55 protein-coding genes, 1 rRNA gene and 1 riboswitch (1 of these 57 cut by a window edge) are annotated in these 57,671 nt (G+C 43.3%); of the genes, 14 read left to right on the top strand and 42 right to left on the bottom strand.

The genetic code is table 11. The features are described from left to right. A protein-coding gene (locus C0J08_RS07150; RefSeq protein ID WP_212655408.1) for a LysR family transcriptional regulator crosses the window boundary here: on the bottom strand, nucleotides 1-308 show its beginning. The gene continues 592 nt to the left of window position 1, outside the view; only the first 308 of its 900 coding nucleotides appear in the window; the start codon lies at nucleotides 306-308; the stop codon falls past the left edge of the window. A 179-nt stretch (nucleotides 309-487) separates the two neighbouring features. Between C0J08_RS07150 and C0J08_RS07145 the strand changes: the two genes are divergently transcribed. Beyond that, nucleotides 488-1,108 (top strand): DsbA family protein, encoded by a 621-nt coding sequence (locus C0J08_RS07145; RefSeq protein ID WP_212655407.1) that lies wholly within the window; start codon nucleotides 488-490, stop codon nucleotides 1,106-1,108. 87 nt (nucleotides 1,109-1,195) lie between these two features. On the opposite strand, the gene catA is transcribed toward C0J08_RS07145, so the two are convergent. From catA to C0J08_RS07125, 4 genes are all read right to left on the bottom strand, one after another. Next, a complete protein-coding gene (gene catA, locus C0J08_RS07140) occupies nucleotides 1,196-2,113 on the bottom strand; it encodes a catechol 1,2-dioxygenase (protein WP_212655406.1) in 918 nt (305 codons plus the stop codon). 72 nt (nucleotides 2,114-2,185) lie between these two features. Then, nucleotides 2,186-2,464, bottom strand: a complete 279-nt coding sequence (gene catC, locus C0J08_RS07135; protein WP_012070723.1) for a muconolactone Delta-isomerase — start codon at nucleotides 2,462-2,464, stop codon at nucleotides 2,186-2,188. 36 nt (nucleotides 2,465-2,500) lie between these two features. Next, nucleotides 2,501-3,619 (bottom strand): muconate/chloromuconate family cycloisomerase, encoded by a 1,119-nt coding sequence (locus tag C0J08_RS07130; protein WP_212655405.1) that lies wholly within the window; start codon nucleotides 3,617-3,619, stop codon nucleotides 2,501-2,503. Nucleotides 3,620-4,042: 423 nt separating this feature from the next. Further along, nucleotides 4,043-5,044 carry a DctP family TRAP transporter solute-binding subunit gene (locus C0J08_RS07125; RefSeq protein ID WP_249344545.1) on the bottom strand — a complete coding sequence of 334 codons (1,002 nt, stop codon included), beginning with the start codon at nucleotides 5,042-5,044 and terminating at the stop codon, nucleotides 4,043-4,045. Nucleotides 5,045-5,233: 189 nt separating this feature from the next. On the opposite strand from C0J08_RS07125, the gene C0J08_RS07120 reads away from it, so the two are divergent. Continuing rightward, nucleotides 5,234-6,142, top strand: coding sequence for a LysR family transcriptional regulator (locus C0J08_RS07120; protein WP_212655404.1), 909 nt, complete (start codon nucleotides 5,234-5,236; stop codon nucleotides 6,140-6,142). 11 nt (nucleotides 6,143-6,153) lie between these two features. Here C0J08_RS07120 and C0J08_RS07115 read toward each other — a convergent pair whose 3' ends face one another. Next, complete coding sequence (locus tag C0J08_RS07115; RefSeq protein ID WP_212655403.1) at nucleotides 6,154-6,933, bottom strand: IclR family transcriptional regulator domain-containing protein; 780 nt, start codon at nucleotides 6,931-6,933, stop codon at nucleotides 6,154-6,156. A 206-nt stretch (nucleotides 6,934-7,139) separates the two neighbouring features. Between C0J08_RS07115 and C0J08_RS07110 the strand changes: the two genes are divergently transcribed. The 4 genes from C0J08_RS07110 to C0J08_RS07095 are packed head-to-tail and all read left to right on the top strand — an operon-like array spanning nucleotide 7,140 to nucleotide 10,756. After that, nucleotides 7,140-7,955 carry a CoA transferase subunit A gene (locus tag C0J08_RS07110; RefSeq protein WP_212655402.1) on the top strand — a complete coding sequence of 272 codons (816 nt, stop codon included), beginning with the start codon at nucleotides 7,140-7,142 and terminating at the stop codon, nucleotides 7,953-7,955. A 1-nt stretch (nucleotide 7,956) separates the two neighbouring features. Further along, nucleotides 7,957-8,781, top strand: coding sequence for a CoA-transferase subunit beta (locus C0J08_RS07105; protein ID WP_212655401.1), 825 nt, complete (start codon nucleotides 7,957-7,959; stop codon nucleotides 8,779-8,781). Beyond that, complete coding sequence (pcaF, locus tag C0J08_RS07100; RefSeq protein WP_212655400.1) at nucleotides 8,778-9,989, top strand: 3-oxoadipyl-CoA thiolase; 1,212 nt, start codon at nucleotides 8,778-8,780, stop codon at nucleotides 9,987-9,989. Before C0J08_RS07105 ends, pcaF begins: the two co-directional genes overlap by 4 nt. Continuing rightward, nucleotides 9,989-10,756 (top strand): alpha/beta fold hydrolase, encoded by a 768-nt coding sequence (locus tag C0J08_RS07095; RefSeq protein WP_212655399.1) that lies wholly within the window; start codon nucleotides 9,989-9,991, stop codon nucleotides 10,754-10,756. The genes pcaF and C0J08_RS07095 overlap by 1 nt, the downstream gene beginning before the upstream one ends. Before the next feature lie 90 nt (nucleotides 10,757-10,846). Here the strand turns inward: C0J08_RS07095 and C0J08_RS07090 are convergent, their stop codons facing one another. The 7 genes from C0J08_RS07090 to C0J08_RS07060 all read right to left on the bottom strand — a co-directional run bounded on the left by C0J08_RS07090 (nucleotide 10,847) and on the right by C0J08_RS07060 (nucleotide 20,821). After that, entirely contained in the window at nucleotides 10,847-11,851 is a 1,005-nt protein-coding gene (locus C0J08_RS07090; protein WP_212655398.1) for a lipid A deacylase LpxR family protein, read from the bottom strand. 473 nt (nucleotides 11,852-12,324) lie between these two features. Beyond that, on the bottom strand, nucleotides 12,325-13,578 hold the full coding sequence (locus C0J08_RS07085) for a sirohydrochlorin chelatase (RefSeq protein ID WP_212655397.1): 1,254 nt from the start codon (nucleotides 13,576-13,578) through the stop codon (nucleotides 12,325-12,327). 83 nt (nucleotides 13,579-13,661) lie between these two features. Continuing rightward, nucleotides 13,662-17,543: a cobaltochelatase subunit CobN gene (cobN, locus tag C0J08_RS07080; protein ID WP_212655396.1), complete on the bottom strand. Its 3,882-nt coding sequence runs from the start codon at nucleotides 17,541-17,543 to the stop codon at nucleotides 13,662-13,664. A gap of 83 nt (nucleotides 17,544-17,626) precedes the next feature. After that, complete coding sequence (gene cobW, locus C0J08_RS07075; RefSeq protein ID WP_212655395.1) at nucleotides 17,627-18,709, bottom strand: cobalamin biosynthesis protein CobW; 1,083 nt, start codon at nucleotides 18,707-18,709, stop codon at nucleotides 17,627-17,629. A gap of 39 nt (nucleotides 18,710-18,748) precedes the next feature. After that, nucleotides 18,749-19,522, bottom strand: coding sequence for a precorrin-4 C(11)-methyltransferase (gene cobM, locus C0J08_RS07070; RefSeq protein WP_212655394.1), 774 nt, complete (start codon nucleotides 19,520-19,522; stop codon nucleotides 18,749-18,751). A gap of 31 nt (nucleotides 19,523-19,553) precedes the next feature. Continuing rightward, entirely contained in the window at nucleotides 19,554-20,330 is a 777-nt protein-coding gene (cobJ, locus tag C0J08_RS07065; protein ID WP_212655393.1) for a precorrin-3B C(17)-methyltransferase, read from the bottom strand. A gap of 125 nt (nucleotides 20,331-20,455) precedes the next feature. Further along, complete coding sequence (locus C0J08_RS07060) at nucleotides 20,456-20,821, bottom strand: MliC family protein (protein ID WP_212655392.1); 366 nt, start codon at nucleotides 20,819-20,821, stop codon at nucleotides 20,456-20,458. 527 nt (nucleotides 20,822-21,348) lie between these two features. After that, nucleotides 21,349-21,500: riboswitch (FMN riboswitch) on the top strand. Between the two features lie 121 nt (nucleotides 21,501-21,621). Here C0J08_RS07060 and C0J08_RS07055 point away from each other — a divergent pair. Further along, a complete protein-coding gene (locus C0J08_RS07055; protein WP_212655391.1) occupies nucleotides 21,622-22,113 on the top strand; it encodes a 6,7-dimethyl-8-ribityllumazine synthase in 492 nt (163 codons plus the stop codon). A 99-nt stretch (nucleotides 22,114-22,212) separates the two neighbouring features. On the opposite strand, the gene C0J08_RS07050 is transcribed toward C0J08_RS07055, so the two are convergent. From C0J08_RS07050 to C0J08_RS07035, 4 genes are all read right to left on the bottom strand, one after another. Beyond that, nucleotides 22,213-23,454: a leucine-rich repeat-containing protein kinase family protein gene (locus tag C0J08_RS07050; RefSeq protein ID WP_212655390.1), complete on the bottom strand. Its 1,242-nt coding sequence runs from the start codon at nucleotides 23,452-23,454 to the stop codon at nucleotides 22,213-22,215. Nucleotides 23,455-23,497: 43 nt separating this feature from the next. Then, a complete protein-coding gene (locus tag C0J08_RS07045) occupies nucleotides 23,498-24,031 on the bottom strand; it encodes a DinB family protein (protein WP_212655389.1) in 534 nt (177 codons plus the stop codon). Between the two features lie 24 nt (nucleotides 24,032-24,055). Continuing rightward, nucleotides 24,056-24,415, bottom strand: a complete 360-nt coding sequence (locus C0J08_RS07040; RefSeq protein WP_212655388.1) for a DUF1304 domain-containing protein — start codon at nucleotides 24,413-24,415, stop codon at nucleotides 24,056-24,058. Nucleotides 24,416-24,515: 100 nt separating this feature from the next. Continuing rightward, nucleotides 24,516-24,695: a DUF2496 domain-containing protein gene (locus C0J08_RS07035; RefSeq protein WP_212655387.1), complete on the bottom strand. Its 180-nt coding sequence runs from the start codon at nucleotides 24,693-24,695 to the stop codon at nucleotides 24,516-24,518. Nucleotides 24,696-24,866: 171 nt separating this feature from the next. Between C0J08_RS07035 and tmpT the strand changes: the two genes are divergently transcribed. Together tmpT and C0J08_RS07025 are read left to right on the top strand one after the other, a co-directional pair. Then, nucleotides 24,867-25,508 (top strand): thiopurine S-methyltransferase, encoded by a 642-nt coding sequence (gene tmpT / locus C0J08_RS07030; RefSeq protein WP_212655386.1) that lies wholly within the window; start codon nucleotides 24,867-24,869, stop codon nucleotides 25,506-25,508. 145 nt (nucleotides 25,509-25,653) lie between these two features. Next, the gene (locus tag C0J08_RS07025; RefSeq protein WP_212655385.1) at nucleotides 25,654-27,891 is read left to right on the top strand and encodes a YgiQ family radical SAM protein; all 2,238 of its coding nucleotides are present in this window, start codon (nucleotides 25,654-25,656) and stop codon (nucleotides 27,889-27,891) included. Between the two features lie 113 nt (nucleotides 27,892-28,004). On the opposite strand, the gene C0J08_RS07020 is transcribed toward C0J08_RS07025, so the two are convergent. The 20 genes from C0J08_RS07020 to iscR all read right to left on the bottom strand — a co-directional run bounded on the left by C0J08_RS07020 (nucleotide 28,005) and on the right by iscR (nucleotide 47,336). After that, the gene (locus tag C0J08_RS07020) at nucleotides 28,005-29,054 is read right to left on the bottom strand and encodes a succinylglutamate desuccinylase/aspartoacylase family protein (protein ID WP_212655384.1); all 1,050 of its coding nucleotides are present in this window, start codon (nucleotides 29,052-29,054) and stop codon (nucleotides 28,005-28,007) included. After that, complete coding sequence (rimK, locus tag C0J08_RS07015; protein WP_212655383.1) at nucleotides 29,054-29,965, bottom strand: 30S ribosomal protein S6--L-glutamate ligase; 912 nt, start codon at nucleotides 29,963-29,965, stop codon at nucleotides 29,054-29,056. Before rimK ends, C0J08_RS07020 begins: the two co-directional genes overlap by 1 nt. A gap of 196 nt (nucleotides 29,966-30,161) precedes the next feature. Continuing rightward, nucleotides 30,162-31,499, bottom strand: a complete 1,338-nt coding sequence (gene der / locus C0J08_RS07010) for a ribosome biogenesis GTPase Der (protein WP_212655382.1) — start codon at nucleotides 31,497-31,499, stop codon at nucleotides 30,162-30,164. An 89-nt stretch (nucleotides 31,500-31,588) separates the two neighbouring features. Continuing rightward, a complete protein-coding gene (gene bamB / locus C0J08_RS07005) occupies nucleotides 31,589-32,722 on the bottom strand; it encodes an outer membrane protein assembly factor BamB (protein WP_212655381.1) in 1,134 nt (377 codons plus the stop codon). 2 nt (nucleotides 32,723-32,724) lie between these two features. Further along, the gene (locus C0J08_RS07000; RefSeq protein ID WP_212655380.1) at nucleotides 32,725-33,366 is read right to left on the bottom strand and encodes a YfgM family protein; all 642 of its coding nucleotides are present in this window, start codon (nucleotides 33,364-33,366) and stop codon (nucleotides 32,725-32,727) included. Between the two features lie 59 nt (nucleotides 33,367-33,425). Beyond that, complete coding sequence (hisS, locus tag C0J08_RS06995; RefSeq protein WP_212655379.1) at nucleotides 33,426-34,700, bottom strand: histidine--tRNA ligase; 1,275 nt, start codon at nucleotides 34,698-34,700, stop codon at nucleotides 33,426-33,428. Between the two features lie 9 nt (nucleotides 34,701-34,709). Then, a complete protein-coding gene (gene ispG / locus C0J08_RS06990) occupies nucleotides 34,710-35,822 on the bottom strand; it encodes a flavodoxin-dependent (E)-4-hydroxy-3-methylbut-2-enyl-diphosphate synthase (protein WP_212655378.1) in 1,113 nt (370 codons plus the stop codon). A gap of 8 nt (nucleotides 35,823-35,830) precedes the next feature. After that, on the bottom strand, nucleotides 35,831-36,841 hold the full coding sequence (locus tag C0J08_RS06985; RefSeq protein WP_249344541.1) for a RodZ domain-containing protein: 1,011 nt from the start codon (nucleotides 36,839-36,841) through the stop codon (nucleotides 35,831-35,833). After that, a complete protein-coding gene (locus tag C0J08_RS06980) occupies nucleotides 36,831-37,568 on the bottom strand; it encodes a hypothetical protein (protein ID WP_212655376.1) in 738 nt (245 codons plus the stop codon). Before C0J08_RS06980 ends, C0J08_RS06985 begins: the two co-directional genes overlap by 11 nt. Nucleotides 37,569-37,609: 41 nt before the next feature. Then, nucleotides 37,610-38,725 carry a dual-specificity RNA methyltransferase RlmN gene (gene rlmN, locus C0J08_RS06975; protein WP_212655375.1) on the bottom strand — a complete coding sequence of 372 codons (1,116 nt, stop codon included), beginning with the start codon at nucleotides 38,723-38,725 and terminating at the stop codon, nucleotides 37,610-37,612. A gap of 145 nt (nucleotides 38,726-38,870) precedes the next feature. Next, nucleotides 38,871-39,278, bottom strand: a complete 408-nt coding sequence (ndk, locus tag C0J08_RS06970; protein WP_013796955.1) for a nucleoside-diphosphate kinase — start codon at nucleotides 39,276-39,278, stop codon at nucleotides 38,871-38,873. Between the two features lie 156 nt (nucleotides 39,279-39,434). After that, nucleotides 39,435-40,589, bottom strand: coding sequence for an IscS subfamily cysteine desulfurase (locus C0J08_RS06965; RefSeq protein WP_212655374.1), 1,155 nt, complete (start codon nucleotides 40,587-40,589; stop codon nucleotides 39,435-39,437). A 20-nt stretch (nucleotides 40,590-40,609) separates the two neighbouring features. Then, nucleotides 40,610-41,035, bottom strand: coding sequence for a SufE family protein (locus tag C0J08_RS06960; RefSeq protein WP_212655373.1), 426 nt, complete (start codon nucleotides 41,033-41,035; stop codon nucleotides 40,610-40,612). 115 nt (nucleotides 41,036-41,150) lie between these two features. After that, nucleotides 41,151-41,681, bottom strand: a complete 531-nt coding sequence (sufT, locus tag C0J08_RS06955) for a putative Fe-S cluster assembly protein SufT (protein WP_212655372.1) — start codon at nucleotides 41,679-41,681, stop codon at nucleotides 41,151-41,153. A 4-nt stretch (nucleotides 41,682-41,685) separates the two neighbouring features. Further along, entirely contained in the window at nucleotides 41,686-42,036 is a 351-nt protein-coding gene (locus C0J08_RS06950; RefSeq protein ID WP_212655371.1) for a HesB/IscA family protein, read from the bottom strand. A 9-nt stretch (nucleotides 42,037-42,045) separates the two neighbouring features. After that, on the bottom strand, nucleotides 42,046-43,263 hold the full coding sequence (locus C0J08_RS06945; RefSeq protein WP_212655370.1) for an aminotransferase class V-fold PLP-dependent enzyme: 1,218 nt from the start codon (nucleotides 43,261-43,263) through the stop codon (nucleotides 42,046-42,048). Between the two features lie 11 nt (nucleotides 43,264-43,274). Next, the gene (gene sufD, locus C0J08_RS06940; protein ID WP_212655369.1) at nucleotides 43,275-44,534 is read right to left on the bottom strand and encodes a Fe-S cluster assembly protein SufD; all 1,260 of its coding nucleotides are present in this window, start codon (nucleotides 44,532-44,534) and stop codon (nucleotides 43,275-43,277) included. Nucleotides 44,535-44,537: 3 nt separating this feature from the next. Continuing rightward, nucleotides 44,538-45,323: a Fe-S cluster assembly ATPase SufC gene (sufC, locus tag C0J08_RS06935; protein ID WP_212655368.1), complete on the bottom strand. Its 786-nt coding sequence runs from the start codon at nucleotides 45,321-45,323 to the stop codon at nucleotides 44,538-44,540. A 13-nt stretch (nucleotides 45,324-45,336) separates the two neighbouring features. Next, the gene (gene sufB, locus C0J08_RS06930) at nucleotides 45,337-46,773 is read right to left on the bottom strand and encodes a Fe-S cluster assembly protein SufB (protein ID WP_212655367.1); all 1,437 of its coding nucleotides are present in this window, start codon (nucleotides 46,771-46,773) and stop codon (nucleotides 45,337-45,339) included. A 74-nt stretch (nucleotides 46,774-46,847) separates the two neighbouring features. Further along, nucleotides 46,848-47,336 carry a Fe-S cluster assembly transcriptional regulator IscR gene (gene iscR, locus C0J08_RS06925; protein WP_212655366.1) on the bottom strand — a complete coding sequence of 163 codons (489 nt, stop codon included), beginning with the start codon at nucleotides 47,334-47,336 and terminating at the stop codon, nucleotides 46,848-46,850. Nucleotides 47,337-47,630: 294 nt separating this feature from the next. On the opposite strand from iscR, the gene C0J08_RS06920 reads away from it, so the two are divergent. Together C0J08_RS06920 and C0J08_RS06915 are read left to right on the top strand one after the other, a co-directional pair. After that, nucleotides 47,631-48,149: a hypothetical protein gene (locus tag C0J08_RS06920; protein WP_212655365.1), complete on the top strand. Its 519-nt coding sequence runs from the start codon at nucleotides 47,631-47,633 to the stop codon at nucleotides 48,147-48,149. A 35-nt stretch (nucleotides 48,150-48,184) separates the two neighbouring features. Then, entirely contained in the window at nucleotides 48,185-49,534 is a 1,350-nt protein-coding gene (locus C0J08_RS06915; protein ID WP_212655364.1) for a DUF2254 domain-containing protein, read from the top strand. Between the two features lie 30 nt (nucleotides 49,535-49,564). On the opposite strand, the gene C0J08_RS06910 is transcribed toward C0J08_RS06915, so the two are convergent. Further along, entirely contained in the window at nucleotides 49,565-50,341 is a 777-nt protein-coding gene (locus C0J08_RS06910; protein WP_212655363.1) for an endonuclease/exonuclease/phosphatase family protein, read from the bottom strand. Between the two features lie 25 nt (nucleotides 50,342-50,366). Then, nucleotides 50,367-51,821, bottom strand: a complete 1,455-nt coding sequence (locus C0J08_RS06905; RefSeq protein WP_212655362.1) for a phospholipase D-like domain-containing protein — start codon at nucleotides 51,819-51,821, stop codon at nucleotides 50,367-50,369. Nucleotides 51,822-52,004: 183 nt separating this feature from the next. Between C0J08_RS06905 and C0J08_RS06900 the strand changes: the two genes are divergently transcribed. Next, nucleotides 52,005-52,358 carry a YkgJ family cysteine cluster protein gene (locus C0J08_RS06900; protein WP_212655361.1) on the top strand — a complete coding sequence of 118 codons (354 nt, stop codon included), beginning with the start codon at nucleotides 52,005-52,007 and terminating at the stop codon, nucleotides 52,356-52,358. Between the two features lie 64 nt (nucleotides 52,359-52,422). On the opposite strand, the gene C0J08_RS06895 is transcribed toward C0J08_RS06900, so the two are convergent. Next, on the bottom strand, nucleotides 52,423-54,444 hold the full coding sequence (locus C0J08_RS06895) for an NADPH-dependent 2,4-dienoyl-CoA reductase (protein WP_212655360.1): 2,022 nt from the start codon (nucleotides 54,442-54,444) through the stop codon (nucleotides 52,423-52,425). Between the two features lie 117 nt (nucleotides 54,445-54,561). Here C0J08_RS06895 and C0J08_RS06890 point away from each other — a divergent pair, with 117 nt between their 5' ends. Continuing rightward, on the top strand, nucleotides 54,562-55,164 hold the full coding sequence (locus C0J08_RS06890; RefSeq protein ID WP_212655359.1) for a TetR/AcrR family transcriptional regulator: 603 nt from the start codon (nucleotides 54,562-54,564) through the stop codon (nucleotides 55,162-55,164). Here the strand turns inward: C0J08_RS06890 and C0J08_RS06885 are convergent. Further along, on the bottom strand, nucleotides 55,150-56,058 hold the full coding sequence (locus tag C0J08_RS06885) for a DMT family transporter (RefSeq protein WP_212655358.1): 909 nt from the start codon (nucleotides 56,056-56,058) through the stop codon (nucleotides 55,150-55,152). The two genes, C0J08_RS06890 and C0J08_RS06885, sit on opposite strands and share 15 nt — an antisense overlap. 107 nt (nucleotides 56,059-56,165) lie before the next feature. On the opposite strand from C0J08_RS06885, the gene C0J08_RS06880 reads away from it, so the two are divergent. Continuing rightward, the gene (locus C0J08_RS06880) at nucleotides 56,166-57,101 is read left to right on the top strand and encodes a LysR substrate-binding domain-containing protein (protein ID WP_212655357.1); all 936 of its coding nucleotides are present in this window, start codon (nucleotides 56,166-56,168) and stop codon (nucleotides 57,099-57,101) included. Nucleotides 57,102-57,427: 326 nt separating this feature from the next. Here the strand turns inward: C0J08_RS06880 and rrf are convergent. Continuing rightward, nucleotides 57,428-57,542: ribosomal RNA gene (gene rrf, locus C0J08_RS06875) — 5S ribosomal RNA — on the bottom strand. Nucleotides 57,543-57,671 lie beyond the last annotated feature (129 nt).

Here is a 57,671-nt window from a genome sequence, read left to right as displayed (position 1 = left end):
AAGCCAAACGACATGCTGGACGTGATTCGCACCAAGCCTGACAACTCATCACTGGTATTCACCAAGGAAATAATATTATCCGCTTGCTCCAACCACTGCTCTACGTCTTTTAAACAAGCTTCACCAGCGCTAGTCAGCGATATTTTCCGCGTCGTTCGATGCAGCAAACGAATCTTTAACCAATCTTCCATGGCTTCTATATAGCGCGTCACCATGGGACGCGACATATTCAATCGATCGGCAGTACGAGAAAAGCTCCGCGATTGGGCAACATCGATAAAAACTTTAGCCGCTATTACTCTGTCCATAATTTTACTCACTCACTTGCACGATATAAGAAACAATCATGCTCATTTTTGTGTATTTTTTCGAGCATGTAAATTATTTATTCTAACGCTATAACATTCATGTTAATGAACTGTGTCGGTGAAAATCACTTTCTCACACTGGTTAAATTTAAATCTGATAATTAATAGGTAAGCATAATATGCTCAACGTTCATTACTTCTTTGACCCTATGTGTGGTTGGTGTTACGGGGCGTCATCACTGGTAGGTGTATTGGCTGACATTCCGGAATTTGAAATCATTTATCACCCTGGTGGTATGATTCCGAAACAGGCCATTGATCCTTCGTTTAGACAGCATATTTTGCAAGCAGATGCTCAAATCGCCAACATGACAAAAGCACACTTTGGTGACGCTTATAAAGCAAGAGTGACGGGAACTGAGGATTATATCGTGGATTCTTACTCAACCACTCGTGCCTTTCTTGTTGGTCAAGAAATGGGGATCGAAGCACATGTCATGCTAGCCGCCATTCAAAAAGCGCACTATCAAGATGGTCAGCATTTAGATGAGTTGAATGTTTTAGCGGATCTGGCCGTATCTATGGGATTAGATAAAGCGACTTGGAACGAAAAAATGGCTGACTCTGAAGCAAAAATGCGAAGCCAAGTGCAAGAAAGCCATGACCTCATGGGACAACTGCAGGTTAGCGGCTACCCTACATTTATTTTAGAAAAAGAGGATCGTTTAATGCGTCTGCCACACAGTAATTATTATGGCAAAACTGAAGAGTGGAAAAACTATCTAGCCGAATGGGTTTAATTGTTTACATTAAAAAATCCCCTGTTGATGATCGAGATCAACAGGGGATTTTCATTAACCGCTGATTAGAAACAGCACCAATTCGCGTTAAGCAACTGCTGCACGAGCACGAGCATGCTTGTCTTCTAATTCTGCTTTGTCCGTTTTAAGAATTTCAACATTGAATTCAACGTCCAAATATTCGCTGTCAAAGCCGTGTGCATTGTCATTCTTTGGTGTTGCTTCAACAACCAATTCATCACGAGTCGCAAAAGCAAAGTCATCGTAAGTGTATGCATCACCCGCCAAGTTAATCTGAGTTGTTAGATGCTTGTAACCAGGTTTAGAAACAAAGTAATGAATGTGAGCGGGACGGTTACCGTGACGGCCAAGGCTCTGAAGTACTTTAATAGTATTACCTTCTGGTGGAACACCGTAGCCGTTTGGCACGATACTACGAGCACGGTAGCAACCGTCAGCATCCGTAATCACTCGACGACGTAGGTTAAATTCACTTTGCGTTGGATCAAAGTAAGAGTAGCCACCTTTAGAATCAGCGTGCCAAAGGTCAACAACCGCACCCGCTACTGGTTTGCCATCTTCATCCACTACTTTACCGTGAAGCCACATACCTTGGCCTGGAGACTCACCATCGTCCATGCGTGTTTCACCTTCAGAAATTGGCGCATTCTCTACATATAGAGGGCCTTCAATAGTACGTGGCGTGCCACCCGCTAGGCCTGCGGCTTCATCTTTTGCATCTTCACGAATATCTAAGAAATGATCAAAACCTAAACCAGGTGCAAGCAAAACAGCTTCTTTCGTCGTACCAAGGTCATTGAGATAATTCACACCTTGCCAAAACTCATCAGGCGTAATATCTAGGTCGTCGATCATCTTATAGATGTCTGACACTAAACGAAAAATGATTTCCTTCATACGTGGGTTGCCTTGCTCTCTGTCCAAGCCAGCCACTTTTTTCAGTAGGGTTTGTACTGCTTCTGTTTGAATTGTTTTAACAGTCATTTCAATCTCTCCGCTTCTGTGTGCCATGACAGCACTTTTATTAAATGTTGTTTTTGTTTTAAATAGTTAGCGCTATTTTATGGAAGATGGATGTTGACATAAGGCTGTCACTTCCATCGTCATAAATGGGTACAAAGGCAAGCCTGTAAGGATTTCATGCAAATGAGCATTGTCTTTCACATCAAAGATACTCACATTGGAATACTGTCCGACAACCCGCCACAAGTGCACCCAAATCCCAGCTTTTTGTAATTCTTGTGAATAGTTCTTTTCCTTCAATTTGATCGCATCTGCCTCTGCAACCGGAAGGTCTTTCGGAATATTCACCGTCATTTCAACTTTAAAAAGCATGTTCATTTCCTCATGATTGTTTGCGTTGGTGCTGTGTTATTTACGTCGATAAAGCGCCAGCTTTTCTTCGTCAATTTCAATACCTAAACCAGGCGCATCCGGTACATCTACCCCATTGTTATGGTAGCGAAGTGGCTGTTTGATAATGTCATCTTGTAAAAGAAGAGGACCAAACATTTCACTTCCCCAATGCAATTTCGGTAAGGTAGACCAAGCATGTATTGACACCGCAGTACCAATGGAACCTTCTAATAAAGTACCACCATATAATTCCATACCTGACGCCGATGACACGGTCGCCGCATAAAGCGCTTCAATTGGTCCACCCGCTTTGGCAATTTTCAAGGCGATACCACCATTAAAACCACGCTGAGCAAGCTGGAAAACATCTGAAGCATCGGCAACACCTTCATCCGCCAAAATAGGAATCGTGAATTTTTGCGATAATCGGACTAAAGCATCCCATTCTTTTGCAGGGGTTGGCTGTTCAACTAAGTCCACGCCCGCTTCTTGAAGCGCCGCCATGCCTTTTGCTGCTGTTGACTCATCCCATGCTTGGTTTACGTCGACTCGCACACTCGCGCTATCGCCCAATGCCGCTTTGATAGCCGCCACATGAGCCACATCGTCATTAACATGTCGAGAACCGATTTTCAGTTTGAAGTCGCAATGACGACCGCTAGCGATCAGTGCTTTTGCTTCTGCAATGTCTTTATCTGTATCGCCAGAGGCCAATACCCAAAGACAAGGAATATGTTGATGAACAGCGCCGCCCAAGAGAGTAGAGACAGGAACACCTAAATGCTTGCCTTGCAAATCCAACAATGCGGTTTGCAAAGCTGATTTAGCAATCATATTGCCTCGTACAGACATGCTTAAACGTTGAATAAGAAATTTGATGCTATGAAGTGGCTGATCGATAAGCAAAGGAGCAAGGTAAGTATCGATGTTCGTTTTAATACTTTCTGGGCTTTCTGGGCCATAAGCCAAACCGCCAATAGTGGTGCCTTCACCTAAGCCTTCACGACCTTGATCATCCTTGATACGAACAATCACCATGGTTTGCACGGCCATAGATGTCATGGATAATTTATGAGGGCGAATCGTGGGAATATCCACAAGCATTGTTTCAATGTGAGTAATTTTCGATGTCATGCTAAGGTGCATCCGTTTATTGTTTTTTCTTACGATAGCCCCCGGTAAAACCCTTCACAAATATCAATTTAGTTGTATGAGATACCTTAAAAGTATTGCTCAGCAATTTCACATTGTTAACGAAATAGAAAATCCAAGCCAATCCTAGTATTTACGCCTATTCACACATTAATCAGAGCCATAAATCATTATTATCCCCTCTAAAACATCTAAAAACCCTCATCACTCAAACTTGATCTAGATCAAACTTTAGAGCGAGTTCACTCTGTAATACCTTAAAAGTCTTATTGAAACCATGAAATGAAATGAAATGGATGTATCTAGGCATTTTAGAAGGGATAGTGAGGAAATACGTTAGCGAATCCAGCCAGTATGTCAGAGATAACAAGTGCCTTTGTAACAAGGCACTTGCTGGTATTTGATTTATGCCCCTGCTGCCGTTTCGATTAAACCTTTACCAATCGAACCTTCAAACTCTTTCCAAATAGGAGACATGGTATTGACCCATTCCGCTCGCTGTTCAGGAGTTAAGGTATTTATTTTTCCGCCTGCACGAAGGATATTCTCACGATTCACCGCATCTTTTTCTTTTACTAGCTTGTTGGCGGATTCCGTTGCCCTATCCACCAGACCTAAAAATTGTGCGCGATCCTCATCAGACAAACTGTTTAAAAAATCGCTCGACGTGACAAACAAATAAGCAAGAACTTGATGGTTAGTCTCGGTGATACTGTCTTGAACTTCGTAAAATTTCTTCGTGTAGATGTTTGACCAAGTGTTTTCCTGACCATCGACCACGCCAGTTTGCAAAGCGCCATACACTTCAGAGAAAGCCATGACTTGTGGCGAAGCCCCCATCGCACGGATCATTTCTTTTGCAATTTTCGATGATTGCACACGTATTTTTAATCCTTTGGCATCACTCGGCACAATCAAAGGCTTGTTGGCAGTAAAGTATTTCATGCCGGACATCCAATAACCCAAACCAACGAAGCCGGCAGAGTCTTCCATCACATTCAATAAATCTTTGGCTTCCGGTGTTTTTGTAAAACGAATAATCTGATCTAGATCTTTGAATAAAAACGGTAAGTCAAATACCGCGTATTTATCTGTAAAAGCGCCAAACTTTGCGATGGAAGGCGCAAGTAACTGTACATCTCCCAATAACAAGGCTTCCAGCTCTTTTGAGTCCCCAAAGAGTGTGGAGTTTGGGTAAACCTCAATGCACAATTTGCCATTCATTTCCCGATTAACATTCGCGGCAAATTCATTGATCAATATGACTTTGGGGTGCGTGGTCCCCCCCGTTACATGACTGAATTTCACAACTCGCTCACCAGGATCACATTCTGAGGCGTGAACAACACCGCTCAATAAAGAGGTGCACAAAGCAAAAGCAGTCAAACTCGAAGGTATTTTTTTCATTAGAAGTTACCTATTTTTTATAGTTATTATTTGCTGATTCAAATGATGTGCAGTAAGTTGCTTACTGGCTCTATCAAATGGTTTCCATGCTTGAAGGTATATTTTATTAGGCAGGAACGATCTACATTAGACTCGGTAGATAGAGAGAACCAATATCAATTAAGTTGTTTGCAATACCTTGGGGGTATAATGGAGTTAAGACATCTACGTTATTTCTGTGCGGTTGCTGAGGAAAAAAATCTCACTCGCGCCGCTGAAAAACTCTTTATTGCGCAACCGCCATTAACAAGGCAGATAAAGCAATTGGAGGAAGATGTCGGTGCGCAACTTTTTGATCGCCACTCAAGAGGACTGACGCTAACACCCGCAGGTGAATACTTCTGGGAACAAGCAAAACAAATGCTGGCGAAAGCCGATATGGTCATTGAAAATACTTGCCGCATTGCAGAGGAACAAAAAGCCGTTTTCAGTATTGGCTTTGTTCCCTCCGTGTTTTACGGCCAACTGCCCTCTTTAGTACGAGATTTGCGTCAACAAACCAACGCCAATATTTTGATGCATGACTTAAAGACGGGCGAACAGATAGAGGCATTAAAGACAGGTAAAATAGATATTGGTTTTGGTCGCTTAACCATTCCCGATGATCAGGTCGAACAGACCATCTTGTTCCAAGAGCCTTTATTAGTCGCCTTGCATGTTGGCCATCCGCTTCTTCAAAAAGGAGAACCGACACTGGAAGAGCTGGCGAAAATGCCAATGATTTTATACCCAGCAAGCAAAGCGGCGACACCCACTTTTGCCGATATTTGTACCTCGCTATTTACCAGCCGTGGGCTAACCACCAAAGTGACTCAACAGGTCAACGATCTGCAAACCGCATTAGGATTGGTGGCATCTGAAATGGGCTTTACTCTGGTCTCCGAGCAAGTAAGACATTTTGGACGAGATGATGTGGTGTTTATTCCTTTGCAAGATAAGTCCATCACCTGTCCCGTTATATTTAGTCGTCGCAAAGAGCCCATGGACTCCATTACGGCACTGGCGGTTGATATTCTCAAGAACCTAATTAAAAACCGTCAGAACGGCTTATTTCATTGATGATAGCAAGGTTATTTTGTATGCAAGCGAATCTGTTCTGCCGCTTCCTGTAACACAGGCAAACATTCTTCAATCAAGGTTTGATGACTCACGCGTGATGCATTGGTACTAAGGTTTATCGCCCCCAGTAACGTGCCATCAAAAGTGAACGCTGGCACTGCCAAGGAGCGTAAGCCAAGATCCAACTCCTGATCCACCACGCAATAATTCTGTTCGCCAACTACTACAAGCATTTGCTCAAATTCCGACTTATCGACAATGCTGTGTTGAGTGTAGGCATTAAGAGTGGCCTTTTTCAGCCAATTTTTTCGTTCTTCGGCAGGCAGTTTCGCCACCAGCATTCGCCCCATTGAAGTATATGCAGCAGGCAAACGAGTCCCTGCACTTAACGTGATCGACATTAAACGGTGGGCGGCTGGCGAGCGAACCACATACATAATATCTTGTTGATCCAACACAGCGAGAGACGAAGATTCACCTAATCGCGCGGTAATATCATGCAGATAATGCTCCACCACGCTAAGATGATCATTGCTAACATTGTAGGCGTAACCAAGCGCCAACACTTTAGGCGTTAACGTAAACTTCCGCCCTTCTCGCTTAATGTATCCGAGCGCATGAAGAGTCAGCAAAAAGCGTCGGGCTTTGGCTCTGTCCATGCCAGTTTGCTCTGCTACTTCGGACAACGTCATATCTTTATGCTGCGGATCAAATGCCATAATCACATCCAGCCCAGATGCCAATGCACCCACATAGTCACGATGATCTGGTGACAGCTTTTCCTCACTCATACCCTTTTTACTCATTACTATTAATAACCCCGCCATTATTTATGATTCATTACAGGCCCGCTAGAGGGAAGCGACTTTTCAGCGCATTTTTTATCTAAATCAAGAGAAAAAAGACAAATACAAAATTTTAACTTGACCACTAATCTTGGATTGATTTATCTTGTTCGTATTGCAAACTTAAATTCGCATAACGAACAGGATACATTATGACTAAGTTTATGACACTAAAAGAGGCCATCGCGACCTACATAAAAGATGGCGACACCATTTCACTTGAAGGCTTTACTCACCTCATCCCTTTTGCGGCTGGGCATGAAATCATCCGCCAGAAAAAGCGCGACTTGGCACTCATTCGTATGACACCTGATCTGATTTATGACCAATTAGTCGGTGCAGGCTGTGTACGCAAACTGACCTTTTCTTGGGGTGGCAACCCTGGTGTTGGCTCCCTTCACCGTGTTCGTGATGCCATAGAACATGACTATCCCTGCAAACTAGAAACGGTTGAACACAGCCATGCCGCCATGGCAAACGCCTATGAAGCCGGCGCGGCAGGACTGCCTTTGGCGGTTTTCCGTGGCTATGTTGGTAGTGAATTACCTCAGGTAAACAAAGAGATTGCCTCTATCACCTGCCCTTTCACTGGCGAACAGTTGGCAGCCATTCCTGCTATTAGACCCGATGTGGGCATTATTCATGCTCAAAAAGCCGACCGAGCTGGCAATGTGCTTATCGAAGGGATTATTGGCGTGCAAAAAGAAGTTGTCTTGTCCTCTAAACGCAGCATTGTCACAGTTGAAGAGATTGTCGATGACTTAGACGTTACACCAAACGCCTGTGTCTTACCCGCTTGGACAATTGACGCGATTGCCGTCGCACCAGAAGGCGCAAAACCCTCTTATACACTCGGCTATTACGACAGAGACAACAATTATTACAAACAATGGGACAGCATCAGTCGTGATCGAGATAGCTTCAACCAATGGTTGGAATCCCATGTGTTTGGCCAAGGAGAAGTTTAATATGACAACACATAACGAATACACTTCCGCCGAAATGATGACCATCACAGCGGCACGCGCTTTAAGCAATGACATGACTTGCTTTGTCGGAATTGGTTTACCCAGCGAAGCGGCTAACGTAGCCCGTTTAACTCATGCTCCAGATGTCACCTTGATCTACGAATCCGGCACTTTGCAAACCAAACCAGATGTATTGCCTTTGTCGATTGGCGATGGTGAACTCTGTGAATCGGCGCTTACCACCGTCTCTGTACCAGAAATGTTCCGTTACTGGCTACAAGGTGGACACATTGATGTTGGCTTTTTAGGCACAGCGCAAATCGACCGTTTTGCTAACCTCAACACCACGGTCATTGCCGCTAACCACCCTGAAGAAGGGAAAAACGGTGCGCACAGTTATGCCAACCCTAAAGTTCGTTTACCTGGCGGCGGCGGTGCTCCTGAAATTTCCACCAATGCAAAAGAAGTCTTTATCACTGTTAAGCATTCCAAACGTACTTTTGTAAAAGACGTAGACTTCATCACAACTATTGGTTTTGGTCGTGATGGCAAAGGTCGCGAAAACCTACCCAATATTGGTCGCGGGCCAAGTGTGGTGATTACCGATTTGTGTATCCTAAAACCCGACCCAGCCACCAAAGAATTGATTGTGACTAGCTTACACCCTGGCACAACAAAAGAAGACGTTATTGAAGCAACGGGATGGGAAATCAAATTTGCCGACTCTCTTGAGACCACACCCGCGCCAAACGAACAAGAGCTGCAAGTATTACGCGAATTAAAAGCCCGAACTGAAAAAGCACACAGTGCCCAGGAGGCAAAATGAGTTCTGTTTACATCTGTCATCCTAAACGCTCTGCTGTTGGCCGTTACGCCGGATCCCTTGCGGCCGTTCGTCCTGACGACATGCTAGCTCAAGTCATTCAATCTGTATTGAAAGATGCCCCAGATCTCGACCCTGCGGCCATTGATGACGCGATTTTTGGTTGCGCCAATCAATCAGGTGAAGACAATCGTAACGTGGCACGCATGGCCACCCTTCTATCGGGTATGCCTTATAGCGTCTCTGCAACGACAATAAACCGCTTATGTGGATCAGGTATGGACGCTGTTGGCGCTGCATTCCGAGCCATTCAAGCAGGTGAAGCAGACTTGATGCTTGCCGGCGGTGTTGAGTCCATGTCTCGCGCGCCATTTGTTATGGGTAAACCCAATGCGGCATACGATAGACAGCAAAAATTAGAAGACACCACCATGGGCTGGCGTTTTATCAACCCTGTCTTAAAGTCTTTGTATGGCACAGAATCCATGCCGGAAACCGCGGAAAATATTGCTGAGCGCTACAAGATAACTCGCGAACAACAAGATGCATTCGCTTTACGCTCTCAACAAAAAGCCAAAGCAGCACAAGAAGCCGGTCGTTTTGCTGAAGAAATCACACCAATCACGATTCAACCAAGACGCGGCAACCTAATTGTTGTCGATCAAGATGAACATTTACGTCCTGACACCACCTTGGAAGACTTAGCCAAGCTGAAAGCCCCATTTCGAAACAATGGTTCAGTAACAGCAGGTAACGCATCTGGCATAAACGACGGAGCGGCGGCCATGTTAATTGCAAGTAAAGCCGCAGTCGAAAGCCAAAAGTTAGAGCCTCTGGCGAAAATCATCGGCATGGCAACGGCCGGTGTTGAACCCACAGTAATGGGCATGGGTCCCGTTCCTGCGGTGCAAAAATTGCTAAAGCGTACCGGTCTTTCTCTTGCGGATATGGATGTGATCGAATTAAATGAAGCCTTTGCGGTACAAGGCTTAGCCTGCATTCAAGAATTGGGGCTTTCACCTGAAGACGAACGCATTAATCCAAATGGCGGTGCTATTGCTCTTGGCCATCCATTAGGTATGTCAGGTGCTCGCCTATTACAATCTGCCGCTATGCAGCTAAAACGCACAGGTGGACGCTATGCATTGTGCACCATGTGTATTGGCGTCGGACAAGGCATTGCGATGCTGATCGAACGGAGCGACATTTAATGAAGAAATTATTTTTTACCTTTGAAGGCGATAGCCATAAACCCGTTATCGTCCTTGGTCATCCTTTAGGCATGAACAGCCGAGTTTGGGATGGCATTGTCCCTGAATTACTAAAAGATTTTCGAATCATTCGCTGGGATCTTCCTGGTCACGGCTTAAGCGCCCCCCTTGACTCAAGCGCTTCACCGTTAACACCCAACGCGTTGATTGACCCCTTAATTGCAAAATGTGATGAGCTGGGCATCGAAAAATTTCATTATGTGGGAACGTCTATTGGCGGCATGATTGGTCAACAACTCGTCACCCAACACCCTGAGCGTTTGTTAAGTGCCACCTTAACCAACACGGGGGCAAAAATTGGCAGCCAAGAGGCGTGGCTAACTCGTCAAAAAGATGTGATGACGTTGGGACTAGAAAGTATGGCACCAACCTTAGTGTTACGCTGGTTTAGTGAAGACAGTGTGAAAACTAACCCGACGTTAGCCACTTACTGGCAGGAACAACTCGCCAAAGTAGATGACTTTAGTTACGGTGAGCTTTGCGCATGGCTTGGCAATATGGATCTCAATGATTCATTAAAATCAAGTTCGCTACCAATACAATTAATCTGTGGTGAGAAAGATGTCGCAACCACGCCAGAACTGATGAAAACACTCGCTTCATCACTACAGGTTAATAAGCTAGAAATTATAGAGAAGATTGGCCATGTGCCATCGGTAGAATCACCAGATCAACTCACCAGCCTAATTAAAGGCTTTATCTCATAATAATCGGTTTTTCACCATCTATACTTCGCCCCAAGAGCTTTAGTAGGCTCTCGGGGCGATCGTATTGGAAAACAAATAAATCAGACGTGGTTATATTTGCCAAGCAAAGGTCAAGGTGCCATAACGAGTCTGTTCATCAAACTTTTTATCTGCATCACTACCATTGATAGTAAAAGGGGAATTAACCGCAAAAGACAGAGCGGACTCTCCCCATGAATAAGTTAATCCCGTGGTAAATATATTATTTCTATGGTTGTAATCAATAGATCGACTATCACGAAAAGTATTACCATCCGTAAAGATTTGATTAAAAACATAACCCGCTTTTAAACCGGCATAGACAAACCAACCATTCCCCACAGCAGTTGGATTAGCCATTCTGTTCTCCGATAACAAAACCGTTTGATACGAAACGGCTAAATTCCGTCCGTAGCGAAACATAAAACCGGTACTCACTGAACTTTTAATGGTTCCAACACTGATGTCAGCACCTGTTAGCAGATCCATAGTGTCTAGTTCTGATGCCCAAGAACGCCAAATACGACTGCGAGATAATTGAAATGCAACTTCCGTTTTCAGCTGAGTATCCCACCCCATAGGCTCTTGCGCACCAATAATACGGTGTACAACCTTTTGTGTTTGCTCCCCCAATGCAAGAGGACCGACAATACCGATTGTTGTACTTACACGATCTGCATGATCGCCTCGGGTAGCAATAAAAGTATTGTTAAGGCCTAACAAAGCCGAGTATGGAAAATCATTTTTCGGTGGATTTGGATCTTCAATATCATCCGAAGTATTGATAATTTGTCCAATACCATAGATATTGGCGGAGCTTTCTACTGGCCCTGAGGGCATAGTCCACATAAGCGGTTTTACCCAAAAATCTGGAGTGTGATCAGAAGCATCACTATCTCTTAAGTCGTACCATGAAACATAAAGCCCATTGGTATAACCATTGTCTTCATACACAAAAACATCATTATCTAGCGTTGCTGAAACCCAACTTGTATCCGCAAAAACTGGCATCGTAGCTAACAGAGAAAAACTTAAAAGGTAATATTTAATGGCAGATACGTTGCTTAGCTTGAACATACCTCTTCTTGTATAACGGTTTACTGTTTGCACCTTGGCCCGACTCCCAATAAATATAATGAATGCGAACCATTATAAAGAGATCTTATAATAAAAACTGAGGCAAAAAGCATTTATAGAAATTAAACCCTAAAAGGAAAGTTATAAGGTGAATACATTCTAATTTGTCTATTTTGTGTAAAAAAATCCCAAAAACTAATTCCTTAATGTATTGGAATGACTAAATCAATTTTTTAGTTAACGCCCCATTTCTCCTACACAAAGACTTGCCAAACGAAATAGACTTACAACATGCATTAAAAAGAACCAAAAGTAGAAACAGTGGAAATCGAGCCCAACTCCGAGGACACGGTAAAGAATGAGGCAAGCTCTAGAGAAGAAAAAAGCGATATAACGCCTACGAGATAACGTATTTCGCTAATAAAAAAAATCAGAGCCTAGGCTCTGATTTTTTATCGTGATAACAAGGTCCATTATCGATGGGCAAACGCAGTTTTCGTGCAATCACCCTCGATTTTATCTTTCTCTTCTTCGAGAATCTCATCCGTAAACTGGCTCATAAAGCAGCAGCAAACCCCTTCACCAATCATAGTACGCGGTCCCATTGGGTGACCAATGTGCTTGTAAACACCATGGCTATGTCCGTGATCATGGGAATGCCCATGCGAATGGCTGTGCCCATGTGAGTGATCATGGCTATGACCGTGTGAATGGTCGTGGCTGTGGGAATGACCGTGGCTGTGATCATGCTTTAGCACTAAAGAGTGTGCATGATCATGACCTTCTGACTGAACCACATTCACATGCTTCGCATCAAACTCAGACAAACCTTGTGTATCATCTTGCGGATCTACAAACTCCGCATGGTGATGATGCACATCCACTTCACCAGCGGCAAGGCGGCGCTTGAAGGAGTTCATCAAGGTTTCTTCGCCCGTTTGCAGTTCTCCTTGCATGATCTCTTCAACACGGTTTTGAAAGGCATCAATCACGCGAGAGTGGTCACTTAGGTAATGAGTTTGAATCAATTCCACACCTGGGTTCGCTTCAGCCACTTTGTTCACATAACCTTGAATGCGTTTAATCAAACGACCGGTAAACAAGAAGTAAGGCGCCACCACAATGCGCTTAAAACCAAGCTTCATGAGTTTTTCAAGACCCACACCAACAGAAGGGTAAGTCACCCCAGAATAGACGGTATCCGCCCAACCAAAACCCATATTTTCATTGACGATACGAGTCAGCTTAGCGGCTTCGGCATTGGCCGACGTATCAGACGTACCACGCCCCACCACCACCAGCATGGTGTCGTATAAATTTTCTGGTGGGTTTTCAGGGTAAAGGCCAAGCGATTCATAAATGCGCGCTTGAAAGGCTTCGATCATGTCGTCTTGTAGGCCTAACTCACGACCGTAGGTAATATGCAAACCTGGGTGCTTTTCTTCGTACGTTGTCAGTACAGAAGGAATGTCGTTTTTCGCATGGGTCGCAGCAAACAACATACCCGGTACAGCGTAGATTTCTTCCACACCTTGGTTTACCAAGCTATTTAGCCCCATATGAATATTGGGCGCAGAAAATTCAAGAAAGCCATATTCCACAGGAAGGTCTGGATAACGCTCTTTAAGTCCTTTTGCCACTAAGCCAAATTCACGCTCCGCGTCTTTATCACGGCTGCCATGACCACAAATCATAATGCCCTTTTTGGCCTGTTCTTTATTGCTCATTTTTTCTCTCTACTTTAAATCATCTCTGCGACTAATCAGTTTAGATATTAGCCGCAAGGTTACAAGAGATCTTCTGCCCAAGATCACTGACGTTGCTCTTGCTGCTGATCTAAATCAAGCAACAAGGATTGAATTTTTTCTTTATGAGCATCGGCGTTTTGCCACATGCCTCGTTGTATCGCTTCTAATAAGCGCTCGCCCATTTCTTCCAGCGCATGGGGGTTATTATCGCGTATAAAGGCTTGATTGTCTGGATCAAGAAATAATCGATCGGTCACTTGTTCGTATTGATAATCCGACACTAAATCCGTTGTCGCGTCATAAGCAAATAGATAATCCACCGTAGCGGTCATTTCAAAAGCGCCTTTATAACCATGTGTTTGCATGGCTTCTATCCATTTAGGGTTCAGTACCCGTGATCTTACTACTCGGTTTAACTCTTCTTTCAAAGTGCGAATTTTGGGTGAGCTCGGATTCGAATGATCGTTGTGATACACACTCGGTGCTTGACCACGAAATTCCGTCACCGCGTTGGTCATGCCACCTTGGAATTGATAATAATCGTCTGAATCAAGAATATCATGTTCGCGGTTATCTTGGTTTTGTACAACCGCATCCAGTTGCGACAAACGCTCAACAAACGCCGCTTTGGCTTCTACCCCTTCGCCCTTATTATTTGTTCCGTCATTATTGGAACCGTATGCATAACCGCCCCAGTTCACATAAGCTTCCGCAAGATCCGCTTTGGTATCCCAGCAACGCTCGTCAATCAAGCCTTGCAACCCAGCACCATAGGCACCTGGTTTACTACCAAATACCCGATAGGAAGCTTGGCGGCTGGCTTCTTCCGCGCTCATACCTTGAGCGAGCAATTTGCTTTTGCGCGCTTCCACGTTAGCACGAATAACATTGCCATTGCCTGGCTCTTGATAATCGGCAATGGCTTGTACCGCGGCATCATAAAGGCGCATGACATTGGCAAAGGCATCACGAAAGAAGCCCGAAACGCGCAAGGTGACATCCACGCGTGGACGTCCTAATTGCATGCAGGAAAGAATTTCAAAATCCGTCACTCGGTTTGAACCAGCCGCCCAAATAGGACGCACTCCCATCAAAGCAAAGGCCTGTGCAATATCATCGCCGCCAGTTCGCATGGTGGCCGTTCCCCACACAGACAATCCCAAATCTTTTGGATAATCCCCATGCTCCTGTAAGTGTCGCTGGATTAACGCTTCGGCCGATTGCTGACCAATTGCCCACGCCGCTGGTGACGGAATGGCGCGATTATCCACCGAGAAGAAATTGCGTCCTGTCGGTAATGTGTCGAGCCGCCCACGTGTCGGCGCGCCACTAGGCCCTGGAGGAATAAAGCCCCCCGCCAACCCCGTAATCAAGGCTTGTATTTCATCCTGCGCACTTTGTTGCAAAGCAACTAATAGGCGCTTTTTACTGTGTGCCAATAGCATGGCGGTGTGAGGCAGCTTGGCGGCCAATTCCTCGGTTGATTCATTGCCCATCAAATGACTGAGCACCAAGGATTTAGCCAATAATTCTAAGCGCTCTTTGGTGTCGGCATGGGTTCGCCAAGCCAAACTACTTACCGCTAACAAGACGTCTGGCTTGTCACCAGCCCAAGACGTGCGCTCACTTTTCATTGGATCAAAGCCGTCGTGCTGCAATGACAAATCGTTCACTAATGCGTGCAAAATGCCTTGGCTAGTGATGTCACTGCCTCGTGGTAAACGCAACAAGGCCACCAGCGTATCCGCCAATTTATCGTCTTCGGGTAGCTCCCCTAAACGATGCAAACCATGGCGAATTTGAGCTTCTTTAATGTCACATAAATAGGCATCCAAACCTTCCAGCACAGTGTCTTCATTATCAGGTTCGATACCGGTTAACTCTTCCAATAAATGAGAGGTTTGGACTTTCTGAAGAATTTGCTCGCGCAACCAGCTTTCACGGCGCACATCCATTCCCATGGCTTGATAATATTCATCAACTAGATTTTCTAATTCGGCCATCTCGCCATAGGTTTCTGCACGTGTCATCGGCGGCATAAGATGGTCAATAATCACCGCTTGGGTACGACGCTTGGCTTGCGCCCCTTCCCCCGGATCATTCACGATAAAGGGATAAAAGTGTGGCATTGGCCCAAGGGCAATATCAGGCCAGCAAGAAGCAGACAAAGCCGTACCTTTGCCCGGTAACCATTCAAGGTTGCCATGTTTTCCCACGTGCACAAAGGCATCGACTTTGTAGACGTGACGCAGCCAAAAGTAAAAAGCCAAATAGCTGTGAGGCGGAATCAAATCTGGATCATGGTAGTTCGCCGCAAGATCCAAATTAAACCCACGGGCAGGCTGAATACCGACAAAGGTGTCACCTAAGCGAATCCCCGCCAACATGATACGACGCTGACCATTTTGCTCGCGGCATTTATGATCGTCTTCTGGCGGTCCCCAACGATCCCAAACCGCGTTTTGGCATTCCAACGGCAGCTGATAGAAATACTCTAAATAGTCTTCCAGGGCGAGACTCTGCCAGCAACCTCGTTCATGCAGACTATTGGGGTTATTGGTAACAGCCCCAAGCAATTCCTCGATCAAGGCATTGCCATGATCTGGAATATTCTCTATCGGATAACCAGCTTCTTCTAATGCTTTTAATAAATTAACCGCTGACGCTGGCGTATCCAGCCCAACCCCATTGCCAATACGGCCGTCTTTCGTTGGATAATTTGCCAACACAAAAGCAATGCGTTTTTCATGGTTGGGTTTACTGGCTAAATGGGCGAAGCGCATCGCCAGCTGAGCAACAAAACGCGCTCGCTCTTGGTGTAATTCGTAACGTACCAAATCCACTTGAGCGATGTCATTGTAGTGACTTAATGCTTTAAAACTCACAGCACGGGTAACAATGCGGCCGTCCATTTCAGGCAAAACAATCTGCATAGCCACATCACGACTGCGCAAGCCTTGCGTTTGCCCCTGCCAGTCTTCTTCAGTACTGCCTGACAAAATCAACTGCAGTACTGGAATGGGCGAAGCAAATGCGGATTGAAAATCTGTCGGTTCGGATGATAGATCAGGGCTGCCTACACGATTTGCGGCAAAGCCTGTGGTATTTAGAATGACTTTGGCTTGAGTGCGTTCCACTAGGGATTCAATTAAGCCTACGGACACATCATCTTTGAGTGAACTCACAGCCACAGCCAAAGGCACCAAGCCTTCTTGCTCCAATACCCCAATCAGGCCATCAAACATGGCGGTATTTCCGCTTTGTAAATGCGAGCGATAAAAAGCCAAAATGGCAACGGGACGATCTTCAGCCAAGCAATCTTTATAATGACGTTGCCATTGAGCAAACCCACTAGAATGACCAGCATGATAAATTAGCGCACTAGGTAAAGGCGCGGGTTCTTGCCAAGGACAAGTTTGATCAAGGTAACGATCTGCGAGGAAATAGAATAATTGCTGTGAATTGGTTTGGCCGCTTTCACGTAGATAGCGCCAAACACGATGACAGTCTTCTGGTTGCGCCGTAGACGCTCTCATTAATGCAGGATCTTGCGTATCGTCCCCCGGAACCACAATGAGAGTGCGCCCCGCTTTCCCTTTCGCCCAAGCTTGCAAACGCTGGAAACCATAGGACCAATAATGCTCCCCACCCAGTAGCGAAACCACCACGACTTTGGCGTGATCGAGCACCTTATGTTCGTATAAATCGTAAGCAGCGGGTTTGACCAGCTGCATCCAATTGGCCAGTCGAACACTCGGTAATCGCACTTCGTCCAATCCATCATTGGAACAACGGAAAGCTTCGATCTGGTCGAGAGCGCTACCCAGTGCGCCGAGTACACTATCAGCCGCCGCCAAAATCACTAAGTCTGCTGGCGTTTGACCAAGATCGACAATCCCCTCATCGTCGACAAAGCCACCCGGTTTGGCTGCTAATAAGTGCACTCTTTCTCCAGTGTATCAATCTTGTCATTCAGTTATTCGATATTTATGCGCGGCGCCACAAACGCAGCCGCTTCGTTTAAATATCAAGCACTCAAAGCATCGTGCAGAACATTCTCAATCTGCTCTTTACTAATGCCTTTACCAATAAAGACTAACTGAGTTTTACGCACTTCATCTGGCTGCCACAAACGATCAAAGTAACGGTCTATACGGGTACCCACCACTTGAAACACTTTACGCATCGGCTTGCCATGAACCGCCGCAAAACCTTTGATACGGAAAATATTGTGTTCTTCTACCAGCTGCGTCAGGGTTTCTTGCAAAAGATCCGTTTGCACTTCTCCTAACGTCACCACAAAAGAATCAAAATGATCATGAGCGTGTTCGTGATGCTCACCGTGCGCATGATGATGGTCGTGATGATTATGCACGTCATCAATGCGACTTTCCGTTGCAGCATCAATACCTAACAAAAGATCCAATGCGGCTTCACCGTTTTCGATATAAACGGTTTTAACCGTATTTGGCACTTCATTGGTAATGACAGCTTGAACTTGAGCACGTTCTTCGTCGCTCAATAAGTCGTTTTTACTGACGACAACCAGATCGGCGGCACTTAGCTGATCATCTAATAATTCTTGCAAACTAGGGTCGTGGTCCAAACTTTCATCCGCTAGACGTTGTGCCTGAACTTTGTCTTCATCATGAGCAAAACGACCCGCCGCAACAGCCGCGCCATCGACAACGGTAATCACCGCATCCACTGTGCAATGCTCTTTAATGCCTGGCCAGTTAAACGCTTGAACCAAAGGCTTTGGCAACGCCAAACCACTGGTTTCAATCAAAATATGATCAATGTCACCACGACGGGCGACCAACTGCTGCATTACAGGCAAAAACTCTTCTTCTACTGTGCAGCAAATGCAGCCATTGGCGAGTTCATAAAAGCCATCGTCACTGCGCTGGCTTCCTTCTTCCACACCTTCTGGACAATCAAGTGGACAAGAGCGCAAAAGATCTGAGTCGATGTCTAGCTCACCAAATTCATTAACAATGACTGCTATGCGCTTTCCAGCCGCTTGTTTAAGTACATTCGACAATAATGTTGTTTTACCACTGCCCAAAAAGCCAGTCACAATTGTTGTCGGTATTTTATTCAATTGCATGATTCATCCTTCTTACTTTCAGGGATCGTATTTTTAAAATTAGTTTTTCTTAGACTTATGTATCTTACGAAAAATATGCGCTTGCCCTTTATCGTACAAATAGGAGTCGGCAAAATCTTCTGTGTCTAATACCTTCCCGACCAAGATCAAACTGGTGCGAGTGAATTTTTTCTCTCTTACTTTGGCAACAATATCCGCTAAAGTTCCCACAACATAGTCCTGATCTGGCCAACTTGTGCGATAACACACAGCAACCGGACAATCTTCACCATAATGAGGAATGAGTTCTTCAACAATTTTATGAATGCGAGTAATGCCAAGATGAATGGCTAGTGTCGCGCCGCTTTGCGCTAACGCGGGCAATCGCTCTCTTTCTGGAAACGGGGTTTTACCTTCATAGCGGGTCATAATGACCGTTTGGGAAACGCCCGATAAGGTCAATTCTTTGCGAAGTAATGCCGCCGACGCCGCTACCGCACTGACGCCAGGAATCACTTCGTAATCAATGTCTAACGCTTCCAAGCGGCGAATTTGCTCACCGATAGCGCCATACAAAGCAGGATCACCAGACTGCAAACGGGCAACATCCTTGCCTTCTTGCGCGGCTTTTTCAATGACTGAGGTGGTTTCATCAAGGTTCATTTCCGCGGTATCGTAAATAGCCTCGGCGCTGCCACGTACGCTATCGATAACTTGTGTTGGAATAAGTGAGCCAGCATAAAGAATGATCGGACATCGCTCGATGGTTTTAACTGCTTTCACCGTCATTAAATCTGGATCACCAGGGCCTGCGCCAATAAAGTAAACCTTCATTTATTTCCCTTACTTAACCTTGATAAGCGCGTTACAGCTTTTTAGAGTAGCCACGCGGTGTGTAAATCCAATGCTTGTCACCATTGACTATGTGTTTCGTATCTGAGTTCCCTACGCTGACCATGGTAAACATGTCTACGTCTTTGGCATCTAATTCACCCAGTGTTGTAAAAGTAATCTCTTCTTCGGGACGAGTGAGCTGACGGCCAATCATCACAGGCGTACTAGCAGGACGATACTGCAACAAAACATCACGAGCATGATTCAATTGCCAGTCGCGTTTCTTCGAGACAGGGTTGTAAAAAGACACCACAAAGTCACCAGCACCACAAGCATGCAAGCGCTTATCTATGGTTTCCCATGGGGTTAATAAATCGGAGAGAGAGATGGTACAGAAATCATGACCAAGCATGGCCCCAACTCGACTGGCACCCGCTTGCATTGCAGATATACCCGGAATGACTTCCATATCGACATCCAACCATTCTGGATGGTCTTCTTTGCCTTGCAATTGCATATCCAGCAATTCAAACACCAAAGTCGCCATGGCATAAATGCCAATATCACCACTGGAAATCAAGGCTGTGCTTTTACCTTGCGAAGCCAAATCAAGGGCTAAGCGGGCGCGCCCTATCTCTTCACCAAGTGGTAAGTTATGGAAGGTTTTGCCCTCACTGAGTTCGCCTAATAGATCTAAATAATAGCCATAAGCAACCCAATCGCTGCATACGCTCAAGGCTTTAGTGGCGTTTGGTGCAACTAAGCCCAAATCACCGGGCCCCATACCCATTACAAATAACTTGCTCATCGAATCTCTACAATATAATCAAGCGCTTAGGTGCGCGAATGAGACCATTGTACACGGATTGCAATTATGACGGGATGAAAACACCACGATTTAAAGTGAGCAATGCTCAGGTAACAAGGTGGTGATTAAGATTCAATACGAACCAAATGACAATGCGCTTTCTCTTGAGTATTAAACTCTAACTCAGCTTCGTCACCATGAATCCAAAAGGACAAGCCCTCACCCAAGTAAAATGAGCCAGACGCACTAACAGCATGAGTCAACAAATAACTTTTGTCCTTCCAAGACATCTTGGCTTGATCTGCATGAAAGAATATATTCAATGGCGCGTTGTCACAAAGATAGTCGGCTGAATTGGTCTGATCGATATCTTCTAATTCATATGAACCATCATCTAAAGCCGTATCTTTGTGTATAGAACTACAAGCTGTAACTCCAAAGAAGGCAATACCAACGAAAACAATTTGTAACAGAAACTTTTTAATCTGCACTCTATGAGACTCCATTCAAAACGTTAACAACCTAATCCTGACCAAAAGGTCATTTCAATAAACACCTACGACACTATCAGTTCATATTATATCGGGCCAGATAATTAGCTCTACCTAAGCAATATTTGTTATTAGTTACTTTTTGTTACTTAAGGAAGGTGCGAATAAGTCTACTAAGCCTCAGTCTTTCAGAGAAATCGTCAAATAAGGCGCGACTCTGAAGGAATGTAGGTACCTTTCAAAGAGTCGCAACGACATGTGGCGTTTTCTCTGAAAGACCCGCAGGGCATGGCCTAAAAGCCTGCATTCTTTGTTGAGCACCTCGAAAATAGAACCACTATTTACATTCGCTACTCGCCTCGAATAACAGGCTTTTATCCACATGCTGAGACAAGAGGACTTGTTCGCACCTTCCTTAACATCTCGCAAACAATTAAATAGTCACAAAACCAACACAATTGAAAATTCGTTACGCTTTGACACTTAAGGTATAAAACAAGTATATTCCACAGGTCGGATTTATCCGACTTCGTTCTCGGGGCGGGGTGAAATTCCCCACCGGCGGTAAAGAATCTATTTCTAAGCCCGCGAGCGCCTTTAAGATTGTTATCTTTTAGGGTCAGCAGATCTGGTGTAATTCCAGAGCCGACGGTTACAGTCCGGATGATAGAGAGCGCGTCAGACAAAACCTATATTGACATGGTTTTTTTGCTGTGTCAGATTGAAGGTATGCCCTTTTATAGTGGCGTATTTGCCTGCCCGTTCGCCCTGATTCACCTTAGCAATATTAGGATGTAAAAATGAATCAGAGCTCAACGAATAACATTGAATTCACTCCAGCCACAAAACGCATTGCAATTCTTCACGCTTCTTGGCACGAAGACATCGTTCTAAAATGTGTTGATGGCTTTAAAAACGAACTTATCGCTCGCGGTTATGATGCTTCATTAATTGACGTTATTCCCGTTCCTGGTGGTTACGAAATTCCATTACAAGCAAAACTGCTAGCCAAAAGTGGACAATACTCTGCGATAGCAGGTACAGCCCTAGTGGTAGATGGCGGTATTTATCGTCATGATTTCGTTGCTTCCACGATTTGTAATGCTTTAATGCAAGTGCAATTGGAAACAGAAGTACCAGTACTAACAGCCGTACTGACACCGCACAATTTCCACGAACATGACGAGCACAAAGAGTATTTCAGTCGCCATTTTGTTAAGAAAGGGGTTGAACTGGCCAATGCTTGTGACCAAACCATTCGCTTAACAGAGAAAGCGAAACAAATGCTTTAAGCATTTCTAGAGTTTGATCCGTTCGTAAAAAACGCCGAGCATCACAAAAAGATGCTCGGCGTTTTAGTTTGCGCCATCACTTAGCATAAAGCTCTCTTGCTATGAAAAAGCATGAGATCGAAGTAATTGATAAAGCTCCGTATTTCTATCCTCTTGAACACATAACCCCAGCATATCATCAATAAAAAAACCAAAGGCACGTCGCTCTATGCGCTCAATCCCGCGCTGTTGATTAGCTGATAAATTGGCATATTTTGAAGCCGCCCCAAAATCGCCAAACAAAATATGCCCTTCTTCATTGATCAGAGTATTGTGGGCATATAAGTCTCCGTGACTGATTTTTTTGCTACAAAAGTGTGACACCAGCTGATCCACTTGTTCAATAATTCGGGCAATTTTATCAATTGAAAATTGTTGATCATCAGCAAAAGTATCCCGAGTGCAAGACTCCAAGCTGGGCGGTTTGCCTAAATTTGTATAATGGGCAGGGATGAGTTCCATTACAAGAGCGGAACAATCCTGCTCTGTCACCTTGGCAAGAGGTTGAACTAAATTATCGTGACTACCAACAGCAAGGCACGCATCCAGCTCATCTTCAGGGTAACCGTCACTGGTCACCTCACCTTTGAAAACTTTTACCGCAACCGAATCTGAAAAGTTAAAGGTGTTTTCTTTCCATGTGGCAAGAGAAATAACCCCAGATGCGCCCTGCCCTAATACCTGATGCAAGTCTAAGTCTCGAAATGATACGGTTTTAAATTCATTATGCGGATCACGCTCTGCACAGAATGGATTACCTGAAAATGCCAGCCAAGCCAAACGCGGTAGTGCTAATAATGCATCAGGAAAAGCCACCAGCTGATTTGCCGACAAACGTATGAGCTCTAATTTTTGACAATGCACTATGGAGTCTGGAAGAGACGTTAAGCGATTACCCGCCAGCGCCAGTTTTTGCAGTCGAACCAACTTACCAAAGTCATCAGGTAGGAAGGCAATCTCGTTATCCGTCAAAATAAGCCAACGAGTCTGTGTGGGCAAAGACAAGGAAGATACGCTTGATATTTGGTTATTTTTAAAACCAATCATCTCCAAGTTTTCACACTGCCCAAGAACCTCTGGCAGATGCGTAAAACGATTATTCGAACAAAACAGTATCCGAAGTTTTTTTAGTCGGGATAAATCTTCTGGTAAATCGCATAGCTGATTATTCGATAAATCTAAAATTTCTAGGCTATCAGCAAGGTCAAAAATGGCTTCAGGAAACGTTGTTAAACCTTCGGACAATTGTAGGCGAACCACGCCCTTCAACTCGCTGCGATTAAGTTGGTCAAGTGTGTGCAAAATAAAACTCTTTTTTTAATACATTTAAAGCGCAGTATAACAATTACATAGAAGGAATGGTGGTTATAAGATCGGTTGTGCCAAAATCAGTGCCCATTTGAGATAGTAACGTGGTTATTTGTCCGCGATGGTGAGTTTGATGATTAAAAAAATGCTGCAATGTAAAAGCAAATCTTTGCGAATGTTCGATTCCTTTCATGTTTTTATATACCAGCGCCGATGCCAGCATTTCATCCGAGACTTCATTCATCATGGCAATAATTAACTCATCTAACTCAAAACGCTGACCTTGCAATGGCGCTAATTCACTAAACAATTGCGTGTTAAGTGCCGCTGGTCTTTGTATGGTGCGAACCAAGTCTAGACTGGAAAGCTCAATAAAATGATCGGCAAAGCGTTTAAGCCAAATAATATCCCCTGCAAGGTTATGATTTAGAGTACCTAGCACCGAACCAAAAAACGCACCTTTTTCTTCCACCAGATCAGCATAACTCAACTCTGCCGCCGCCTTGTAAATAGATTGATTCATCCATTGATTATAAGATGCCATTAGTTGTAAATTTTCCTTTACCGACATCACCTAATTTCCTTTAAAAATGTGTTATGACGCAAATAAAACAGCAAGCAATGCAATCAAACCAGGCAAACCTTGTACGAATAAAATTTTCCTACTTGAGGTTATCGCGCCATACACACCGGCAATCACCACACAGAGCAAAAAGAATACCGTCACCTGAATACCTGCCACACCAAGCCATATTCCCCACAACAAGCCCGCAGCAAGAAAACCATTATATAACCCTTGGTTTGCTGCCATGACTTTACTGGCTTTCGCAAATTCTGGCTGCAATTTGAATATTTTCATTCCCTTAGGCTTATCCCAGAGAAACATTTCGATATACATAATATACAAATGTAAAAGCGCGACACACGTTGTGGCAATGGTGGCAATCAGTTCCATATTTATGACCTCTTATATTTATTCCATTTATAGTCAATTTGATAAAATCAGCTACTGTTCGACTTCTATTAATACGTTAGAGAAGCATTTTGAAAGCTTTCTAATCTAGCTTTTTTGCTTCACCTTCTGAGCTATCCATTTTTTTCACCTTCCGTTGAAAATCTCGTAACGCAATGGTTAGTGCTCCCACGGCCACATTAGGCTCAATATCATGACTCTCAAGTAACTCAATCAGATCAACAGCCAATTTAATATGATCTGGTGCGTGGTCTAAAGACATAAAAACTCCGTATAGAAGGCTGCAACACTCTATGTGTAAAATGCAAAAATAGGCAATTAAATAACTTTTTTGCCGTCTATAATGGCTTTTTGCATTACGATTTGTTCAACGTAAAATAAGACAAATACAATACACTCGGAACATAAACAAGCCTAATTTAACGAGGTTATCGTGATTACAAATGAATTTTGGTTAGATCGATGGAAAACAGGGCGAATTGGCTTTCATCAAGAAGGCGTCAATCCGAAGCTAATAGAGTTCTGGCCTGTCTTACCAAAAGGCAGCCGAGTACTTGTTCCTTTATGCGGAAAATCCAATGATATGATTTGGTTAGCTGAACAAGGCTACGAGGTCACTGGGGTAGAATTATCCTCGCTGGCGGTGATTCAATTTTTAGGAGATAACGATTTAGCGTTTAGCACTCATCAAGACGGCAACTTAAAAGTACATACGGTTGATGGCTTGCCATTACGTATTGTCGAAGGCGATTACTTCGAATTTAACGAAAACAACTTTGATGCTTGCTATGATCGTGCTGCCATGGTGGCTATGCCGGACTCCAAGCGCTCCGATTACGTGACTCACACGCTTGAAAGACTGTCACCTTCTGCCACTGTCTTATTAGTCTCTTTAGAATACGATGGAGACAAACAAGGCCCACCATTCTCAGTCACCGAGCAAAGCGTCGTGGATTTATGGGGCAGCGAAATCCAAAAAATTGCCTCTGAAAACCTAGCGCAAACAAACCCAAGTTATAAAGAACAAGGACACTCCATTTTCAAGGAAAGCGTTTGGCGCATTCATCCAGAGTGAATAAAGCTTGCAGGGGCTTAGATTAGGCTGTTTACCCTCTGCATTTTCTGGGATAATGCAGCACAATTTTTCACCGACAAACCATGTATCCTCGTAATGGCGACGCTTACCAATAAGCCATTACGCCTGATACCAAGAGTACACAATGATCAAACGACATAAAACGGCCAAAGAACTCTTTTCTTACCCATTATATTGGGCTGAGTGTTATGGCGTTTCGCCCTTCCTACCCACCACCAGAGAAGAAATGGATGCGCTTGGCTGGGATAGCTGCGATGTCATCATAGTCTCTGGTGATGCTTATGTAGATCACCCTAGTTTTGGTATGGCTGTTTTAGGTCGCTTACTGGAAGCCCAAGGTTACCGTGTCGGCATTATTGATCAACCTGACTGGCGCAACACGGAAGATTTCATGCGCCTTGGACGTCCTAACCTCTATTTTGGTGTTACAGCCGGAAACATGGACTCCTTGATTAACCGCTATACCGCGGATTTAAAAGTGCGTAATGACGATGCTTATACACCTTATGGTATGGGCGGAAAGCGCCCTGATCGCGCCGTTATTGTTTACTCCCAACGCTGTAAAGAAGCGTTCCATGATGTCCCTGTCATGATTGGCGGCATCGAAGCCAGCCTGCGTCGTATTGCTCAATACGATTACTGGAGCGATGAAGTTCGTCGCTCGGTATTAATCGACTCAACGGCTGATATTTTACTCTACGGCAATGCGGAACGCGCCATGATTGAAGTAACTCATCAAATGGCCATGGGCAAAACATTGGATGAACTAACAGACATTCGTGGCACAACCATTGTTCGAAATGCGCCGCCAGGTGGCTACACCGAAATTGATTCGACTCGGGTAGACTGGCCCGGTAAGGTCGACAAAATTTACAGCCCTTACGAATATATTCCAGAGGGGAAATGCCAAACCAAAGACGAAGAAGAATCAGATGTCATGCCAATACGCGTGATTCCTGCCCCGCTTCGTCGTGGTGAAAAACTGGACCCTGAAAAAACGTATATTCGCTTACCTTCTTTTGAAAAAGTATCTAAAGACCCTGTTTTATACGCTCACACTTCGCGTATTTTGCATCTTGAATCCAATCCACATAATGCACGTGCCTTGATTCAAAAACACGGCAAGAAGGAAATCTGGGTCAACCCACCACCAATCCCATTAGAAACACCTGAAATGGACGGGGTATTTGACCTGCCTTATGCCCGTGTACCGCATCCAAAATACAAAAAGGCCCGCATTCCAGCCTATGACATGATTAAGACCTCAATCAATATCATGCGCGGTTGCTTTGGCGGCTGTACCTTCTGCTCCATTACAGAACATGAAGGACGTGTTATTCAATCCCGTTCACACGAATCTATACTGAATGAGATTGAAGACATAAAAGCAAAAGTTCCGGGGTTCACAGGTCACATATCTGACCTAGGGGGACCAACATCGAACATGTACACTCTGAATTGTAACGATGATGAAGTTCAAGCATCCTGTCGCAAACTGTCTTGTGTTTACCCTACGATTTGTTCGAATTTAAACACTGACCACAGCCCAACGACCGAGCTGTATCGTAAAACTCGCGCAGTGGAAGGCATTCATACCGTTTCAATTGCCTCCGGTCTTCGCTACGATCTTGCCGTTGAAGATCCAGAATACGTTCGAGAGCTTGTCACACATCACGTTGGTGGTCTTCTGAAAATTGCCCCTGAGCATTCGGAAAAAGACACACTGTCGAAAATGATGAAACCAGGCATGGGCACGTACGACAGATTCAAACGCATGTTTGATAAATACTCAAAAGAAGCGGGTAAAAAGCAGCATTTGATTCCTTACTTTATCGCAGCACACCCAGGCAGCTCTGATGAAGATATGCTTAATCTTGCCGTGTGGCTGAAAACCCATGACTTCAAGCCAGACCAAGTACAAACTTTTTATCCATCACCCATGTCCTTGGCGACCGCCATGTACCACTCTGGCAAGAACCCTCTTAAGCCGGTTACTTACAAAAGTGAAGATGTGTATACACCAAAGGACTATAAACAACGTACGGTACAAAAAGGCTTCCTGCGCTATCACGATCCGAGTAACTGGCAGGATCTTCGCAACACACTCGTCAAAATGGGTCGAGCCGACCTAATAGGTCATGGTGATAACAAGCTGGTACCAGCCGAAGACAAAGATAAACGAGTTGGCCGTCGCCCTCAAAAAGCGAAACCTGGCCAAGCAACGGGAGCATCCCACACGTCAAACAGGCCGACTATGGAGAAAAACCTAGCAGCCGAAAAGGCACGACGTAAGAGCAACAATGGCGGTGGAGCGAATCCTGCAAAACGACGTAAGACAAAGATAAAGTCTCGTCAGCAATAAAACGAAACCGACAAACACAAAAAAGCGCGCCCTGTTTTGCAGGGCGCGCTTTTTTGTCTCTAACCTTGCTCAATTAGTCAGAAAGCAGCTTCTATAAATCAGACGATTCAAATTTAGGACGATTTATAGTCAATTAAATTTAAAGAGGCATCACTGTCCATTAATTCATCCTGCATACTTTCTACATGTCCTGCCACTTCATCAGGCGCTGAAAAATGAGCAATGTGATACATTGCATCCCCTTCCTGAACCAATGGAATATTTTGCTTACCGATAATAATTCCGCCATTTTTGCAGAGAACTTTATCCAAAATATCGCCATAAGGATCTTTAATTTCAGCCAATACATCGCCTTTTTCAACAAGGTCACCCAACGCTTTGATATGAGTCGTGAAACCGCTGTCTGTCGCTCTCACCCAGCTACTACTTCTTGCAATTCTAGATTCGGATAATGATTTTTTACTTCGAGATTTCGGCAACATCCCTAAATGCCGCATAACCCCCACAATACCTTTCACTCCAGCACGTATTGACAGTTCATCAAAGCGTAAAGCCTCTCCAGCTTCATAAAGAATGACCTTAGTTCCAACGTCATTAGCACACTCTCGCAATGAACCATCCCGAAGATTAGAGTTCATCAATACTGGCACACCAAAAGCTTTAGCTATTGCCAACGTTTCCGGATCATCTAGGTTAGCTCGAACCTGAGGTAAATTAGTACGATGTAAACTTCCGGTGTGTAAATCAATACCATAGTCAGCTTTCGATACGATCTCACTCAAAAAGCGGTCAGCAACACGCCCAGCCAAAGATCCACGAGTAGAACCTGGAAAAGATCGATTTAAATCTCTGCGGTCAGGCAGATAGCGACTTTGACTCAATACACCATAACCATTCACAATCGGCACAGCGATAAGAGTCCCCTTTATACTTTCAAGGTACTTGCTTTGAATAATACGGCTGATAATTTCAATGCCATTTAGCTCATCCCCATGAATCGCCGCACTAATAAATAAAATAGGGCCGGAGCGCTTACCGCGTTTCACATAAATAGGCATAGACATATTTGTATCTGTATAAAGCTTCACCATTGGCAGCTTTATACGAACTGTGCTGCCCAACGGAATCTCTTCACCACCAATTGTTAATGTGGTTGTACCCATCAACCTTTTCCTTTTGTCTTCGTATTGGTTGTGCTTAACAACGCCGTTTTCTCAATATGCTGAATAATCATGGCAGCGACATCTTTTCCGGTAGCAGACTCAATCCCTTCTAAGCCAGGGGAAGAGTTCACTTCCATAATAAGAGGACCATTATTTGAGCGAAGAATATCCACGCCACACATATTTAAGCCCATGACTTTTGCAGCTTCAACCGCTGTTCGGCGCTCTTCCGGAGTAAGCTTAACCAAAGAAGCGGTACCACCACGATGAAGGTTTGACCGGAATTCGCCTTCTGCACCTTGTCGTTTCATCGCAGCAATCACTTTACCGCCCACGACCAAACAACGAATATCAGCACCTCCGGCTTCTTTAATATATTCCTGCACCAAGATATTCGCCTTTAATCCCATAAAAGCTTCAATGATAGACTCAGCGGTTTTGTTAGATTCCGCTAATACAACACCAATACCTTGTGTGCCCTCAAGAAGCTTAATCACAACAGGCGCACCACCCACGTTCTTAAGTAAATCACCAATTTTATCTGGATGATTAGCAAACCCCGTCTTAGGCAATCCTAGCCCCTTGCGAGACATAAGCTGTAGAGACCTTAATTTGTCCCTTGAGCGACTAATCGCAACTGATTCATTAATACTGTAAGTCCCCATCATTTCAAACTGCCTAACAACAGCGGTCCCATAAAACGTCACCGATGCACCGATTCTTGGAATAACCGCATCATATTTGGGTAACGGCTTACCATCGTAACGAACAGATGGGTTGCTACTTGTAATGTCCATATAGCAATGCATGGTATCAATAACATCCACCTCATGGCCGAGCATTTCACCTGCTTCTACCAACCGACGCGTAGAATAAAGTCGCGGATTACGAGAAAGAATTGCAATTTTCATAGATATCCTTTGAACAAAAAAAGAAAGCAAACCCACTAAGGATGCTAATAAAAAAGCTGAGAGCCATTGGCGCGAGGATAGTGAATAAATGGTGATATAGAAAGAAATTTATGCACAAGTGACAAAAAAAATCCCCGAGCACCTTTTCATTATATAAGGTACTCAGGGATTGTTTATCTAACTAAAAACTAAGCGTTTACTTTTTAGGTGCAAACGGGTTTTCTGAAGATTTAAACTCAAAAATAATCGGGGTTCCTGTAATGTTTAGAACTGTTCTGAACTTATTCTCTAAGTAACGTTTGTAACTGCCTGGCAAAGCATGTGTTTGATTACCATGGACAACAATTCGAGGAGGATTAGATCCACCTTGGTGAGCATAGCGAAGTTTAATTCGACGACTATTTACCATTGGCGGCTGATGCTCAGCAACAGAATCTTCAAGAATTCTTGTTAAACGGTTTGTCGACCACTTCGCATAACAAGATTCATAAGTACTTTCTATTGTGTCATATAGATCACCCACACCTGTTCCATGCAAGGCCGAGATGTAATGAACTTTAGCATAAGGAACAAAGCCTAAACGACGTTCCACTTCACTTTTGATGTGTTCACGATCGTCTTTTTTCAGACCATCCCATTTATTGATCGCAATGATCACTCCACGCCCTGCATCCAAGACATAGCCAATCATATGCAGATCTTGCTCTACCAAGTCTTCGTGAGAATCAATGACTACGATAACCACATTAGCATCTTGAATCGCTTGCAAAGTTTTAACAATTGAAAACTTCTCAACCGCTTCTTTTACATGCTTACGACGACGCACACCCGCCGTATCAATCAGGGTATATTCTTTATCGTGACGAATGTAAGGTATATAAACACTATCACGTGTTGTTCCAGGCATATCATAAACAACAACACGATCTTCACCCAACATGCGGTTAACTAAAGTAGACTTACCTACATTAGGACGACCAACAACACCAATTCGAATACCACGTGACTCTAAACTAATTTGGCTCTTTGCTTCTTCCACTCTTTCGGCAAACGGCAACATGACTTTATCAATTAAAACATGAACACCTTTACCATGAGACGCTGCAATCGGATGCAATTCACCAAAGCCAAGAGAGTAAAAATCGGCAAGAGCTATATCCTCATTAATGCCATCAGTCTTATTAACCACAAGAGACACAGGCTTATTAGATCGACGCAAATGATTCGCAATCATCTCATCGGCAGGATTAAGACCATGTCGACCATCCACTAAGAATAAGACAGAGTCCGCTTCCTCAATAGCTAGCAAAGACTGACGGGCCATTTTTTCATCAATACCCTCTTCATCACCACTAATACCACCGGTATCAATGACGATAAATTCATGCTCACCAATTTTTCCGTCACCATATTTTCGATCTCGAGTCAGGCCAGCAAAATCCGCTACCAAAGCGTCACGAGACCTGGTCAACTGGTTGAAAAGAGTGGACTTGCCAACATTGGGTCTACCTACCAATGCAATAACTGGAATCATTTTTTTACCTATAAAAATACAAAGCGGCTGCCACCCCCAAAAAAGGGATGGCAGCCTCTAAAAATCACTAAAAGAAATCGAGTTCGACTTCAATAACTCAATGCCGTTACACTCGAATTCGGCGTAAGAATAAACAATTGCTTATCACTCACAACCATACGACTTCCTGACGGTACGTCATTATCGGCAACTTTTTGCGCCGCAACTTCTCCCGTCACTAAATCAAGTAAATGTACATAACCGCCACGATCCATCACAGCAACGTAATCACGGTAGAAGGTTGGAGAAATCAAATCTCGATCTAGAAGTGTTTTATTTTCCCAAACTTCCATGCCGTTTTTGGCATTCAGAGCAATAACCTTGCTCTTCATATCAACTGCAACTAATAACTCACCTTTAACCGCAACCCCAACAGAGCTTGGAATGCTCCTCTGCCACAATGGACTTCCACTATCTATCGATAATGCGACCAGCGTGCCATTATAGGCTACTGCATAAACAACGCCATTTTTTACGACTAAACGACCATCTATATCGCTTAACCTTTCTATTTCATAGCGCCCCTCTGGCTTACCCACATCATATGACCATTGCAAGCTGCCATTTTGCAGTGAATATGCCTTCAATTTGCCATCAGAAAAGCCAGCAATCACTTTACCATCTGCAATAACAGGAGCGCTTGTACCACGCACGGTTAATGATGGCAAATCTTCTTTGGCACGCCATATAGGATCGCCAGTTTCAGCATCAAGAAGATTCAACCAACCATCAGAGGTTTGAACCGCTATTTTACCAGCGGCATATGTCGCCTCTGACAAAATCTCAGAACTCAGCGTTTTTTCCCACAACACAGATTGAGTCGATAAAGAAACAGCGACAAGTTGAGCATCATACGTACCGAAATAAACGACATCTCCATGACGCATAACACCTGCGCTCGGTTTATAGTCAGTTGGAATCGTTTCTTTCTTATCCCCATTTTCTTGTGCAATCTCGTACAAAGTTCCCTTGTCAGTTACAAAAAACAAAGACCCATCTTCTGCCACGAGGTTAAAACGCTCACTTGATTCACCAAAGTTACCATCCACACTGGCCCGCCAAGTTTTATGTAAATTGACCTTACTTTCTATCGATGGCAGATCCGGCAATGCAGGACGAGAATTAGAACAGCCTTGGACAATCAGAGCAGAAAATAGCACAACAAAAAAAAGAGACTTGCTCATAATTAGCCTTTCACCAAATCTTTAAGCTTAATATCCAGCAATGGATGATTAGCACCCACACCTAATGACTCGCTTGCTTTTTGATAAGCAATACGTGCGTCATCACGCTTACCTTGTGCTATTAAAATGTCACCAATCAATTCTTGCTGCTGAGCTGTAAACTCTTTTGCTGTAACTTTTTCAGCACGAGCCATTGCTCCTTTGTAATCTTCTTTTTGCAACATCAAACGTGCAACTCGCAAGTTAGCAATAGCAATGAAAGACACATCTTCTGTCTTTGAAATAGCGTTATCTAAAGCACTAATAGCCTCATCATACTTGCCGTTCTCTGCATCAACACGAGCCAAGAACAATTGACCAAACATGGCGTAACCGGTATCGCTGTAATCATCTGAAAGTTGCTTGGCAATAAAAGTAACGGTTTTCTGATTATTTTCATCCTTTAGATCTGCCGAAGCTTGGACCAAATTCTGATAAAGCGACGATGCCTCACTGATGTAATTGGCTTGACTTGTTTTCCAAGCCTGCCAACCAAAGTATCCGCCGACAGCAACAGCAACAGCAATAACAAGTGTTACGCCATTTTTTTTCCACCAAGTCTTAAACGCTTCAATTTGTTCTTCTTCAGTCTTTAATTCAGACACTTTTTATTCCTCAATCAAGGTGTTGCCAACAACGAAGACAAACACTCCATTAAATCAAATTACACATTACGACAAATAAAAGAAGCAGCCTCATTCAATGGACACGCTTGCTGTTCACCTGTTTTCATATCCTTTATCTGACAAATACCTTGTTCAACTTCATCTTGACCAAGAATCATAGTAAATCGTGCTTCAGAGCGATCCGCTTTCTTCATCTGATTTTTGAAGTTGCCACCACCGCAGTGACGCAGCACAACAAGATTTGGGCTCTCTTCACGTAAGCGCTCAGCCAAGACAAAAGACGCGAGCTCAGCATCACTACCCATGCTAATGACAAATACATCAGTAGAAAATTTCGCCGCCGTTGGAATCAAGTCTAAGGTTTCTAACAAAAGAACTAAACGCTCAACGCCCATGGCAAAGCCAACAGCAGGAGTAGATTTCCCCCCCAATTGCTCAACCAAACCATCATAGCGACCGCCAGCGCAAACGGTCGCCTGAGAACCAAGATGAGTAGTAACCCATTCGAAAACCGTTTTACCGTAGTAATCTAAACCACGCACTAAGCGGCGGTTGATCACATAAGGAATGTCATTGGCTTTCAAAATAGATTGAAGCCAATCAAAATGCGCTTGCGACTCTTCGCCAATAAAGTCTTCTAGATTCGGAGCATCCTTCAATACCGCTTGAGTTGATTCATCTTTAGAATCTAATATTCTTAAAGGATTAGTCTCTAAACGACGCTGACTGTCTTCATCTAGTTGATCTTTAAATTGTGTTAAATAATCAACTAAAGCCGCTTTGTATGTCTCACGCTCTGAGGCTAAACCGATAGTATTTAATTGCAGCTCGACGTGATCTAAAAGCCCAAGCTTTTTCCAGAGTCGAGCAGACAAAATAATTAACTCTGCATCGATATCCGCCGTGGCCATACCAAAAGATTCCACCCCTATCTGATGGAACTGACGGTAACGACCTTTTTGTGGACGTTCATAGCGGAACATTGGTCCGGTGTACCACAGGCGTTGAGTCTGATTGAACAATAAACCGGCCTGATCGGCTGCACGAACACAGCTAGCTGTGCCTTCGGGACGCAATGTTAATGATTCACCATTACGGTCATCGAAGGTGTACATCTCTTTTTCTACAATATCGGTTGTTTCACCAACACCGCGTTTAAACAAATCGGTATTTTCGACAATCGGAAACCGAATTTGTTGATATCCATAAGACTTAACAACCTCTGCGACTGTTTTTTCTAGATACAACCAAACAGAAGATTGATCAGGCAAAATATCGTTCATTCCCCTAATCGCTTGAATTTTACGAGCCACAATGGATCCTTAATTTTTAACAATAATATTGGCTAATTCCCGTTCTTTAAGGACAGCCTTTTCGCGAATCATTTTTTCTAAATCATCCACTAACGTTTCATTTTTAGTCTTACTATCTGGTTTGCCATCTTGGTAGATCAAGTTATTTGGCGACCCTCCAGCAAGACCAATATCCGCTTCTTTCGCCTCACCTGGACCATTTACCACACAGCCAATAACCGCCACATCCATTGGAATAGTGACATCTTCCAGACGCTCTTCTAGTTCATTCATGGTTTTAATAACATCGAAATTCTGGCGAGAGCAGCTAGGGCAAGCGATAAAGTTAATGCCACGGTTGCGCAATTTCAAACTTCGCAACATATCCCAGCCGACTTTAATCTCTTGTACAGGATCAGCAGCGAGAGAAACACGCAGTGTATCGCCAATACCATCCATCAGAAGCAAACCGAGACCAATAGAAGATTTCACCGTGCCAGATCTTAACCCACCCGCTTCAGTGATCCCAAGATGTAATGGATTATCTATTTGGCTAGCAATTTTACGGTAAGCTTCAACCGTCATAAAAATATCAGACGCTTTCAGACTTAATTTATATTCATGAAAGTCTAACTCATCAAAATACTGAATTTGACGAAAGGCGGATTCCACCAAAGCATCAGGCGTAGGTTCACCGTATTTTTTCTGCAAATCTTTTTCTAAAGATCCAGCATTGACTCCAATTCGAATAGGAATATTTTTATCCCTAGCGCAATCAACCACAGCACGAACACGATCTTTATTACCAATATTGCCTGGGTTAATACGAAGGCAGTCAACGCCATATTCAGCTACTTTTAAAGCGATTTTGTAATCGAAGTGAATATCAGCGACTAATGGAATAGAAACGGCTTCACGAATTTTTTTAAACGCTTCAGCGGCGTCCATAGATGGAACGGAAACACGAACAATATCGGCTCCAGCGTCGGCAATAGCACGAATCTGGGCAACTGTCGCATCTACATCACAAGTTTCGGTGTTTGTCATACTTTGAACACTGATTGGCGCACCACCGCCAACCGGTACATTCCCAACCATAATCTGGCGGGAGACACGACGTTTAATAGGTGATTCAAAATGCATAGAAGTCTCTACTTGAGCTCAAATCGAGCCAAATCTTTACGGATGAAAGGGGAAAAATCGAATGTTTTACCTTTGTATTTTAAAGATGACACGCCTTTAGCGTAACCCAATACCACTCGATACGGCGCTTTGCCAGTTAAAGCCAATTTACTACCCGCTGTTTTCACGCCTGAAAATAGAATTTTACCAGTTGAATCCCGTATTTCAGCCCAACAATCTGCATCAAAAGCGATTTCAATATCATCAGAATAGCTTGGCGTTACCGGTAAAGCGGGCTCATCAGGCATTTCAGCCGTTGCCTTTACCACTTCTTCAGGGTTAACTCCTGCTTCTTCCAAAATCGCCATGGTTTCTGCAGAAAGCCCTGTTACAACACTGCCATCATCTGCAGTTTGATTATCTTTAGGGCTAATTACTTCCGCTGTTTGCTCAGAGACAGGGTCAGCCGTTTGGTTAGTTTTGAGATCAGCATTATCTTCAGCGGAAGTCGCATCACTTGATTCAGCGACTACAGGCTCTTCAGAGGTGTCAGTATCTTTTGATACTATCGTATTCTCAGCATTCACTTCATTTTGAGTGTCATCAGACGAAACGGTTTCATTTACTTGCGAAGGCCACCAAAAAACCAAAAAAACTAAAACAGCAACAATAACGATAGAAGTGAAAATAACAATCGGATCACCCAAATGGGTTTGCTTATTCACTTTATCAACAGGCTTTATGGTCGATTCAGCACCAGATCGTTCCGCATCAAAGGCATGGAGTATTTCGGAATGATCAATTTCAAGTAAACGACAATAACTTTTAAGAAAACCACGAGCAAAAGTCACAGAGCGAAAATAACTAAAGTTATTAGCTTCAAGCGCCCGTACTTGATCAATAGGGATTTTTAGTTCGGTGGCGACATATCTTTCATCAAACTCTAGCTCTAATCTTTTGGCTCTTAATCTCTTGCCTATATTAATTGTTTCTACCGTTGGTTTAGTTTCAGAAGCATCCGTTTGAAGTTCAGTTGTCATGTTTATACCTTGAGCCATTCAGGCATGTAAAATTACTCGCTGACGAATACAGTGTAGGGTCAGTCTCGCGTGCAGTTAAGTGCCACGACAGACAGTTGTATTCATCAAAATGCACCGAATTTCGGGCAATTTCTTTATCAGCCTGGATATTATTAAAAATTAAGCGAGCTTTGTCATTACTACCCTGTATTAAAACAAGATTGAGCTCTGTCATCAAACCAATCAGCGGCAATTCGGCAATTTCTTTTGCTTGATTTAGGTAGATTTGGGCTAAATTTACTCGATTCTGACGAAGAGCACACCGAGAAAGGTTTATTTGTACCGATTGGCGTTTTGAAGGCCCTACTTTATCCGCATTTTCAAATGCTTCACACGCTTCTTGCCAGCGATTTTTTAGTCCTAATAAAACACCGTAATTATTCCAAACAAAACCGTCATTTGGATACTTTGCTAATGCGCTTTCATGCACCAATAGAGCGTCATCATTATGTTCAACACTTAACCAATACAAACTCAGTAAACGCCAATATTCTCGCCTTTGATACGGCTCTTGAATTTGATCCAATTGTTTCTTTGCTAACCCCCACTGCCCCAATAAAAGGTGAGCTTGAATAATCGAAAGCTTTTTAGATTCTGAGATAGAATCTGACACGGGAGAAACCACTTGATAGGCACAAGAAGAGCTAAACAGGCAACACAAAATAAGCAAAAACAACCACAAACGCATACTGACATCCTTGTCATATACAAATTATTCACTTAGCAATATTAATTATTCACTTCACGCAATTCTATGTATTTTTGACTACGGCGCGTTTTATCGTGGAAGTCTCCAACCAATTGTCCACAAGCCGCATCGATATCATCACCTCGAGTGGTACGAACGGTCACCGTATAGCCAGCATCGGCTAAAATTTTCTGAAAGCGTCGAGTACGATTATTCGACGGTTTGTCGTACCCCGAATGAGGGAATGGGTTAAACGGAATCAAGTTAATCTTGCATTCTAAGTCTTTAAGAAGCTTAGCCAATTCATGGGCTTGCTCTTCATTATCATTCACCCCAGACATCAAGGTGTATTCAATGGTGATATGACGCTTATCAGGTAGGTTTGCCAAGTAAAACTGACAAGCTTCAAGCAGTTCCGCAATCGGATATTTTTTATTAATCGGTACAAGTTCATTACGCAATGCATCATTAGGAGCATGCAATGAAATAGCCAGAGAAACATCCGTACGTTTAACTAGCTCATATATTTTTGGCACCACACCTGATGTACTTAAAGTAACACGGCGTTTAGATAGACCATAAGCGTGATCATGCATCATCAGAATCATGGCATCAACGACAGGCTCAAAGTTCATCAACGGCTCGCCCATCCCCATCATAACCACATTGGTCACACGACGAGGACCATTAGGATCCATAGGACCAAAAGATTTAATCGCGATCCAAACCTGACCAATAATTTCAGCAGGAGTTAGGTTTCGATTAAAGCCTTGCTTACCAGTCGAGCAAAAGCTGCAATCCAAAGAGCAACCCACTTGCGAAGAAACGCATAAAGTGGCTCGATCACCATCAGGAATCAAAACGGTTTCAACGCAATCGTTCTTGCCACCTTCAGTTCGAATGATCCACTTACGCGTTCCATCAGAAGAAATATTCTGCGACACCACCTCAGGAGCACGGATCTCACAAATCTGCTCTAATTTTGCACGCAGCGCTTTACTGACATCCGTCATCTCTTCAAAGCTTTCCGCTCCTTTTTGATGAATCCATTTAATCACTTGAGTAGCGCGAAATTTTTTCTCGCCAATGGATTCAAAGAATTCAATCAGTTTTTCTGGGGACAAACCCAGAAGATTTACTTTTTTGGTGTCAGTCATAATTCAATATCGCTTGCTGTATGTAGCATTAAGTGTAAACGAAAAAAGCCTCTGAAAAGAAAAGTCTTTTCAGAAGCCTCTGTAAAAAAGCGGGCTAGCACCCGCTTTTACAAAACATCTCGGACATAATCGTCCTAGCTGTCAATTACTTACCGAAGAAGTAAGCAATTTCACGCGCTGCAGATTCAACAGAATCAGAACCGTGAACAGCGTTCGCATCGATAGAAGTCGCGTAATCAGCACGCAAAGTACCAGCAGCGGCTTCTTTAGGGTTAGTAGCACCCATTAGTTCACGATGACGAAGAACAGCGCCTTCACCTTCAAGAACAGAAACAACAACAGGACCAGAAGTCATGAAAGCAACCAAATCTTTATAGAAAGGACGCTCTTTGTGCTCAGCGTAGAAACCACCAGCCAATTCGTCGTCTAGTTGAATCATTTTAGCTTCAACGATTTTGAAACCAGCACGTTCAAAACGAGTGTAGATTTCGCCAATTACGTTTTTCGCAACAGCATCAGGCTTGATGATAGATAGAGTGCGTTCTAACGCCATGATATAACTCCAAATTAAATTTAAAGGGGCGATGCCTTTTGCATGGCCCAGGACTTAAAAGTTCAGCGCGCGTATTATACGCACCAATTCATTAAAATTGTACGATCTAAAGAACATTATTTATTCAAATAAGTATAAAAATACCAATTCTTACGCTTATGCCACTGCTCGAAGACGAGTTACTGCGTTTTTAATGGTTTCAGCGGCAAAGTCTACCTCTTCTTCGCTGGTAAAGCGCCCGACAGAAAGACGCAAAGAACTGTGCGCTAAACTATCTTCCAAACCAATGGCACGCAAAACATAAGAGGGCTCTAAGCTTGCTGACGTACAAGCCGAACCTGAAGAAACCGCAATGTCACTCAAAGACATCAGCAACACTTCACCATCTACATCAGAAAAGCCGACATTTATGACGCCAGCCACTCGATTATCTGAATCACCATTTAGGTGCACCCCAGTCATTTCACTCAATGATGACCATAAACGCTCGCGCAATGATTGGATCCGAGCACAATCTTGCACCATTTCTTCCGCTGCCAGACGAAATGCTTCGCCCATACCAACAATTTGATGTGTTGCCAGTGTACCAGAGCGCATACCGCGCTCATGCCCACCGCCATGAATCTGTGCTTCCAATTTTACTTTTGGTGAACGACGCACAAACAAAGCCCCAATTCCTTTTGGTCCATAGGTTTTGTGGGCTGTAAGAGACATTAAATCCACTTTCATGGCATTTACATCAATCTCAACTTTCCCCGTGGTCTGAGCCGCATCAACATGCAAAAAAACACCACGTGAACGAGTCAACTCACCAATCGCTGCAATATCTGTCAGCACACCAAGCTCATTATTGCCATGCATCAAAGAGACTAAAATAGTGTCTTCTCGAAGCGCTTCCTCAACTTGGCTAGGAGATATAACACCATGCGAATCAGGCTGTAAATACGTCACCTCAAAGCCTTCTTTTTCAAGCTGCTTACAAGGGTCCAACACAGCCTTATGCTCAATCATTGACGTAATAATATGGCGACCTTTTTGACGATAAGAGTGCGCCACACCTTTTAAAGCCAAGTTGTTAGCCTCTGTTGCACCGGATGTCCAAACGATCTCACGAGAATCCGCTTTAATTAAACTTGCCACCTGCAACCTAGCTTCTTCCACCGCCTCTTCGGCACGCCAGCCAAATAAATGTGAACGTGAAGCAGGGTTTCCAAAGTTACCATCCTGCGTTAAGCACGCCATCATTTTCTCAGCCACTCTTGGATCGACTGGTGTGGTAGCAGAATTATCTAGGTAAACCGGGGTGTTCATTTAACGCTCTCCAATAAAATTTAAACGGCTGCTTGTGCAATGCCTTTAATGCGGCTGACAATTGAACGCAAACCATTGCCACGAGTCGGACTTAAATGTCTCTCAAGGTCTAGCTCTTCAAAATAAGCCGTAATATCAAAATCCAAAATTTCTTGTGGGGTTTTATGGTCTAAAGCAGCCAACACTAAACCAAGCAAACCACGAACAATAATGGCATCACTGTCTACAGAAAATGTCAGCACTTCCCCTTTAGCGGGATCTTGCTCACTTCCTGGCTGAATCCACACACTGCTCTGACAACCTTTCACCAAACGCTCAGGTGTGCGCCAAGATTCATCAAATTCAGGCAACGATTTACCTAGATCAATAATGTATTTGTACTTGTCTTCCCAGTCGTCAAAAAACGACAGGTCATCTATGATCTCTTCAGTACTAGGTAAAGCCATGACTACCTCTTTTGCATTGCGTCTATTAAAACAAAAACGGCTTTGGCTAAATGCCAAGGCCGTTTCGTATTGTATTCGATTTTAATGAATGACCGAAGCCATCAAAAGAAAACAGCTAAAAGAAAAGACCCGCTTCCAATTGAGCTTCTTCACTCATCATCTCTCGTGACCAAGGTGGATCAAACACTAGATCCACTTTGACTGAATCCACATTCGGCACCTTTGCTACTCGGTATTTTACATCACCAACTAACACAGGCCCCATACCACAACCTGGCGCGGTCAAAGTCATATCGATCAAAACTGTCTTATTCTCTTGGTCTAACGACACCTTGTAGACCAAACCTAATGACACCAAACTTATCGGAATCTCTGGGTCATAAATGGTATCTAGAGCCTGCCAAACTTGCTCTTCACTGATTTCTCCAGTACCCAAGTCTTCGAAATCTAATACTTCAGGCTGCTGGCCAATGGCTTCTGCGTCGGTTCCATCTATACGCAGCATATTGCCTTGCCAGGTAACAGTATAATTACCCCCTAGACTCTGATTGATAGTAATAAACTGACCTTCAGGGATACTAACTGGTTCGCCACTTGGCACTCGTCGAGCAGGACAAGATCGCTGTGTTACTACCATTTTTTGCATGAACTTAACTCACACTAAAGCTTTCGCCACAGCCACATTCCGCTACAACGTTAGGGTTTTTAAACTTCACAACTTCGTTAACGCCTTCGCGCACTAGGTCAATTTCGGTTCCTTTTAGCATGGATACTGACTGAGAATCTACAGCAAGTGTCACATCACCAAAATCTAGCACCGTATCACTTTCCATTGCGCTATCAACAATATCTAGCACATAAGAAAAGCCGGTACAGCCACTTTCTTTGGTACTTAATCGAATCAATTTGCCTGGCTGCTTTGTCAATTTTGAAGCAAAGTATTTCTGCGCAGAAGCGGTTAAAGACACGCTAGAGACAGGATCAAAGGTTGCAATCGTCATATATACCTCCTAAGCCAACATGGTTCGCACTTTTTTGAGTGCGACAAACAGAGCGTCAACTTCTTCTAATGTGTTATAGATTGAGAAGGATGCTCGCGCAGTTCCAGGAACATTAAAACGGGCCATTAAAGGCTGAGCACAATGATCCCCGGTACGCACCGCAATCCCCTGACGATCCAGCAAAAATCCAATATCCGCAGGATGACCTTGGTCCATAACAAAACTTAGTACGCCAATTTTCTCTTTGGCGTTACCAATAATGGATAAACCTTCAAAGTCTTGCGCCAGCTCAGTTGCACGATCAAGCAATGCTTTCTCGTGCGCCGCCACAGCCTCTTGATCCAAAGCGCTAAACCAACGGATCGCCTCACCCATCGCAATAGCATCACCCACATTTGGCGTACCTGCTTCAAAGCGATAAGGCAATACATTCCACGTCGCATCTTGCAAAGTCACGATAGAAATCATCTCGCCACCTGTGCGCCATACAGGCCAAGTCGATAACACAGACTCTTTCCCCCACAAGACGCCAACGCCCATTGGCCCATAGATTTTATGCCCAGAAAACGCATAAAAATCACAACCGATGTCTTGCACATCAACCCCACCGTGAGCAGCGCCTTGAGCACCATCCACCAAAACCCAAGCGCCGAACTTCTTCGCTTTGGCTGTCATGGCTTTAATTGGGTTTACCGTTCCAAGTGCATTGGACACATGAGGAAAGGCTACGAATTTTGTCCGCTCACTGAGCATAGCGTCATAAGCCGCTTGATCTAACTCACCAGAATCCGTTACAGGAATGGTTTTTAATGTCGCGCCAGACGCTTTACAAGCTTGCTGCCAAGTCACTAGATTCGCGTGATGATCCATTTGCGTTGCAATCACTTCGTCACCCACAGACAACAAAGACCCCAAACCGTTAGCCACAATATTAATGGCTTCAGTGGTACCAGTTGTCCAGATCACCTCTTCACGCTTTGGCGCATTGATAAAGCCTTTTACGATATCACGGGCATCTTCAAAACGACGAGTCGCCTCATCCGCAAGACGATGTGCGCCACGATGCACATTGGAATTACATGTGGTGTAGTAATCCACCAGGGAATCAATAACACACTGCGGTTTTTGTGTGGTCGCGGCATTATCAAGATAAATAAGCGGATTACCGTCAATGACGCGCTTTAAAATCGGAAATTGCTCGCGGATTGCCGCTACATCAAAACTCATTCGATTCTCGCTTATTTCACTTCCATCTGCGCAAAACGCTCGCGGATAATAGGACGAATCCATTCCGCTAACGCCGCATTTGGCATTAAATCAATCAGCTCATTTATAAAGCCAAAGTTAAGCATCACTTGCGCTTTTGCACGACTAACGCCACGGGTTTGTAGATAGTACAAAGCCTGCTTATCAATTTGAGCAACCGTTGCGCCATGGGCACACTTAACATCATCCGCGTATATTTCGAGCTCTGGTTTAGTATTGATTTCGGCTTTGTCTGATAACAACAAATTACGGTTATTCAATTCTGCCAATGTCTTCTGAGCATCACGATGGATATGAATACGGCCATTAAAAATAGCGCGAGCACGATCCGCAACAATACAACGAACGTTTTCTTCAGTTTTGCCATTTGGCATAGCATGTTCAACCGTTGCATGCAGATCAAACAGCTCTTTGCCATCCAACAAATACATCGCATTAAGCTTGGCATCAGCAAATTCACCAGCGTGAATAATGTCTGTATCTAAGCGAGACAGCTCACTACCAAAGCCTACAATCGTACTGGTCATTTTCGCATGGTCATGCAAATTAAAGTGACTGCCGCCAACGGCCACATTAGAGCCAGTTTGCAAAGCAAAACGATAATGTTCTAGTCGAGCATTAGCCGCAATATTGTATTCAACAAAGGCGGTATTCAAACTCTCGCCTTGAGCCTGAATGTCTTCTATGACAGTTAATTTAGCACCTTCAGCTAACGCAACTTGTACACGCGTATGAGACTCTGCACCTTGACTCAATAGAGAACTAATACGAATCGGCTGAGCAACCTCAATCCCTTCAGCGACTGTGACCACAACAACGTCTTGGGCCAAGGCATCGTTGACCAAACCAAAAATATGACGCTCTGGTTTAATCGTTGAAAAGACACTAAGTACATCCGCTTGTTCTGCTGAGCCTAGGTCAGCCCCCAAACAAACAGACAAACCTTCAGGTAACGTGGCTGGCAATTGCGTTTTATCAAACTGGCCATTTACAAAGACCAGTTCAATCGCTGATAAATTATCAATGGCAAGCGGCGATAAATCCGTCATACCACTTGCTGGCTTGGCTTGAGAACGATCTACAGGACGCAGCGGCGTATAGCGCCAAGCTTCGGTTTTGCGTGTTGGCCATTTAGTATTTGCCAATACTTCAAGTGCATGAGCTCGCTTTGGAGCAAGCCAGTCATTAATACCTTGCGCTCGAGCAATGGCGCTTTCTAACCATTCACTCATGAATTACCCCTCAAGTTCGTCTTCAGCTGGCTCTTTTTGCAACCAAGAATAACCTTGAGCTTCTAACTCAAGCGCAAGAGAAGCATCACCACTCTTAACAATTTTACCGTCAGATAGTACGTGTACAAAATCAGGTTTGATGTAATCTAAAAGACGTTGGTAGTGAGTCACTACGATAAAGCTACGATCGGCAGAGCGCTGGCTATTTACACCTTCCGCAACCACTTGTAGCGCATCAATATCCAAACCAGAGTCAGTTTCATCTAGGATACAAAGCTTTGGCTTAAGCAATAGCATTTGCATTAATTCGTTGCGCTTTTTCTCACCACCAGAAAAGCCTTCATTAACACCACGCTTTAAGAAAGCCACCGGAAGATTAACTTGCTTACAAGCCGCTTTCGCTTCTTTCAAGAAATCAGCTGAAGAAATGGCCTCTTCGCCACGAGCTTCACGCTGAGCATCAACAGCCGCTTTCAAAAACTCCAAATTGCTTACACCAGGAATTTCTACAGGGTATTGAAAAGCAAGGAACAGACCTGCACGAGCACGGTCTTCAGTTTCCATGTCTAATAGGTCTTCACCATCAAGTGTTACACTACCACTTTCTACGCTGTAGCCATCTCGACCAGACAAAACATAACCTAGCGTACTTTTACCGGCACCATTTGGCCCCATGATAGCGTGTACTTCACCTGGTTTAATTTCTAAATCCAAGCCTTTGATGATTTGTTTCTCTTCAACGCTGGCGTGCAAATCTTTTATCGTCAACAAGTTTTTCGTGTTAGACATCTTTAATAATTCCTTAACCTACTGAGCCTTCAAGGCTTATTTCTAGTAACTTGCCAGCTTCAACGGCAAATTCCATTGGTAATTCTTTAAACACTTCCTTACAGAAGCCGTTCACTATCATGGATACCGCTTTTTCAGGGTCAAGACCACGCTGACGACATAAAAACATCTGTTCATCGCTGACTTTAGAGGTGGTTGCTTCGTGCTCAACAATAGCCGATGGATTGCGACTTTCTACGTAAGGGAAAGTGTGTGCTCCGCACTGATCCCCAATCAACAAGGAATCACATTGAGTGAAGTTACGAGCACCTTCAGCACCTGGGTTCATACGAACAAGCCCACGGTAACTGTTGTTACTTCTGCCTGCTGAAATACCTTTTGAAATGATGGTAGATTTGGTGTTTTTACCAATGTGGATCATCTTGGTGCCTGTATCAGCTTGCTGACGGCCACGAGTCAGGGCAACAGAGTAGAACTCACCCACACTATTGTCACCTTTCAAAATACAGCTTGGGTATTTCCAAGTGACAGATGAGCCAGTCTCAACTTGAGTCCAAGAAATCTTGGCATTGGTATGACAAATACCACGCTTGGTCACAAAGTTGTAAATACCGCCTTTGCCATTTTCATCGCCCGGATACCAGTTTTGCACGGTAGAGTATTTAATTTCGGCGTTGTCTAAAGCAACCAATTCAACAACGGCAGCGTGTAACTGGTTTTCGTCACGTTGCGGTGCCGTACAACCTTCAAGGTAGCTAACGTGACTGCCTTCATCTGCGACAATCAAGGTTCGCTCAAATTGGCCAGTATTTTGTTCATTAATACGGAAATACGTCGACAACTCCATTGGACAACGAGTGCCTTTAGGAATGTAGACAAAAGAACCATCCGTAAATACAGCGCAGTTCAAAGCGGCGTAATAGTTGTCTTTTTTAGGGACCACACTGCCAATATATTTTTTAACAAGATCAGGGTATTTGTGAACCGCTTCAGATATAGGGCAGAAAATCACGCCCGCTTCTTCAAGCTTTTCACGAAATGTTGTGACAACAGAAACTGAATCAAATACAGCGTCAACGGCAACACCCGCCAACATTTGTTGTTCAATGAGAGGGATACCAAGTTTCTCATAAGTACGCAGTAACTCAGGATCAACTTCATCTAAGGATTTAGGTTTGTCCTTCATACTCTTTGGTGCTGAATAGTACGAAATAGACTGAAAGTCTATTTTGGGATAATCCACCAAAGCCCAATCAGGTTCTTCCATTTCTAACCATTCACGAAATGCACTTAGGCGCCATTCGAGCATCCATTCAGGCTCACCTTTCATTCCAGAAATACGACGAATCACATCTTCATTCAAACCAGGCTCAAAGGTTTCTGATTCTACATCAGAGACAAAACCCGCTTCGTATTCCCGTGCCAGCGCCTTATCTATCTGCTCAGTCATATAAAAACTCACTCAATGTTAGCCACTAACACGCTGAGAATCAGCGTATTCAGCTTTATTAATTTATTCTTTATTCAATCAACAATGGCCGCGCTAATTTTGTCATTTTCGAGACAACGCTGTCGGCTTTCGTATTCTTGCCGTTCTGCAACTTGACGCACATCATTTCGACGTACCAATTGATCTAGGCTAATTTGATTTAAAAAATCGTGTATCTGATCGCTCAAATCACACCAAAGATGGTGGGTAAGACAAGTGTTACCGCTTTGACAATCACTTCGCCCTTTACACCCCGTTGCGTCGACTGATTCATTCACCGCATCAACAATCTGAGCAACAAAAATCTCATCATTAGAACGACTTAAACGATATCCACCACCTGGGCCTCTCACACTACTAACTAGTGACTTTTTACGAAGCTTAGAAAACAGCTGTTCAAGATAAGATAACGATATACCCTGTCGGCTTGAAATATCAGATAAAGACACAGGTCCTTGATCCGAATGCAATGCCAGATCAAGCATGGCGGTTACCGCATAACGACCTTTTGTTGTCAGGCGCATAAACTATCCAGTTAAGATTATTCAGTGGTTGTAAATACTACACAATTCCTACTGTTTTGATCAAGTATTTACCTGACTATTTTAGTAGGTTATTAATAATCCCAAATTTTGCGCGTATTTTACGACAACTAACAGGAAAATAAACCGCTGAATGATACAGAGATGTAACAATGAGGTACTAAAAACGGCAAAGAGTATTTAAAATGCTCTACATGTGCACAAAAGCCTAATTCGTTTCATCTTAATGGTCGCCCTGCTAAGATGAATATCTAAATACAGCAAGGAGAACACATCATGCCATCCAAAGTTAATGATGATAAAAAGACTCAGGAAGAAGCGCCTAAAAAAAGCTCTAAAAAACTGATCATCGCTTTCTTTCTGTGCTTCATTTTTAGTGTGGCATCCTCTTCAGGTATTACTTACTTTCTTTTAAAACCAAAGCAAGAAGACATTCAGACTGCTAAAACCATAAGCGAACAAGGTGCCTTACTGTCCAAATTTGAGCAATCCCTTGCCAAACAAGATAGCAAGATAAAAGCAATTGAAGAACAAAATGATGTGCTGAAGCTTTACTTAAGACATAGCAGCGCAACAGCACTAAAAAATATTTTAATTGACCAGGAACGAAATATTCAGGCTTTTTTAAAGGTATTGAAATCCGCCATGAGAGACCTAGCAACTCTCAGCCCACGAACATCAGAATGGAATGACGATTATCAGTATCAACTAGACTTAGCGTTAAAAGGCAGTATGGAAAGAGAGGATCTCTTAAAACTACTTAAAACGGGTGAGCCAAACGATAAAAGTCAGTAATCTAATCACCAACTTACAGCCGAGGATGTAAACTTTTGCGATTATCTACAATGAGAAACGCCAAGGCATTGAGAGTCTATGACAAGGTTAAGACCAGTTTCTGGTTTACGCCTTGTCTAATTTTATCGCTCACTATTTTAAGTTGCATATCTCTGCTCTTTATTGATCTTTACGCTGGCCTACATTCATTAAATTGGCTTCACTTTCTCTATCATGCCGACCCAAGTATTACTCGCGACCTTCTAACGACAGTCGCAGGCAGTGTAATGACCGTGGTCAGTATCACCTTCTCAATTACCATTGTTGCCTTAACGAATGCCTCATCCCAATTTGGTCCAAGACTCATTCGTAATTTCATGGAAGATTCAAGCACGCAAATTGTTCTTGGCGTCTTCATATCTCTATTCGTCTATTGTCTGATTCTTGTTCGAACAACAGACAATTTCGCAAACAGCGCTTTTCTTCCGGGCCTTACCATTGCTGGGGCCATAGCGATGACGCTATTCGGTATCCTTCTGCTTATCTATTTCATTCACCACGTCTCACTGAACCTACAGTCCGACAGTGTCATAGACAATGTTTATCAAGAGTTGCAATACAGTATCGGCCTCATCTTCAAAGAACAAAAAGAGGAAGAAGACAACTGTTCATCTGTGAAAAAGAGGCAAAAAAAAGAAACAAAACAATCTGAAGATATCAAAGAATTTGAATGTGAAAGTCATTCATGCGGCTACATTCAAGCGATTAACTACGCCAATTTAACCAGTTTAATGAGCCGATTAGATGGGCACTTAAACATCTCTGTAAACCCTGGAGATTTTGTTGTTAATCGCATGGTGATCATGACATCTAATATTGAAACATTCTCAGAAGAAGACAGAAAAATTTTACACGAATCGTTTACTCTAGGCCCCAAACGTACACCACTGCAAGATCCTGAATTTGCCGTCCACCAGCTGGTCGAAATCGCATTGAGAGCACTGTCTCCCGGCATAAACGACCCCTATTCCGCCATCGCCTGCATTGACAAATTAACGGCAGCCGTTTGTGATCTGACACAAAAAAACTTTCCTGAAGGCATTACCTATGATGAAAATGGAAAAGCGAGAGTCACTTATAAGACAACGTCATTCAGAAACTTAGCCAATATTGCTTTTGATCAAATTCGCCAATACTCAAAAACATGCTTAGCCGTACAACTTCGCCAAATAGAAGGACTCATTCGTATTGCAGAGCAAGCCAATGACTCAACACATTGGTCCTTTATTCAACATCAAAAACGAATGATAGAGCACGAATTAGAGCAACAACAATTAGTAGATTTAGATAAGAAAGAGACCTCTAGTCGCTTACAAGTTTTAGGTAAACTATTAGAGAATGCCTGACGGTTAGTCACCGTCAGGCTATACCGTTATTTAACCCTCTATAAACTGCAGCGATAAACTGATTGGGTAATGATCGGAGGAGTGAATATCGGTATGAACACAAACATCAACCACTCTAAGGCCACGACAATAAATATGATCAAGATGCCGAAATAAGTGACCGAGTCTTGGCTGACGTTGAATCTGAACTTCCTCTAAAGAGCATGAGATTGCCAATTCATTAAAGTACGCCATTCTTTTTCTGTTCCAAGTATTAAAATCACCGGCAAATAAAATAGGGCCATGATGGTGCTCTAGTGCTTGAAAAGCTTGATCTAAATGGGCTCTAAACTTCTCAAAAGACACAAAGTTAATCATGTGTGTATTAATGACTAACAAAGACGGCTCAAGAACCGTTCCTTCACTATTTGCTAAAGGATACTCTGTCGCTAGCATCATTTTTTTAGTATTAGTCACAGGCTCACTGTGAGCTGACACGGAAAAAAAGTGCTTACTTGCCATGACACTGGATCCCGTTTTCACCCCTGTTTCAATATTAGATTTTACGTTTTTAAAGCTACTCGCCATTATCCATTGATGTTCTGAAGACTGGTAAAAAAGACCATCAAATGGCGAGTTTAAAATAGCCTCTTGCAGAAGAATCAAATCCTTATCCTCTGCAAGAGAAGCAAAGTCATTCTGCCAACCCTTTCGCTTGCATTTGAATACATTCCACAACAGCACACTGATGTTGGGGCCCATCACATTTTTTGAGGCACGGCCCATAACCTTTAAAGACTCTACAGCGCTATACCGGCTTTTGATCATTAGGAAACCTCAAAGGAAATCAAATTCATAAATAAGGAGAAAACAAACGAAGCAGGTTGTTACGGACTTTTTTATAAATAGAAAGATGACTGACATCTTCCGCTAGCACTTCCTCAGAATCGAGCTTTTTCGATTCATACAGTTCCGTAAGTTGATGATTAAGAGCGCCATCAAAGCACTCTAAATTAATTTCAAAGTTAAACTCTAAACTCCTTGCATCCCAATTCGTAGATCCAATAAAGGACCAAATATCATCAATAAGAACGATTTTACTGTGATCGAATGGTCGCATATTTTTATAAATTTTGATGCCATGCTCTATGATTCTTGAGTAATTGGCTTCCATCACCCAATCAACAAAAAGAATATTACTGTGCTTAGGAACAATAATTTCTACTGATACACCACGCAACGCCGCGGCATGAAGAGATGTCATTAAGGTTTGATCAGGAATAAAATAAGGTGTAATGATCTTAACGCTTTTTTCTGCACACACTAGCGCATTGATTAGAGTCCAACGAATTCTGTTATGGTTTTCATCCGGCCCATCCTGAATAACGCGAGAAACAACTTTACGATCATCTTGCTGGCTCACAGCCCTCGGACTATACGCAGGAAACTGAATCACCTCTTTGGTGGCAAAATACCAATCCTCAATAAAAACTTGGCTAATCTGATCAATAACAGGACCCGTAACTCTAAAATGAACATCATCAATCGGATGTTTTGCGGAACTAACCAAGTTATTTTTGCTGATATTCATTCCACCAATGTACGCTTCCTCACCATCGATACAGAGGATTTTTCTATGATTCCTTAAATTAATAAAACGAATACTCGTTAGTGAAATGGCAGGCAAGAACTGTGCGGTTCTCACGCCAAGTTTCTTTAATGCCCTATCAGATTTACGCCAACTGTAACCAACACCAATACCATCAAGCAAAACCTGCACAACAACGCCTCGCTCCTGAGCTTGTGCCAGCGCATGAACAAATTGTCGCCCTAGAGAGTCGTAGTCAAAAATATAGCTCGATAACACAATGTGCTTTTTGGCCGACTCAATAGACTTGATCATGGCTGGATAAGCGCTATCACCATTCACTAATGGCTCTATGCCATTATCATCGACGTAATTTACAGGGTGAATGGTGTACCCAGCGATAATAGAAGAATGCCAATTTTTCGGTAGACTATGAAAAACAATACAATCTTCCTCATAACGAAAGTCTTGTTTTAGTTTTTGAGGATGCTCCCTTTTCGCCATTCGTTTAATGCGGTTTATACCAAACAGCCAATAAATTATGCTACCTAAAACAGGTGACAATATGACTAAGCCAATCCAAGCAAGAGACGTACGCTCATTTTCTTTAAACAAAAGTACGTGAAGAGAGGTGACAACCGACAGACCGAAATGCACCACAACAATAATAGTGACCCAGTGAAAGCTAATCCATTCAAACAATGACTCTAATACCTGCATAAACTCCAACCCCAATACTGCGCAAGGACGTGGCCGCAACTTTTATCAAACATTTTAGATGTGATAAGTTACACCAATAATCAACGAGATAAAGTGATTTTCAGAAAGCTTTTAAGGTATTTGGGTAAAATGGGACTCATAGATCGACAATAAGGCTAAATCAGCGACCTAAGGCTAGAAAATATGACGAATGACAGAGACATCATTGCGCGACTAAGAGAAAGAATCCCCTCCTTTGCGTGCAAACCAGGCTGCCACGATTGTTGCGGACCGGTCACAGCCTCTTCAGAGGAAATGTTACGTCTACCCGTAAAATCTGATGCCGAGCACGATGCCGCTCTTGAAGAGTTTAACTGTGTTCATTTAGGACCGAATGGTTGTGAAGTGTATGATGAACGTCCGTTGATTTGCCGACTTTTTGGCACCACACCAAGAATGGCTTGTCCAAACGATTGCGGGCCAGAAGTCATGGTCGATACTGAAATAGAAGCACAAGTTCATGACTACATCGCCAACACAAGACAAGTACTTGTTTAACTATCTCGCACTCATTAAAAAACGAGAGTGGTGAAAGCACCACTCTCGGAATGTTCAGTCAATGTTATAAAGCGCAAGCCAACAAGGTGCCTTGTTTAATGGCGCGCTTCGCATCCAATTCAGAGGCCACATCAGCACCGCCAATAAAATGCACAGGCTGACTAATGTCACTTTCTAATAACCGATTCGGCTCCTGACCGGCACAAACCACAACAGTATCAACATCAAGACAACGTGCCTCGCCATTCACCGTTAAATGCAAACCGTCATCATCAATGCGCTGATAATCACAGTGAGACAAAAAGACAACGCCTTTTTTTAATAACTCGGTACGATGAATCCATCCGGTCGTTTTACCTAAATTCGCGCCAACCTTGCTTTTTTTACGTTGTAACAAAAAAATCTCACGTTCCGCTGATTCAAATACTGGCTCCATACCTTCCACACCACCTCGAGCCGAAAAGTTCATATCTACCCCCCATTGAGACATGAAATCTTCAATGCTTTGCGCTTTATGAGTGGTTGAATACAACAGATATTCACTGATATCAAAACCGATACCACCAGCCCCAATCACAGCAACTCGTTTGCCAACGGTTTTGCCTTTCATAACCTCTAAGTAACTTAATACTTTTTGATGCTCTATGCCTTCAATCTCTGGTGTTCTGGGCAATATCCCTGTTGCCAATACCACTTCGTCAAACTTCTCGCTTTCCAATAGCGCCCCATCAACACGAGTATTTAACTGAAGGTCCACGCCTGTCAGTTCAACTTGGCGAGAAAAATAGCGCAAGGTTTCATAAAACTCGCCTTTGCCTGGAATGCGTTTGGCTATATTAAATTGCCCACCAATTTCATTACTGGCATCGTACAGAGTTACCTTATGACCGCGTTTTGCCGCTGTAGTCGCAAACGCCAAACCAGCTGGGCCTGCTCCGACAACAGCTATGCGTTTAACCGATGTTGCTGGGGTAATAATGATCTCAGTCTCATGACATGCTCTTGGATTAACCAAACAAGAGGTCATTTTTTGCTCAAATACATGATCCAAACAAGCTTGGTTACAAGCGATACAGGTATTAATCTCGTCAACACGGTTTTGCTCTGCTTTTAATACAAATTCTGGATCAGCAAGAAAGGGACGCGCCATAGAAACCATGTCCGCATCACCACGGGCAAGTACTTGTTCCGCGACATCAGGCGTATTAATTCGATTTGATGTGACTAAAGGCACAGATAAGGACTTACGTAGCTCTGCCGTCACCCATGTAAATGCCGCTCTTGGCACTTTAGTGGCAATAGTTGGTACTCTTGCCTCGTGCCAACCAATACCCGTACTGATGATACTGGCACCCGCATTCTCAATAGCAAGACCAAGCTCTATCGCCTCTTCCAAATTACTGCCACCTTCCACAAGATCCAGCATAGATAAGCGATAAATGATGATGAACTCTTTACCAACTGCTTCTCGAACTCGACGGACTATTTCAACCGGCAAACGAATTCGATTAACGTATTCCCCACCCCATTCGTCGTCCCGTTTATTTGTTCGTACGGCGATAAATTGATTAAGGAAATACCCTTCCGAGCCCATGATCTCAACGCCATCATAGCCAGCCTGCTTAGCTAACTTAGCGGCATTCACAAAATCATCAATTTGCTTCGCGATCCCTTCTTCATCCAAAGCGTTCGGTTTAAATGGGTTGATTGGCGCCTGTTCCGCTGACGGCGCAACTAATTTAGGGTTGTAGGCATAACGTCCTGTATGCAGGATTTGCATACAAATTTTTCCACCTTCTGCGTGCACGGCATCCGTTATAATTTGGTGCTTTGCAACATCTTCATCTGAGGCCATTGTTGCAGCGCCAGCATAGACAGCCCCCTCAGAATTAGGTGCAATACCACCTGTGACAATAAGCCCAACCCCACCACGAGCACGTTCAGCATAAAAAACAGCCATTCTCTCAATGCCGCCTTTCACCTCTTCTAAACCTAAATGCATAGACCCCATCAATACGCGGTTTTTTAACTGAGTAAAGCCGAGATCAAGTGGTGTAAATATTTTTGGAAAGGTTGAATGCTGCATAATTGTGACTCGCTTTGTTTATTATTTTTCGATTGCGGCTGCCCGCACGCAATTTTGACACTGTCAAGATAGGTTTTCATTTTGACATTGTCAAGATAGAAGTATTTAATCTGCTCCATGTCGACATTAAAAACACAATATCACCACGGTGATCTCAATAAATCCTTACTCGAATCCGCCTCTTTAATCATCAAAAAGCAAGGCGTAGAAAGTCTGAGTATGCGCAAACTTGCAGACACAGTTGGCGTTTCAAGAACGGCACCTTATCACCATTTTAAAGATAAAAACGCATTACTCTGTGCTATTGCAGAACAAGGCTTTTGTGAGCAAGAAAAAATTCTTAGTGATTTAAGAAGGGAAAAAAACACGGCGGAAGAAGGCTTCAAAAAATACGTTCACGCCTATGTAGAATACGCGCTGCAACATAATGAAACCTATGACCTAATGTACGGTAGAACACTTTGGAAAGCAGGTAACCCAAGCGACTCACTAAAAGCCGCCTCTAAGCAAACCTTTAAAGCGTGGATCGACTGGGTAGAAGAATTACAAGAGCAAAACATCCTACCAAATAACAATACACCGCTCAGAATAGGACAAACCACCTGGGCTAGCTTACACGGACTGGCCAGATTATTTATAGATGGTATCTACTTAGATAAAGGTGATCTATCCGATATGATTGAACAAATGATTAAGAACCTTTGCTCAACCGGCACCTAAATTGGAACGCGTATTCGACAACAATTGCTCTTTTTTCAAACGTCGAATATCCTTTTGACTTAAATAGAGCAAAGGTAAAATAACAAACAGTGACCCAATAAAAACGCTTAAATCTGGCGCCTCACCAAAGATCCACCACCCCAGTAAAAACGCGAAAATCAATCCTGAGTACTCGGCACTTGTTACTTTACTCGATGCCACATACCGATAGCCAATCAGACAAGATACACTGTATAAAATCGAACAAATCGATGACAAAGCAGCAAACATCACATTGCCAATATCAAGCGCTTCACCTTCCCAAATAGCTAAGACACAGACCATTGGAAGAGCAAACATTTGTGTCACAAACAAACCATATAGCATGCTTTGTTCTTGAGGCAATTTCTTAATCAATAAGCTATTAGCCGCTAGAACAATGGCAAACAAGATCGCACTCATCATTGAAAAAGTAATTTCTGTCGGTCTTAGAATCACCAAAATACCGATAAAGCCTAAAATAGCGGCAAGTACAACATCCATACTTAATCGCTCTTTGTAGAAAAAAGCGCCAAACAACATAATGAAAATAGGCGCGGTATAAAACACCGCATTGGCTGTTGCCAATGGCAATTCCGCTAAAGAAATAGTCAGCAGAACCCCAGCCAATACCCACATATTGCCACGGATAAAGTGAAGCTTTAAACCCAAGGTTGCCGTTGCCCTATCAGAGTTCAAGTACCTATGCACTGCGATAGGAAAAAGAATAAGACACATAAAAACGGCACGAAAAAACGTGAATTGAAAAATTGCCACATCAACGTCTGCCATCTTGATAAAGACATCACATAAGGTCGCAAAAAAGCTCCCTAATACAAGAATTAAAATGGCACTGCTGACTGTACGACCTGACACGATGTTTCACCTTGAAAATACGAATTATTGGCAATAGCTTAATAACTACACATCATTAGATAAAATGATATATTTACATTTAATATTAGTTATTTGGATAATGAGACATGCTTCCTCCTCTAAAATCGTTACCTGTCTTTGAAGCCGTCGCTAGATTAAACAGCTTCTCTTTGGCTGCCAATGAGCTCAATGTCAGCCAAAGTGCGGTTTCTCATCAAATCAGAATTTTAGAGAATCACTTAGGAGAAAGCCTTTTTCATCGACAAGGAAGAAACCTTGAATTAACAAAGGAAGGCAAACACTATCTAGACTCAATCAGTAATTCATTATTGCAGATTGAAGAAGCCACCAATCACATCAAAGGCCAACATAAAACGAACGTCAGACTGGCTGTATATAGTTCATTCGCTGTTTATTGGCTCATTCCAAGACTTCCAGAACTCAAGCACTTATACCCACACCTCGAGCTTAGTATTGAAATGAGTCACGGCATGCCGGAACTTTCTGATCGAACCGCTGACTTTTTCATTACCACAGAACGAGAAAAACGGGGTTTTCTCATTGAGCCCTTTTATCAAGAAGAACTATTTCCAGTCTGTAGTCAAAGCTATTTAGAAACCATCAAAAGTAAATTAGGCGCCATTACTTATCAGGAGCTCGCTGAAAAATTGAGTATCGATCCAAACTCAATCGCCCAATTTCCACTTATTACTTCCTATAGTGTCTATGAACGTCATATAGAGGACTGGAAACGCTGGTTTACCAATTTATCTTTGCCACTGCCTGACTATATTCAATTCCACCGATTTAGCCATCTCATGCTAGCTTATGAAGCCGCAAAGCACTCGCTTGGAATCGCCTTGGTCAATGACTACATGATGAATGAAAAAGACGATGAAACACCACTCATTAAGCTCCCTTGCAGTGCTTTTAAAACGGGTGAAAATTTTTATATCGCCTATAAGGAAAGTAGGAAGGATGAAGAGGCCATTCGCTCATTAAGAAGATGGTTGAAAAAAGAGGCTAAAAACTTGATTAGCTAAATGAGTACCTAGCGAGTCATCTCTTTAGCCTCTTAATCATTAGAAATAATGTAACAAAGATAGTTGAGCAGTATTTTGCCTCAAATCATCCTGCTTCTGTTGCTCTAGTTTTGCTCGAACTTGCCAGTCATTATCAATTAAAGAAGACCATTCAATTTTACCAATCTCGAGAGATTTGCGGGATGCTTATCCCCTTGCGGGACTCTCACATGCGTATCTTTGGTAAAGAGCCCGATACGCACTTGCTTGGTAGGAAAATCCTATTACACCGCCAATACGAAAAAACCCCGCCCTGCTGAGCAGGACGGGGTTCTTTTCAATATAAAGCTTGACGACGACCTACTCTCACATGGGATCTCCCACACTACCATTGGCGATGGCGCTTTTCACTTCTGAGTTCGGGATGGGATCAGGTGGTTCAACGCCTCTATGATCGTCAAGCAATTCGTTTTGCGTTTTGTTCTGGTTGGACGTTGTCGTCTCACCAAAACACGCGAATACGTGCTTGGATCTTTAACAATTCATTTTGAAATAGCGATAACCAAGTATCAAACCGATGCTTATCATTGC

The organism is Marinomonas sp. CT5, assembly GCF_018336975.1.
Classification (GTDB): Bacteria; Pseudomonadota; Gammaproteobacteria; order Pseudomonadales; family Marinomonadaceae; genus Marinomonas.
This window is presented reverse-complemented; position numbering and strand designations above follow the sequence as displayed.

Coding starts and splice junctions, on each gene's coding strand:
- C0J08_RS07125 (WP_249344545.1), bottom strand. CDS start 5,044: ATGAAAAAAATACCTTCGAGTTTGACTGCTTTTGCTTTGTGCACCTCT.
- C0J08_RS07090 (WP_212655398.1), bottom strand. CDS start 11,851: ATGTTCAAGCTAAGCAACGTATCTGCCATTAAATATTACCTTTTAAGT.
- C0J08_RS06980 (WP_212655376.1), bottom strand. CDS start 37,568: ATGCGTTTGTGGTTGTTTTTGCTTATTTTGTGTTGCCTGTTTAGCTCT.
- sufB (WP_212655367.1), bottom strand. CDS start 46,773: ATGACTGAGCAGATAGATAAGGCGCTGGCACGGGAATACGAAGCGGGT.
- C0J08_RS07095 (WP_212655399.1), top strand. CDS start 9,989: ATGAAGAAATTATTTTTTACCTTTGAAGGCGATAGCCATAAACCCGTT.
- C0J08_RS06960 (WP_212655373.1), bottom strand. CDS start 41,035: ATGGCTTTACCTAGTACTGAAGAGATCATAGATGACCTGTCGTTTTTT.
- C0J08_RS07055 (WP_212655391.1), top strand. CDS start 21,622: ATGAATCAGAGCTCAACGAATAACATTGAATTCACTCCAGCCACAAAA.
- C0J08_RS07105 (WP_212655401.1), top strand. CDS start 7,957: ATGACAACACATAACGAATACACTTCCGCCGAAATGATGACCATCACA.
- C0J08_RS06950 (WP_212655371.1), bottom strand. CDS start 42,036: ATGACGATTGCAACCTTTGATCCTGTCTCTAGCGTGTCTTTAACCGCT.
- C0J08_RS06880 (WP_212655357.1), top strand. CDS start 56,166: ATGCTTCCTCCTCTAAAATCGTTACCTGTCTTTGAAGCCGTCGCTAGA.
- sufT (WP_212655372.1), bottom strand. CDS start 41,681: ATGCAAAAAATGGTAGTAACACAGCGATCTTGTCCTGCTCGACGAGTG.
- sufD (WP_212655369.1), bottom strand. CDS start 44,534: ATGAGTGAATGGTTAGAAAGCGCCATTGCTCGAGCGCAAGGTATTAAT.
- der (WP_212655382.1), bottom strand. CDS start 31,499: ATGATTCCAGTTATTGCATTGGTAGGTAGACCCAATGTTGGCAAGTCC.
- catA (WP_212655406.1), bottom strand. CDS start 2,113: ATGACTGTTAAAACAATTCAAACAGAAGCAGTACAAACCCTACTGAAA.
- C0J08_RS07085 (WP_212655397.1), bottom strand. CDS start 13,578: ATGAGCAATAAAGAACAGGCCAAAAAGGGCATTATGATTTGTGGTCAT.
- C0J08_RS06900 (WP_212655361.1), top strand. CDS start 52,005: ATGACGAATGACAGAGACATCATTGCGCGACTAAGAGAAAGAATCCCC.
- sufC (WP_212655368.1), bottom strand. CDS start 45,323: ATGTCTAACACGAAAAACTTGTTGACGATAAAAGATTTGCACGCCAGC.
- C0J08_RS06890 (WP_212655359.1), top strand. CDS start 54,562: ATGTCGACATTAAAAACACAATATCACCACGGTGATCTCAATAAATCC.
- C0J08_RS07045 (WP_212655389.1), bottom strand. CDS start 24,031: ATGTCGGTAAAGGAAAATTTACAACTAATGGCATCTTATAATCAATGG.
- rimK (WP_212655383.1), bottom strand. CDS start 29,965: ATGAAAATTGCAATTCTTTCTCGTAATCCGCGACTTTATTCTACGCGT.
- C0J08_RS07040 (WP_212655388.1), bottom strand. CDS start 24,415: ATGGAACTGATTGCCACCATTGCCACAACGTGTGTCGCGCTTTTACAT.
- ispG (WP_212655378.1), bottom strand. CDS start 35,822: ATGCATTTTGAATCACCTATTAAACGTCGTGTCTCCCGCCAGATTATG.
- C0J08_RS07120 (WP_212655404.1), top strand. CDS start 5,234: ATGGAGTTAAGACATCTACGTTATTTCTGTGCGGTTGCTGAGGAAAAA.
- C0J08_RS07020 (WP_212655384.1), bottom strand. CDS start 29,054: ATGGGTACAACCACATTAACAATTGGTGGTGAAGAGATTCCGTTGGGC.
- catC (WP_012070723.1), bottom strand. CDS start 2,464: ATGCTTTTTAAAGTTGAAATGACGGTGAATATTCCGAAAGACCTTCCG.
- C0J08_RS07110 (WP_212655402.1), top strand. CDS start 7,140: ATGACTAAGTTTATGACACTAAAAGAGGCCATCGCGACCTACATAAAA.
- C0J08_RS07145 (WP_212655407.1), top strand. CDS start 488: ATGCTCAACGTTCATTACTTCTTTGACCCTATGTGTGGTTGGTGTTAC.
- ndk (WP_013796955.1), bottom strand. CDS start 39,278: ATGGCGTTAGAACGCACTCTATCTATCATCAAGCCTGATGCTGTTGCG.
- C0J08_RS06965 (WP_212655374.1), bottom strand. CDS start 40,589: ATGAACACCCCGGTTTACCTAGATAATTCTGCTACCACACCAGTCGAT.
- C0J08_RS06895 (WP_212655360.1), bottom strand. CDS start 54,444: ATGCAGCATTCAACCTTTCCAAAAATATTTACACCACTTGATCTCGGC.
- C0J08_RS07025 (WP_212655385.1), top strand. CDS start 25,654: ATGATCAAACGACATAAAACGGCCAAAGAACTCTTTTCTTACCCATTA.
- cobJ (WP_212655393.1), bottom strand. CDS start 20,330: ATGAGCAAGTTATTTGTAATGGGTATGGGGCCCGGTGATTTGGGCTTA.
- C0J08_RS07035 (WP_212655387.1), bottom strand. CDS start 24,695: ATGTCTTTAGACCACGCACCAGATCATATTAAATTGGCTGTTGATCTG.
- rlmN (WP_212655375.1), bottom strand. CDS start 38,725: ATGACTGACACCAAAAAAGTAAATCTTCTGGGTTTGTCCCCAGAAAAA.
- cobW (WP_212655395.1), bottom strand. CDS start 18,709: ATGCAATTGAATAAAATACCGACAACAATTGTGACTGGCTTTTTGGGC.
- C0J08_RS06945 (WP_212655370.1), bottom strand. CDS start 43,263: ATGAGTTTTGATGTAGCGGCAATCCGCGAGCAATTTCCGATTTTAAAG.
- iscR (WP_212655366.1), bottom strand. CDS start 47,336: ATGCGCCTGACAACAAAAGGTCGTTATGCGGTAACCGCCATGCTTGAT.
- C0J08_RS07115 (WP_212655403.1), bottom strand. CDS start 6,933: ATGAGTGAGGAAAAGCTGTCACCAGATCATCGTGACTATGTGGGTGCA.
- C0J08_RS06905 (WP_212655362.1), bottom strand. CDS start 51,821: ATGCAGGTATTAGAGTCATTGTTTGAATGGATTAGCTTTCACTGGGTC.
- C0J08_RS06985 (WP_249344541.1), bottom strand. CDS start 36,841: ATGACAACTGAACTTCAAACGGATGCTTCTGAAACTAAACCAACGGTA.
- bamB (WP_212655381.1), bottom strand. CDS start 32,722: ATGAGCAAGTCTCTTTTTTTTGTTGTGCTATTTTCTGCTCTGATTGTC.
- cobM (WP_212655394.1), bottom strand. CDS start 19,522: ATGAAGGTTTACTTTATTGGCGCAGGCCCTGGTGATCCAGATTTAATG.
- C0J08_RS06920 (WP_212655365.1), top strand. CDS start 47,631: ATGCCATCCAAAGTTAATGATGATAAAAAGACTCAGGAAGAAGCGCCT.
- pcaF (WP_212655400.1), top strand. CDS start 8,778: ATGAGTTCTGTTTACATCTGTCATCCTAAACGCTCTGCTGTTGGCCGT.
- C0J08_RS06910 (WP_212655363.1), bottom strand. CDS start 50,341: ATGATCAAAAGCCGGTATAGCGCTGTAGAGTCTTTAAAGGTTATGGGC.
- C0J08_RS07130 (WP_212655405.1), bottom strand. CDS start 3,619: ATGACATCGAAAATTACTCACATTGAAACAATGCTTGTGGATATTCCC.